The sequence below is a fragment of the Pseudomonas sp. NPDC090592 genome (assembly GCF_044769185.1).
GTDB lineage: Bacteria > Pseudomonadota > Gammaproteobacteria > Pseudomonadales > Pseudomonadaceae > Aquipseudomonas.
This window is the reverse complement of sequence record NZ_JBIVXJ010000041.1, coordinates 1-51,530: the sequence shown is the minus strand read 5'-3', so window position 1 is coordinate 51,530 and position 51,530 is coordinate 1. Positions and strand designations below refer to the sequence as shown.

At 62.0% G+C, this 51,530-nt stretch carries 58 protein-coding genes, 3 tRNA genes and 1 pseudogene; 27 read left to right on the top strand and 35 right to left on the bottom strand.

The features are described from left to right. Window positions 1–281: 281 nt before the first annotated feature. Window positions 282–923, bottom strand: coding sequence for a 3-oxoacid CoA-transferase subunit B (locus ACIQUI_RS26205; RefSeq protein WP_403203603.1), 642 nt, complete (start codon window positions 921–923; stop codon window positions 282–284). An 8-nt stretch (window positions 924–931) separates the two neighbouring features. Beyond that, entirely contained in the window at window positions 932–1,627 is a 696-nt protein-coding gene (locus tag ACIQUI_RS26200; protein WP_391138272.1) for a 3-oxoacid CoA-transferase subunit A, read from the bottom strand. A 258-nt stretch (window positions 1,628–1,885) separates the two neighbouring features. On the opposite strand from ACIQUI_RS26200, the gene ACIQUI_RS26195 reads away from it, so the two are divergent. Together ACIQUI_RS26195 and ACIQUI_RS26190 are read left to right on the top strand one after the other, a co-directional pair. Then, window positions 1,886–2,335 (top strand): GNAT family N-acetyltransferase, encoded by a 450-nt coding sequence (locus tag ACIQUI_RS26195; RefSeq protein ID WP_403203601.1) that lies wholly within the window; start codon window positions 1,886–1,888, stop codon window positions 2,333–2,335. A 110-nt stretch (window positions 2,336–2,445) separates the two neighbouring features. Next, window positions 2,446–3,318, top strand: coding sequence for a LysR substrate-binding domain-containing protein (locus ACIQUI_RS26190; protein WP_403203599.1), 873 nt, complete (start codon window positions 2,446–2,448; stop codon window positions 3,316–3,318). Between the two features lie 59 nt (window positions 3,319–3,377). Here the strand turns inward: ACIQUI_RS26190 and ACIQUI_RS26185 are convergent, their stop codons facing one another. The 3 genes from ACIQUI_RS26185 to ACIQUI_RS26175 all read right to left on the bottom strand — a co-directional run bounded on the left by ACIQUI_RS26185 (window position 3,378) and on the right by ACIQUI_RS26175 (window position 5,842). Beyond that, on the bottom strand, window positions 3,378–4,211 hold the full coding sequence (locus tag ACIQUI_RS26185) for a hypothetical protein (RefSeq protein WP_403203597.1): 834 nt from the start codon (window positions 4,209–4,211) through the stop codon (window positions 3,378–3,380). Between the two features lie 9 nt (window positions 4,212–4,220). Continuing rightward, a complete protein-coding gene (locus ACIQUI_RS26180) occupies window positions 4,221–4,436 on the bottom strand; it encodes a hypothetical protein (RefSeq protein WP_403203595.1) in 216 nt (71 codons plus the stop codon). Window positions 4,437–4,624: 188 nt separating this feature from the next. Further along, window positions 4,625–5,842: an amidohydrolase family protein gene (locus tag ACIQUI_RS26175; RefSeq protein ID WP_403203593.1), complete on the bottom strand. Its 1,218-nt coding sequence runs from the start codon at window positions 5,840–5,842 to the stop codon at window positions 4,625–4,627. Between the two features lie 285 nt (window positions 5,843–6,127). Here ACIQUI_RS26175 and ACIQUI_RS26170 point away from each other — a divergent pair, with 285 nt between their 5' ends. Further along, window positions 6,128–7,294, top strand: a complete 1,167-nt coding sequence (locus tag ACIQUI_RS26170) for an MFS transporter (RefSeq protein WP_403203591.1) — start codon at window positions 6,128–6,130, stop codon at window positions 7,292–7,294. A 627-nt stretch (window positions 7,295–7,921) separates the two neighbouring features. On the opposite strand, the gene ACIQUI_RS26165 is transcribed toward ACIQUI_RS26170, so the two are convergent. Together ACIQUI_RS26165 and ACIQUI_RS26160 are read right to left on the bottom strand one after the other, a co-directional pair. Further along, a complete protein-coding gene (locus tag ACIQUI_RS26165; protein WP_403203589.1) occupies window positions 7,922–8,107 on the bottom strand; it encodes a hypothetical protein in 186 nt (61 codons plus the stop codon). Between the two features lie 294 nt (window positions 8,108–8,401). Then, on the bottom strand, window positions 8,402–9,445 hold the full coding sequence (locus tag ACIQUI_RS26160) for an alpha/beta fold hydrolase (RefSeq protein WP_403203587.1): 1,044 nt from the start codon (window positions 9,443–9,445) through the stop codon (window positions 8,402–8,404). Window positions 9,446–9,992: 547 nt separating this feature from the next. Between ACIQUI_RS26160 and ACIQUI_RS26155 the strand changes: the two genes are divergently transcribed. Continuing rightward, window positions 9,993–10,184, top strand: coding sequence for a hypothetical protein (locus ACIQUI_RS26155; protein WP_403203585.1), 192 nt, complete (start codon window positions 9,993–9,995; stop codon window positions 10,182–10,184). Window positions 10,185–10,318: 134 nt separating this feature from the next. On the opposite strand, the gene ACIQUI_RS26150 is transcribed toward ACIQUI_RS26155, so the two are convergent. Further along, window positions 10,319–11,224 (bottom strand): LysR substrate-binding domain-containing protein, encoded by a 906-nt coding sequence (locus tag ACIQUI_RS26150; protein ID WP_403203583.1) that lies wholly within the window; start codon window positions 11,222–11,224, stop codon window positions 10,319–10,321. Window positions 11,225–11,324: 100 nt separating this feature from the next. On the opposite strand from ACIQUI_RS26150, the gene ACIQUI_RS26145 reads away from it, so the two are divergent. Further along, complete coding sequence (locus tag ACIQUI_RS26145) at window positions 11,325–12,086, top strand: sulfite exporter TauE/SafE family protein (RefSeq protein WP_403203581.1); 762 nt, start codon at window positions 11,325–11,327, stop codon at window positions 12,084–12,086. A gap of 1 nt (window position 12,087) precedes the next feature. On the opposite strand, the gene ACIQUI_RS26140 is transcribed toward ACIQUI_RS26145, so the two are convergent. The 4 genes from ACIQUI_RS26140 to ACIQUI_RS26125 form a co-directional block, all read right to left on the bottom strand. Next, window positions 12,088–13,512, bottom strand: a complete 1,425-nt coding sequence (locus ACIQUI_RS26140) for a diguanylate cyclase (protein ID WP_403203579.1) — start codon at window positions 13,510–13,512, stop codon at window positions 12,088–12,090. Between the two features lie 139 nt (window positions 13,513–13,651). Continuing rightward, window positions 13,652–15,481, bottom strand: coding sequence for an SLC13 family permease (locus tag ACIQUI_RS26135; RefSeq protein WP_403203577.1), 1,830 nt, complete (start codon window positions 15,479–15,481; stop codon window positions 13,652–13,654). Window positions 15,482–15,603: 122 nt separating this feature from the next. Then, entirely contained in the window at window positions 15,604–15,993 is a 390-nt protein-coding gene (locus ACIQUI_RS26130; protein WP_391137105.1) for a glycine zipper domain-containing protein, read from the bottom strand. 73 nt (window positions 15,994–16,066) lie between these two features. After that, window positions 16,067–16,252, bottom strand: coding sequence for a hypothetical protein (locus tag ACIQUI_RS26125; protein ID WP_391137102.1), 186 nt, complete (start codon window positions 16,250–16,252; stop codon window positions 16,067–16,069). A gap of 224 nt (window positions 16,253–16,476) precedes the next feature. Here ACIQUI_RS26125 and ACIQUI_RS26120 point away from each other — a divergent pair, with 224 nt between their 5' ends. After that, window positions 16,477–17,637 carry a GGDEF domain-containing protein gene (locus ACIQUI_RS26120; RefSeq protein WP_403203574.1) on the top strand — a complete coding sequence of 387 codons (1,161 nt, stop codon included), beginning with the start codon at window positions 16,477–16,479 and terminating at the stop codon, window positions 17,635–17,637. Between the two features lies 1 nt (window position 17,638). Here ACIQUI_RS26120 and ACIQUI_RS26115 read toward each other — a convergent pair whose 3' ends face one another. Then, window positions 17,639–17,929: an RcnB family protein gene (locus ACIQUI_RS26115; protein WP_403203572.1), complete on the bottom strand. Its 291-nt coding sequence runs from the start codon at window positions 17,927–17,929 to the stop codon at window positions 17,639–17,641. Window positions 17,930–18,044: 115 nt separating this feature from the next. On the opposite strand from ACIQUI_RS26115, the gene ACIQUI_RS26110 reads away from it, so the two are divergent. Beyond that, complete coding sequence (locus tag ACIQUI_RS26110; RefSeq protein ID WP_403203570.1) at window positions 18,045–18,395, top strand: hypothetical protein; 351 nt, start codon at window positions 18,045–18,047, stop codon at window positions 18,393–18,395. Window positions 18,396–18,682: 287 nt separating this feature from the next. Then, a complete protein-coding gene (locus tag ACIQUI_RS26105) occupies window positions 18,683–19,504 on the top strand; it encodes a class I SAM-dependent methyltransferase (protein WP_403203568.1) in 822 nt (273 codons plus the stop codon). Here the strand turns inward: ACIQUI_RS26105 and ACIQUI_RS26100 are convergent, their stop codons facing one another. The 4 genes from ACIQUI_RS26100 to ACIQUI_RS26085 form a co-directional block, all read right to left on the bottom strand. Further along, window positions 19,505–20,272 (bottom strand): SDR family oxidoreductase, encoded by a 768-nt coding sequence (locus ACIQUI_RS26100; protein WP_403203566.1) that lies wholly within the window; start codon window positions 20,270–20,272, stop codon window positions 19,505–19,507. Between the two features lie 36 nt (window positions 20,273–20,308). Continuing rightward, window positions 20,309–21,376, bottom strand: coding sequence for a phosphotransferase family protein (locus tag ACIQUI_RS26095; protein WP_403203564.1), 1,068 nt, complete (start codon window positions 21,374–21,376; stop codon window positions 20,309–20,311). Between the two features lie 184 nt (window positions 21,377–21,560). Then, window positions 21,561–21,878, bottom strand: a complete 318-nt coding sequence (locus tag ACIQUI_RS26090; protein ID WP_016487959.1) for an SCP2 sterol-binding domain-containing protein — start codon at window positions 21,876–21,878, stop codon at window positions 21,561–21,563. A 56-nt stretch (window positions 21,879–21,934) separates the two neighbouring features. Beyond that, window positions 21,935–22,645 carry a histidine phosphatase family protein gene (locus ACIQUI_RS26085; protein ID WP_403203562.1) on the bottom strand — a complete coding sequence of 237 codons (711 nt, stop codon included), beginning with the start codon at window positions 22,643–22,645 and terminating at the stop codon, window positions 21,935–21,937. 197 nt (window positions 22,646–22,842) lie between these two features. On the opposite strand from ACIQUI_RS26085, the gene sohB reads away from it, so the two are divergent. Both sohB and ACIQUI_RS26075 read left to right on the top strand, forming a co-directional pair. Continuing rightward, complete coding sequence (sohB, locus tag ACIQUI_RS26080) at window positions 22,843–23,862, top strand: protease SohB (protein ID WP_403203560.1); 1,020 nt, start codon at window positions 22,843–22,845, stop codon at window positions 23,860–23,862. Between the two features lie 154 nt (window positions 23,863–24,016). Next, window positions 24,017–24,090: transfer RNA gene (locus ACIQUI_RS26075), tRNA-Cys, on the top strand. 79 nt (window positions 24,091–24,169) lie between these two features. Here the strand turns inward: ACIQUI_RS26075 and ACIQUI_RS26070 are convergent. The 3 genes from ACIQUI_RS26070 to adhP all read right to left on the bottom strand — a co-directional run bounded on the left by ACIQUI_RS26070 (window position 24,170) and on the right by adhP (window position 26,157). Continuing rightward, window positions 24,170–24,406: a hypothetical protein gene (locus tag ACIQUI_RS26070; protein WP_403203558.1), complete on the bottom strand. Its 237-nt coding sequence runs from the start codon at window positions 24,404–24,406 to the stop codon at window positions 24,170–24,172. A 275-nt stretch (window positions 24,407–24,681) separates the two neighbouring features. Continuing rightward, window positions 24,682–24,888 carry a DUF6434 domain-containing protein gene (locus ACIQUI_RS26065; protein WP_403203556.1) on the bottom strand — a complete coding sequence of 69 codons (207 nt, stop codon included), beginning with the start codon at window positions 24,886–24,888 and terminating at the stop codon, window positions 24,682–24,684. 258 nt (window positions 24,889–25,146) lie between these two features. Continuing rightward, the gene (gene adhP / locus ACIQUI_RS26060) at window positions 25,147–26,157 is read right to left on the bottom strand and encodes an alcohol dehydrogenase AdhP (RefSeq protein WP_019096527.1); all 1,011 of its coding nucleotides are present in this window, start codon (window positions 26,155–26,157) and stop codon (window positions 25,147–25,149) included. Window positions 26,158–26,542: 385 nt separating this feature from the next. Between adhP and ACIQUI_RS26055 the strand changes: the two genes are divergently transcribed. After that, window positions 26,543–26,740 carry a hypothetical protein gene (locus tag ACIQUI_RS26055; protein ID WP_403203554.1) on the top strand — a complete coding sequence of 66 codons (198 nt, stop codon included), beginning with the start codon at window positions 26,543–26,545 and terminating at the stop codon, window positions 26,738–26,740. A gap of 1 nt (window position 26,741) precedes the next feature. On the opposite strand, the gene ACIQUI_RS26050 is transcribed toward ACIQUI_RS26055, so the two are convergent. Then, window positions 26,742–27,155 carry a DoxX family protein gene (locus ACIQUI_RS26050; protein WP_403203552.1) on the bottom strand — a complete coding sequence of 138 codons (414 nt, stop codon included), beginning with the start codon at window positions 27,153–27,155 and terminating at the stop codon, window positions 26,742–26,744. A 104-nt stretch (window positions 27,156–27,259) separates the two neighbouring features. Beyond that, a tRNA-Leu gene (locus tag ACIQUI_RS26045) sits at window positions 27,260–27,344 on the bottom strand. Window positions 27,345–27,545: 201 nt separating this feature from the next. Here ACIQUI_RS26045 and ACIQUI_RS26040 point away from each other — a divergent pair. From ACIQUI_RS26040 to ACIQUI_RS26025, 4 genes and pseudogenes are all read left to right on the top strand, one after another. Then, a complete protein-coding gene (locus tag ACIQUI_RS26040; RefSeq protein ID WP_403203550.1) occupies window positions 27,546–27,821 on the top strand; it encodes a hypothetical protein in 276 nt (91 codons plus the stop codon). A 48-nt stretch (window positions 27,822–27,869) separates the two neighbouring features. Next, the gene (locus tag ACIQUI_RS26035; protein WP_403203548.1) at window positions 27,870–29,030 is read left to right on the top strand and encodes a nitrogen regulation protein NR(II); all 1,161 of its coding nucleotides are present in this window, start codon (window positions 27,870–27,872) and stop codon (window positions 29,028–29,030) included. A gap of 5 nt (window positions 29,031–29,035) precedes the next feature. Then, window positions 29,036–30,481 (top strand): ATPase domain-containing protein, encoded by a 1,446-nt coding sequence (locus ACIQUI_RS26030; protein ID WP_403203546.1) that lies wholly within the window; start codon window positions 29,036–29,038, stop codon window positions 30,479–30,481. A 12-nt stretch (window positions 30,482–30,493) separates the two neighbouring features. Continuing rightward, window positions 30,494–30,848, top strand: a pseudogene (locus ACIQUI_RS26025) (response regulator). 45 nt (window positions 30,849–30,893) lie between these two features. Here the strand turns inward: ACIQUI_RS26025 and csrA are convergent. The 8 genes from csrA to ACIQUI_RS25985 all read right to left on the bottom strand — a co-directional run bounded on the left by csrA (window position 30,894) and on the right by ACIQUI_RS25985 (window position 36,771). Further along, a complete protein-coding gene (gene csrA / locus ACIQUI_RS26020; RefSeq protein WP_004375914.1) occupies window positions 30,894–31,091 on the bottom strand; it encodes a carbon storage regulator CsrA in 198 nt (65 codons plus the stop codon). A gap of 253 nt (window positions 31,092–31,344) precedes the next feature. Next, a complete protein-coding gene (locus ACIQUI_RS26015) occupies window positions 31,345–32,367 on the bottom strand; it encodes a DNA topoisomerase IB (RefSeq protein ID WP_403203544.1) in 1,023 nt (340 codons plus the stop codon). A gap of 57 nt (window positions 32,368–32,424) precedes the next feature. Beyond that, on the bottom strand, window positions 32,425–33,516 hold the full coding sequence (gene modC / locus ACIQUI_RS26010; RefSeq protein WP_403203542.1) for a molybdenum ABC transporter ATP-binding protein: 1,092 nt from the start codon (window positions 33,514–33,516) through the stop codon (window positions 32,425–32,427). Between the two features lies 1 nt (window position 33,517). Then, entirely contained in the window at window positions 33,518–34,198 is a 681-nt protein-coding gene (modB, locus tag ACIQUI_RS26005) for a molybdate ABC transporter permease subunit (RefSeq protein WP_403203539.1), read from the bottom strand. Beyond that, window positions 34,198–34,956 carry a molybdate ABC transporter substrate-binding protein gene (gene modA, locus ACIQUI_RS26000; protein WP_403203537.1) on the bottom strand — a complete coding sequence of 253 codons (759 nt, stop codon included), beginning with the start codon at window positions 34,954–34,956 and terminating at the stop codon, window positions 34,198–34,200. The genes modB and modA overlap by 1 nt, the downstream gene beginning before the upstream one ends. A gap of 207 nt (window positions 34,957–35,163) precedes the next feature. After that, complete coding sequence (locus ACIQUI_RS25995; RefSeq protein ID WP_403203535.1) at window positions 35,164–36,240, bottom strand: NAD(P)H-dependent flavin oxidoreductase; 1,077 nt, start codon at window positions 36,238–36,240, stop codon at window positions 35,164–35,166. A 50-nt stretch (window positions 36,241–36,290) separates the two neighbouring features. After that, window positions 36,291–36,461, bottom strand: a complete 171-nt coding sequence (locus ACIQUI_RS25990) for a hypothetical protein (RefSeq protein WP_403203533.1) — start codon at window positions 36,459–36,461, stop codon at window positions 36,291–36,293. A gap of 7 nt (window positions 36,462–36,468) precedes the next feature. Then, entirely contained in the window at window positions 36,469–36,771 is a 303-nt protein-coding gene (locus ACIQUI_RS25985) for a DUF1883 domain-containing protein (RefSeq protein ID WP_016487931.1), read from the bottom strand. 160 nt (window positions 36,772–36,931) lie between these two features. Here ACIQUI_RS25985 and ACIQUI_RS25980 point away from each other — a divergent pair, with 160 nt between their 5' ends. From ACIQUI_RS25980 to ACIQUI_RS25945, 8 genes are all read left to right on the top strand, one after another. Then, on the top strand, window positions 36,932–37,291 hold the full coding sequence (locus tag ACIQUI_RS25980; RefSeq protein ID WP_403203531.1) for a hypothetical protein: 360 nt from the start codon (window positions 36,932–36,934) through the stop codon (window positions 37,289–37,291). A gap of 77 nt (window positions 37,292–37,368) precedes the next feature. After that, window positions 37,369–38,019 (top strand): c-type cytochrome, encoded by a 651-nt coding sequence (locus tag ACIQUI_RS25975; RefSeq protein ID WP_403203529.1) that lies wholly within the window; start codon window positions 37,369–37,371, stop codon window positions 38,017–38,019. Window positions 38,020–38,081: 62 nt separating this feature from the next. Then, window positions 38,082–38,930, top strand: coding sequence for a c-type cytochrome (locus tag ACIQUI_RS25970; RefSeq protein ID WP_403203605.1), 849 nt, complete (start codon window positions 38,082–38,084; stop codon window positions 38,928–38,930). A 288-nt stretch (window positions 38,931–39,218) separates the two neighbouring features. Then, the gene (gene galU / locus ACIQUI_RS25965) at window positions 39,219–40,058 is read left to right on the top strand and encodes a UTP--glucose-1-phosphate uridylyltransferase GalU (protein WP_403203527.1); all 840 of its coding nucleotides are present in this window, start codon (window positions 39,219–39,221) and stop codon (window positions 40,056–40,058) included. A 100-nt stretch (window positions 40,059–40,158) separates the two neighbouring features. After that, window positions 40,159–41,514, top strand: coding sequence for a glutathione-disulfide reductase (gene gorA, locus ACIQUI_RS25960; protein WP_403203525.1), 1,356 nt, complete (start codon window positions 40,159–40,161; stop codon window positions 41,512–41,514). 268 nt (window positions 41,515–41,782) lie between these two features. After that, window positions 41,783–42,346 (top strand): alkyl hydroperoxide reductase subunit C, encoded by a 564-nt coding sequence (ahpC, locus tag ACIQUI_RS25955; RefSeq protein WP_003250537.1) that lies wholly within the window; start codon window positions 41,783–41,785, stop codon window positions 42,344–42,346. 124 nt (window positions 42,347–42,470) lie between these two features. Next, window positions 42,471–44,033: an alkyl hydroperoxide reductase subunit F gene (gene ahpF, locus ACIQUI_RS25950; protein ID WP_403203523.1), complete on the top strand. Its 1,563-nt coding sequence runs from the start codon at window positions 42,471–42,473 to the stop codon at window positions 44,031–44,033. 168 nt (window positions 44,034–44,201) lie between these two features. Beyond that, a complete protein-coding gene (locus ACIQUI_RS25945; RefSeq protein ID WP_403203521.1) occupies window positions 44,202–44,390 on the top strand; it encodes a hypothetical protein in 189 nt (62 codons plus the stop codon). 4 nt (window positions 44,391–44,394) lie between these two features. Here the strand turns inward: ACIQUI_RS25945 and ACIQUI_RS25940 are convergent, their stop codons facing one another. The 3 genes from ACIQUI_RS25940 to nhaR form a co-directional block, all read right to left on the bottom strand. Then, a complete protein-coding gene (locus ACIQUI_RS25940; protein ID WP_403203519.1) occupies window positions 44,395–45,042 on the bottom strand; it encodes a YceH family protein in 648 nt (215 codons plus the stop codon). Window positions 45,043–45,220: 178 nt separating this feature from the next. Next, window positions 45,221–46,432: a serine/threonine transporter SstT gene (gene sstT / locus ACIQUI_RS25935; protein ID WP_403203517.1), complete on the bottom strand. Its 1,212-nt coding sequence runs from the start codon at window positions 46,430–46,432 to the stop codon at window positions 45,221–45,223. Window positions 46,433–46,598: 166 nt separating this feature from the next. Beyond that, window positions 46,599–47,492: a transcriptional activator NhaR gene (gene nhaR, locus ACIQUI_RS25930; protein ID WP_403203515.1), complete on the bottom strand. Its 894-nt coding sequence runs from the start codon at window positions 47,490–47,492 to the stop codon at window positions 46,599–46,601. Between the two features lie 131 nt (window positions 47,493–47,623). Between nhaR and ACIQUI_RS25925 the strand changes: the two genes are divergently transcribed. Beyond that, entirely contained in the window at window positions 47,624–47,863 is a 240-nt protein-coding gene (locus ACIQUI_RS25925; RefSeq protein WP_403203513.1) for a hypothetical protein, read from the top strand. 30 nt (window positions 47,864–47,893) lie between these two features. Beyond that, window positions 47,894–48,646, top strand: coding sequence for a TerC family protein (locus ACIQUI_RS25920; protein ID WP_019473607.1), 753 nt, complete (start codon window positions 47,894–47,896; stop codon window positions 48,644–48,646). Between the two features lie 129 nt (window positions 48,647–48,775). Here the strand turns inward: ACIQUI_RS25920 and ACIQUI_RS25915 are convergent, their stop codons facing one another. Next, window positions 48,776–48,955: a hypothetical protein gene (locus ACIQUI_RS25915; RefSeq protein ID WP_391136511.1), complete on the bottom strand. Its 180-nt coding sequence runs from the start codon at window positions 48,953–48,955 to the stop codon at window positions 48,776–48,778. Window positions 48,956–49,177: 222 nt separating this feature from the next. On the opposite strand from ACIQUI_RS25915, the gene ACIQUI_RS25910 reads away from it, so the two are divergent. After that, window positions 49,178–49,855: a peptidase C39 family protein gene (locus ACIQUI_RS25910; protein ID WP_403203511.1), complete on the top strand. Its 678-nt coding sequence runs from the start codon at window positions 49,178–49,180 to the stop codon at window positions 49,853–49,855. A 111-nt stretch (window positions 49,856–49,966) separates the two neighbouring features. On the opposite strand, the gene ACIQUI_RS25905 is transcribed toward ACIQUI_RS25910, so the two are convergent. Continuing rightward, window positions 49,967–51,250 (bottom strand): NAD(P)/FAD-dependent oxidoreductase, encoded by a 1,284-nt coding sequence (locus tag ACIQUI_RS25905; RefSeq protein ID WP_403203509.1) that lies wholly within the window; start codon window positions 51,248–51,250, stop codon window positions 49,967–49,969. Window positions 51,251–51,451: 201 nt separating this feature from the next. On the opposite strand from ACIQUI_RS25905, the gene ACIQUI_RS25900 reads away from it, so the two are divergent. Then, window positions 51,452–51,528 (top strand) — tRNA-Val (locus ACIQUI_RS25900). Window positions 51,529–51,530: the final 2 nt, after the last annotated feature.

Genomic DNA, 51,530 nt, shown 5'->3' with positions numbered 1-51,530 from the left:
GGATGCGCCAGTCGAGAAATCCAGTCAGGGCAACAAGGCGGGCAGCCATGGCCTGTCAGGCTTGGCACGTTGCAACAAATGTGGGAGCGGGCTTGCCCCGCGAAGCGCCGCGCGGGCGGCGCTCGGTCTCACAGGCGCTGCATATCTTGTGGCCAACACCTGTCAGCCCTGATGCGATCTCTGTGGGAGAACCCCGCGCGGTGTATGGCACCGGCTGCGCCGGTGTTCGCGGGCGCGCCCGCTCCCACAGGGTTTGCGTTTCGCCAGAAGGTTGCAGTTGATCATTTGATCAGCGGCACACCACTCAGCTTTTGCAACTCGTCAAAATCGATATCCGCACAGATCTCGACCACTTTCAGCCCTTCAGGCCTCACTTCCAGCACGGCCAGGTCGGTATAGATACGGCTGACGCAAGCAATCCCGGTCAGCGGGTAGGTGCACTCGGGCACCAGCTTGCTTTCGCCGGTCTTGGTCAGGTGGTCCATCATCACGAATACTTGACGAGCGCCGGTAGCCAGGTCCATCGCGCCGCCTACGGCCGGGATCGAACCTTCGGCGCCGGTGTGCCAGTTGGCCAGGTCGCCCTTCACCGACACCTGGAAGGCACCCAGTACGGCGATGTCCAGGTGGCCGCCGCGCATCATCGAGAACGAGTCGGCATGGTGGAAGAACGCACCACCGGTCAGCAGGGTGACGTGCTGCTTGCCGGCGTTGATCAGGTCATCGTCTTCCTCGCCCGGCGCGGGGCTTGGGCCCATGCCCAGCAGGCCGTTCTCACTGTGCAGGAATACTTCCTTGTCGCCCAGGTAGTTGGCCACCAGGGTAGGTGCGCCAATGCCCAGGTTTACGTAGGCACCTTCCTGGATGTCTGCGGCCACGCGTTGGGCCATCTCGGTGCGGGAGAGCTTTTTGGTGATGGTCATGGCAGGCCTCAGACAGCGTTGGCGATCGAAGAAGCGGCAGCACCGGTAACGGCAACCACGCGCTGGACGAAGATACCCGGGGTGATGATGTGTTCCGGGTCCAGTTCACCGAGTTCGACAACCTGGTCGACCTGGGCGATGGCGGTCTTGGCGGCCATGGCCATGATCGGGCCGAAGTTGCGGGCGGCCTTGCGGTAGGTCAGGTTGCCCCAACGGTCGCCCTTGTGGGCCTTGATCAGCGCAAAGTCGGCGTGCAGTGGCATTTCCAGCACGTACATGCGGCCGTCGATCTCACGGGTTTCCTTGCCTTCAGCCAGCAGGGTGCCGTAGCCGGTCGGCGAGAAGAACGCACCAATGCCCGAACCCGCGGCGCGGATGCGCTCGGCCAGGTTGCCCTGCGGCACCACTTCCAGCTCGATCTTGCCGGCGCGGTACAATTCGTCGAACACGTAGGAGTCGGACTGGCGCGGGAACGAGCAGACCACCTTGCGCACGCTGCCTGCCATGAGCAGGGCGGCCAGGCCGATCTCACCGTTGCCGGCGTTGTTGCTGATGATGGTCAGGTCGCGGGCACCGGTGGCGATCAAGCCGTCGATCAGCTCGGACGGCATGCCGGCCGTGCCAAAGCCACCGACCATGATGGTCGAACCGTCGGTAATCCCTTCCACCGCGTTGGCGATGGACTCATACGTTTTATTGATCAAGGCGAGCTCCTGGTTGTTCCTGGAGTTGTGGTTGTCGGGCTGGCCGGAGCGCGTGACGCGATGGGGCCTGTCAGCACTTGAAATTCCTTGCTGACTTTCGCCATAGCGTGCCGCAAGATAGGGCAACAGTAGAGAGGGTTTGGCTGAATTCGTGCGATTATCGAACTGTTGTGCGATGTGCGAGCAGTTCCGCAGGCTATTTGCCACTTTCCAGCTGACCGTCTATTCCCCTCATTTTTTCCCCTCACGGAGACCGCGATGATCCGGCAGGCCGTGGCAGCTGATGAGCCTGAAGTCAGGCGTTGTGCCGAACAGGCCTACGCCCGTTATGTGCCACTGATCGGGCGCAAGCCCGCGCCGATGATTGCCGACTTCGCCAGGCAGATAGCGCAAGGTGTGGTCTACGTTGCGACGAATGATCAAGCGGTCTTTCAGGGTTTCATTGTGTTCTTTGCCGAGCAGGGCCACATGCTGCTGGAAAACGTCGCGGTCCTGCCCAGCGCAGCCGGGCAGGGTACAGGTAAGGCGCTGATCCGCTTCTGCGAGGATGCCGCCCGGCGACAGGGGCTAGGCGCCGTCCATCTCTACACCAACCAGAAGATGACCGAGAACCTGTCGATTTACCCCAGGCTTGGCTATGTGAACGTGGGGCAACGTACGGAAGACGGTTTCAGGCGCGTCTATTTCGAGAAGACCCTGGTGCCCTGACAGGCCGGTCGTGCATGCGTACAAAGCATGCTTCGCACGAGGGCAATGCATCATGCACCCCGGCTTCAGGCATCATGTACCCAGCCCCCTCGAAAAGCTGAACGCGCCAAATGCCAGAATCCCCCAACCCCAACCGTGCTATCTACGACCTGGACATGCTCCGCACCGTGGTCATGGTGGCCGACTGCGGCAGCTTCACCACCGCCGCCGCGCGCCTGCATTCCACCCAGTCTACGGTGAGCCAGAAGGTGCGCCGGCTGGAAGAAATGGTCGGCCACCAGTTGCTTGACCGCAGCAACCGCGAGGTGCACCCGACCGATGCCGGTGAAACGCTGCTGGGGTACGCGCGGCACCTGCTGGCGGTGAGCAGCCAGCTGACCGAAGCGATGTCGGGCGGGGTGACGGTGACCGTGCGTATCGGCCTGCCGGACGATTTTGTTGCGGGCAAGACGATGCAGGCGTTGGCGGCGTTCAACCGGCGTAATCCGACGGTGAAGCTGGAAATTACCGGTGGCCTTAGCCGTGATCTGATGAGCACCTATGATCGGGGCGAACTGGACCTGGTGTTGATCAAGCAGCGACGCAACAGCCGCGAGGCCAATGCCTGCCAGCCAGAGCGCATCGAGTGGATCGACAGTGCTCAGTACCCGTGTTTTGCCCAGGACCCGATTGCGCTGGTGACCTTTCCCCCGCGTGGGTTGTACCGCGATGACATGATCAGTGCGGTCGAGGCCATGGGGCGCAGCTGGCGTATTGCATTCACCAGTTCGAGCCTGGCAGGGATTCAGGAGGCGGTGGCCAATGGTTTGGGAGTGAGCCTGTTGCCATCGCGGGTGGTGACGGCGGGGCATCGGGTGTTGGGGGCGGAAGAAGGGTTCAAGCCGATCAAGGTGTTTGAAGCGGCGATTTTTCATCGGCCTACGGCGGACCCGATGGTCATGGAGCTGGCTGAGATTTTGATTGGTATCCTGCGGGCTGAGTGAGCGGCTGGTGAAGGCAAGTGGGTGCTGTTGTAATCACGCGAGTACCCCCACCAGAATGTTCAGATTCTTGTGGCGTCCTTCTCTGGCTTGATCTCGTTCTTTTTGAATTCCTGCCAATACGCGCCTTCGAAAAAGGTCATGGAAACAATGTTCTTTTGCAGAAGGCTGATGCTGAAAAGGCTTCCGATCTCATCGGCTCTGCTAGCGCGAGCGCAGCGGTCTTCCGTGCCATCGTCAATACCTGAAGCCGGACCTTTCTTGACCGCGTCGTATACCCTGTCATAGAACGTGGTGAACTCGACCGTCAGCTGATCCTTGTCACGAAAGCCGCTGTAGATAGGGATGATCGAGAAGCCTTCATCGTTGTTCGAATCGTGATCCTGCAGGTTGCCGAAATTTTTCACCCAGCCGATGTACACCTTACGGTCTTCCATGCTGAACATGTAAAGGCGCTTGTTGAAGAGTGAGTCAAGCAGCAACGCCTGGTGGGTGCTGGTAGGCAACATGGTTTCAAGAATGAAGGAGCGGGTAAGGTAATCGTTGTTCAGGCCGTGACGATAACGGGTGATTTTAAACCGGACCTTTGCCACCAGGTAGGCGTACAGCGGTGCTGTGAGAATAGCGACCAACATCGTCGAAAACAGATGCTGATCTTTAGCGCTGGTAAAGCCCCGCTGCTCAAGCAGTGCGGCCAGGCCAAAAAAACCCTCGGTTAACCACTCGCTGAAAAACACCAATGTCAGCCATGGCAATGCGAGGACAAGCCCCCTCATTGCGATATGCAGGTACAGTGATTGTCCTTCATATTTCGCAATGAGTGTCTTGTCGTAGAAGTTGTATTTACAGTAAATGAAGCCGCAGATCAGGATGGGAAGGACGAGGAGAAAACCCATTGCAGAGGTTTAGTTCGACTTCGAAATCGCTTGCCTGGCTGCTTCACAGGCCCGCGCGAAATCTGCATCTTGCAGGATGGTGGATGCCGAAATGGAGACGGCGCCGTGGTCACTCACCTGCACTTGCTCGGCGACTGCATTGAGTCGCCTGGCGATTGCCAAGGACTCTTCTGAAGGAGGGGAAACCCATTGCAGCAGGGTTTCCCAGATGTTTTTGTGGCTCATGCAATCACTCCTCTTCCACGCATTGCCTGAACACTCACCCCAAATATAGCAGCGCGTTCGCTATAGTCCGCCGCTTTGGGTGCGGAGGGTAGCATACCGCAACTGTTGCACCTGGATGGGCGGATGAACGAGCCGGGGTGTTTCGTTTCGTGTCGAGGAGTGCCGCAGTGGTGAAAGTACGGTGCAGCTTAGCGGCACATTTCCGCAGCAAACTGCGCTGCCTTCAACTGCAACTGCGCAGGCCCGCCCCAGAAAGCCCCGTGGCGCACGATCACCCGTTCATGAATCGCCGCCGCCACCGCCGCAGCTGCATTTGGTGCCCTGAACAGAACAAAGCTGGCTTCGTTGCCAACCTTCAAGCCGTAATCCGTCTTGCCCATCACCCCGGCACTGGCCTCGGTCGCCATGTGCAGCGCTACCCGCAGTTCCTCATCGGTGTTAAAGCCCGAGCGGTAGCTGACCAGCATGGCCCGTTGCAGCATGTCGCCATTGCCATACGGCCACCAGGCATCCTGGATGTTGTCGTTGCCGGTAAATACCCGCACACCGCCGGCGCGCAGGCGCAGCACCGGTGGGAAGGCGTGTTCGCCAGGGGCGTTGGTCATGATGGAAATTCCCGCACCCGCCAGCACTTCGGCGGTGGCGTCGAGCACGGCATCGGATACATCGCCCAGGCCATAGGCGTGGCTGACGGCCACAAGCCCTTGCATGCCCAATGCCTGGGTGCGGGCGGCGATGCGCTGGAGCTGGGCGATGCAGATGTCGCCGGGCTCATGCAGGTGGATATCAACCTTTACCCCATGCCGGTCGGCGATGCCGAACACGATGTCCAGCTGGGCATCGGCGTCGCCGTCCAGGGTGGTCGGGTCGATGCCGCCGACCACCTGCACGCCTTCGCGGATGGCGGCTTCCATCACCTCTGCGGTGCCAGGGCAGGTCACCACGCCGGCCTGCGGGAAGGCTACCAGTTCGATGTCGAGCAGGTCTTTCCATTTGTCCCGGGCTTCGAGCATGGCGTGCAGGTTGGTCAGGCCAGTGGTGGCGTCCACATCCACATGGCAGCGCATGGCCAGGGTGCCGAACGAGGCGGCCTGGCGCATCAGTGCATCGGCGCGCTCGACGATGGGCGGGGCGCTGGCCAGTTCGCGTTTTTCCACGGCCAGGCGCTCGCGCAGGCTGGCCACGGGCTGGTGCGGTCGCCAGCGGTCGCCGACGAAGCTTTTGTCCAGGTGAATGTGGCCGTCGACAAAGCCCGGCAGCGCCAGCAGGCCTTCGAGGTCGATGGTTTCGCGGGCGGGCGTGCTGGCGCGCTGCGGGCCGATGTGGGTGATTCGGCCGTTGGCTACGGCAATGTGCAGGGGCAGGCCATCGGCGTCGATGGCGTTGATGAACTCACGGTCGTTCATGGTCGGGCCTTTTTTACTAACGGCTTGGGTGACGTACCACGGTAGGGCGGATGCGGGCAGGTCTCCAATTAATTATCAGGATCAGGTGCAGTGCATTTCTGGATGCAGGCAGGGGAAGTTGCCCTGCATTAAAAAGCCCACTGCATTCGATTCCGATAATTAACTTTCAAAGCGTTCGATCACGGCCCAGGATTGTGCTCGAGACCGGCCCAGCCGCCTGCCATGGCGCTTTCCAGGGCTGGCCCTCACACACAATAAAAACAAATGCCGTGTCGGAGTCCTTCCATGACCCACGATTCCAAGCTGCTGCGTGCCGCGCTGATTTTCATTGCCTGTACTTCTTTCATTGTCTGTGGCGTACAACCCATCTTCATGGGTTTGGTCACGGAGCAACTTGGCCTGTCACTCGACCAGCAGGGCTGGGTGGTGTCGGTCGAGATGATCGGCATGACCCTCGGTACCTTGCTGTGCCCGCTACTGATGAAGCGCCATGGCGGGCGTAACCTGTGCCTATGCGTTGGCGCGCTGTGCGTGGCATTGAGCGTTGCCACCGCCTTTGCCACCACCAACGCCATGTTGCTGCTCGTGCGCCTGGCGGCCGGCACCTGTGCAGGGCTGGTGTATGCCTACGCGGTAGGCATGCTAGGCCGCTTACCCAACCAGGACCGATCGTTCGGGTTGATGCTGTTGCTGCAAACGCCCGAGTACTCGTTGTTCTCCGCAGCGTTGCCGTTGCTGGTCGCGCAGAGTGGTACGGTGACTGCCTTGTGCGCATTCGGCCTGTGGTACTTGCTGATCTGCGGCGCCAGCCTGGTGTTGCCGCGCCGTCCAGCGGCGTTGCTGGCCAGCGGCGAAGGCTCAGCTGCCCAGGGCGGCTCAGTATGCACGGGGCGTACGGCGTTGGTGGGTATGCTGTTCATGCAGATCGCCATCTACTGCGTGTGGGGTTTCATCGACCAGCTGGCACGGGACCAGGGCATCAGCGGCGTTGACATTGGCTGGGCGTTCGGCCTGTCGGCCATTGGTGGCCTGCCTGGGGCGGGGCTGCCAAGCTTGCTGGGAGCGCGGGTCAACCGCCAGCTGATGATTGCCGTAGGGCTGGTGGCAGTGTTCATTTCCATCGCCATGCTCACGGGCCATACCCGCACACCGATGCAGTTGTTTGTCGCGTTGCTGCTGATTAATTTTGGCTGGGTGCTGTCGCTGTCGTACTACATGGCGCTGATCACTACCAACGACCCGACTGGCAAGCTGACGTCACTGGTCAGCATTACCTTGATGGGGGCTGCGGCGGTGACGCCGGCGTTGATTGCCATGTTGGTGGAGGGCTCCAACCAGCAGTTGATTTTCCTGCTGGGGACCGGGGCTTTGGTCATCGCCTTTGCTGTGACGTGCCTGGGGGCGGGGGCCAGGCTTGCCCGGCCAGGCGTTGCACACAATTCAAAGATCTAGCAGGGTCCCTGTGGGAGCGGGTTCACCCGCGAAGAATGCGACGTGGTGTATGGCACCGGCTGCGCCGGTGTTCGCGGGCGCGCCCGCTCCCACAAGTACTGCGCATGCCCGAAGGTAGGCACTGAACCTGTGGGAGCGGGCATGCCCGCGAAGCAGGCGACGCGGAGGATGGCACCGGCTGCGCCGGTGTTCGCGGCTGAAGCCGCTCCCACAAGTACTGCGCATGCCTGAAGGTAAGCACTGAACCTGTGGGAGCGGGCATGCCCGCGAAGCAGGCGACGCGGTAGATGGCACCGGCTGCGCCGGTGTTCGCGGGCGCGCCCGCTCCCACAAGTACTGCGCATGCCTGAAGGTAAGCACTGAACCTGTGGGAGCGGGCATGCCCGCGAAGCAGGTGACGCGGTGTATGGCACCGGCTGCGCCGGTGTTCGCGGCTGAAGCCGCTCACAAGTACTGCGCATGCCTGAAGGTAAGCACTGAACCTGTGGGAGCGGGCATGCCCGCGAAGCAGGCGACGCGGTGTATGGCACCGGCTGCGCCGGTGTTCACGGGCGCGCCCGCTCCCACAGGTTTCTGCGCTTGATTTCATCTGTGGCGCAACCCTGTGGGGTCAGTGAATGTTAAAGGTCACTGCAAGGTCACGGGCTTGAAGCTATCCGGTAACTGCTGGATCGCCGCCTCGATCTTGGCGATCGGTTCAGCCAACACGTCCGCTTCCTTGTCTTTACCCTCCCTTCTCAGGCGATCACGTTCAAGGCGCAGGTTAAGCAAATTCTTCTGCAGTTTCAGTGCCGAGGCATTGTACGGGTCCATGCTTTTCTCACGCTGTCGGCGTCCATGCCGTTGTAGGAAAGCTGGACCGTAGCAGCTCGATTTTGCTGTAGAAACTGATATTTCATACAGGGAAATCCCTCGTGCTCGAAGTTTCCTACGCTACACGGTAAAAGATCCTACAAGTCGCATTTCAAACCGTGTCATTCAAACCCGGCTCAACCCCGCGTGATAGCTGGCCACAATGGGGTTTGGCCAACGCATGTCCTGCACAACGGGCTTTCCAAGCCCTGCTAAGCCGTTTGACACTTCATGTAGCAATTGCGCCCCAGCAGGCTACAGGTGATCCGCATCCACGACCGCCTGGGCAAACGCCTGCGGCGCTTCCTGCGGCAGGTTGTGGCCAATGCCACCGCTGATCAGCCGGTACTCATATTTGCCGGTAAAGCGCTTTGCATACGCTTCGGCAGGTGGGTGTGGGGCGCCGTTGGCATCGCCTTCCAGCGTGATGGTGGGCACCGTGATGGCGGGGAACCGGGCCAGCCTGGCCTCCAGCGGGTCGTAGCGTGTTTCGCCTTGGGCCAGCCCCAATCGCCAGCGGTAATTGTGCACGGTGATCGCCACCTGGTCGGGGTTGTCCAGCGCCTTGGCACTGCGTTCGAACGTGGCATCGTCGAACGCCCATTTGGGCGAAGCGGTTTGCCAGATCAGCTTGGCGAAGGCATGCCGGTTCTGCTCGTAGCCGGCCTGGCCGCGTGGGGTCGCGAAGTAGTACTGGTACCACCATTGCAGTTCGGCGCTGGGCGGCAGCGGCGCCTTGGCTGCCTCCTGGCTGCTGATCAGGTAGCCGCTGACCGATACCAGGGCCTTCACCCGCTCGGGCCACAGTGCCGAGACAATGTCGGCGGTGCGCGCGCCCCAGTCGAAGCCGGCGAGCACGGCATGCTGGACATGCAACGCGTCCATGAAGGCAATGATGTCGCTGGCCAGCGCTGTGGGCTGGGCGTTGCGTGGGGTGGCTGCGGACAGGAAACGGGTCTGGCCGTAGCCACGCACGTAAGGCACCAGCACCCGGTAACCTTTTGCGGCCAGGGCAGGGGCAACGGCTTCGAAACTGTGAATGTCGTAGGGCCAGCCATGCAGCAGGATCACCACCGGGCCGTCGGCCGGGCCTTGCTCTACGTACGCCACATCGAGCACGCCCGCATTGATGTGTTTCAGCGGGCCGAAAGCATCCACGGTTGCGGCTGCTACTGGCGGCTTTTGCGGTGCAGCAATGGCGCTGTGGGTGGCTGCCAGACCCAGCGGCAACAGGGCGCAGGCGAACAGGGTGCGGCTGAAACGGCGTGGCAGGTTGGTGGTCGAGTGGCGGGCAGGCATCGGTCATCTCCTTGGCAAAACCAGCGGTGCAGGTTGATGGGTGCCAGTTAAGGTGACGCCTGTATCGCCGATGTGTCCGCATGGCCAGCTGCAAACGTTCTTGTGTATCAGGTCTCATTTTGTACACACAGCGATACAAATAAGGGGTACCGCAGCAAATGCCCGCGCTCATCTGATACGCTTTTTTTCCATGAACCTGAATCTGTAACCGTATCAGCCCAAGCCCGACAATGGGCCCATTCCCGCATCGCAACTCTAGAGGTTCCAATGGGCAAGATGGCGCTGTTCCTGGGTGGTTTTCTGCTGCTGACCATTCTGATCGGTCTTCTTGGCACGATTCCGCCAAGCTGAGTTCCACTGGGGTTATTCCTCCGCGGCCCGTCTACTTCAACGATGGGCCCAAATTCTTGGCAAATGGCCATTATTTCCTCTCCTTGCACGGCTGGATCAGCGGTAGGTGCAAGTCATTCTCAAGTCCAGAAACCTCGTGTAGTCTCCCGCCGCCGCTCATTCGAGCCGGTCTTTTTGCGTTGGAGTCGACACATTAATGGAATGCAAGAAAGGCACTTCAGCCATGCTGGAGTGGCGTAGCCGTTTTCTCGCCGAAGGCACACTTGATGAGCAGGGCTATGACCAGGCGCTGCGCAGTGCCGAGGCGTTGGAGCAAGCAGGGGTGATCAGCACGCCGGAGTGGATCGAGCTGGTCAAACTGGCCAATACGGCCTTGCTGGATTTGTGATAAGTCATTCTTTGCGCTGGGAAATCTGTCCACAAAAAACGTGGGTAGGTCTGTGGATAAAGTTCTGGAAGCCAAGCCCACGGCGGGCTCTGTTAAATTGAGCAGAAATTGAACAGCTGTTTCAGGGGGCTGATTCAGCAGCTCTGACCGGCACGGCGCAACGCTGCCAGCAGGTCACGCACCCGCGCTGGCAACTCGCCAGCAGGGTACAGGGCATGCAGCTGCGGGTCCTGGCCGCTGCTGGAGGTGAGGCGATAGCGAGGGCATACCCGCACCAGGCGCCCGGCCTTCACCTGCGTTTCGCCCACCCAGGCTGCCAAACGGGCGATGCCGGCACCGGCCAGGGTGCTGTGATACACGGCAGCGCCCGAGCCCAGGCGCAATCTGGGCCGGGGGTGCAGGCTGGTAATTTCGCCGTCGCGGCAAAAGTGCCAGTCCTTGAGAATGCGCGGGGCGGTGTGCAGGATCAGCGCATGCCCTTGCAGCTCTTCAGGGTGCTGTGGCATGCCGGCCAACGCCAGGTACGCCGGGCTGGCATACAGGTGGCGCTGGTAAGTCCACAGGGGGTAGCCGATCAGCTCGCTCGATTGCGGGAAGGCACCGCGCACCACGAAATCGAATTTGCCTTGCAACGGGTCCAGGGCTGCGTCGCTGTATTGGATGTCCAGGGTTACGTGGGGGTGGTTGCGGGAAAACTCGGCGAGCACGTGCGGCAGTACGTGTTCACCGAGCAGTTGCGGCACGGCAAAGCGTATCCAGCCTTGGGCACTGCCGCTGAGTGCAGCCAGTTCATCGGCGGCATCGCGTTGCACATCCAGCAAGCGTTCGGCATGTGGCAACAGGCGCTCGCCGGCTTCGGTCAGGGTGACGGCGTTGGCGTTGCGGTTAAGCAACCTGGTGCCGGCGTTGTCCTCCAGGGTTTGTACTGCACGGGTTACCGCACTGGGTGAGCGCCCCAGCGAGCGTGCGGCGGCCACGAAGCTGCGCTTGTGCGCCACGCTGACGAACGCCTGGATTTCCCGCAGCATGTCCAATGCCATTGCCTGCCCCTTGTTGCAGTTTTTGCAATATGGCATTTCAACACAAGCGCGGCCTTTTGATTAGCCTTGCAGGCGACTTCACCGCTTTTGGGCCTGCATGATGATGGATATCGCTGTACTTTCCGTGTTCGCTTTCGCCGCTGGGCTGATCGACGCCGCCGTGGGTGGCGGCGGGCTGATCCAGATTCCTGCCTTGTTCAACGTGCTGCCCACTGCGCAGCCGGCGGCACTGCTCGGCAGCAACAAGCTGGCGTCGGTCTGTGGTACAGCCTTCGCTGCACGCTCGTTCATTCGCAAGGTAACGCTGGACTGGGGGTTGATCGTGCCGGCGGCGCTCAGCGCCTTCGTCATGTCGTTTGCCGGCGCCGCGACGGTGTCGCTGGTGCCCCCCAGCGTGATGCGCCCGGCGGTGTTGGTGCTGATCGTGCTGATGGCCGTCTACACCTTCTGCAAGAAAGATTTCGGCACCCTGCACAAGCCTGCGCATATCGGCCGCAAGGAACAGTGCCTGGCGGTGCTGATCGGCGGCGCGATCGGCTTCTACGATGGCCTGTTCGGCCCGGGCACCGGCAGCTTCCTGATCTTCCTGTTCATCCGGTTCTTCGCCTTGGACTTCCTGCACGCATCGGCTTCGGCCAAGGTGGTGAACATTGCCACCAACCTGGCGGCACTGGTGTTCTTCGTGCCTACGGGCAATGTGTTGTACGCCATTGCCCTGCCCATGGCGGTATGCAACATCCTCGGTGCCTTGACCGGTACCTGGTTGGCGGTACGCAAGGGTGCCGGCTTTGTCCGCGGGCTGTTCCTGGTGTTGTTGTGCGTGCTGATCGCCAAGCTGTCATGGGACTTGCTGGCCGGTTAGCTCAGATCACCTGGCGCTGCGTTTCGGCCTGCTCGACGCGGTTGCGGCCGTGGGCCTTGGCCCGGTAAAGCGCCTGGTCGGCGCTGGCCAGCAACGCGTCCAGGTTGGGGGCCGGGCGGTCGGCGTCGCAGCCGGCCAGGCCGATGCTCACGGTAATCTGCAGGCCCTGGTCAGCCTGTACCACGTGCAGGTCCTGTACGGCGCGGCGCAGGCGTTCGGCGGTGAACTTGGCCCGTTCTGGCGCAAGGCCCGGGACAATGACCACGAACTCCTCACCGCCCAGGCGCGCGAGCAGTTCATCGTTGTGCAACTGGTCTTGCAGGGTACTGGCAAACTGGCGCAGCACCTGGTCACCCACTGCGTGGCCATGGGCGTCGTTGATCGACTTGAAGTGGTCGATGTCCAGCATCATCAGGGTCAGCGGCAGTGCCTGGGTATACTGCTGGCGGCTGTCCAGCAGTGCATTGGCACGGCGGGTGAAGGCACTGCGGGTGAGTACGCCGGTAAGGTGGTCGACGGTGGCCTGGTGCGCCAGGCGGGCCATCAGGCTACGGTTGGCCTGGCTGACGCAGGCCACCACCAGCGGGCCGAGCACCAGCATGGCAATGCCCAGGCGTGCCGACATCAACGTGGTCACCCCAGGCTCGCTTTGCGGCACGCTGAAGTGCATGAGGTTTTGCGCCACCGCCACAATCAAGGTGCTGCCGGCGGTAAGTGTGAGCAGTGACACCATGAACGGTGAGTAGGTCCAGGCACACCACAGCAGGGCGGCAATCGGGAAGGCGATGGCGCCGGGGCCGCCAAAGGCAATACTGACCGCCAGCGAGGCCAGCAGACCCAGCAGCGGTGCCAGGCGGATGGGGTGGGCACCACTGCGTACCAGGACCCTTGCCGAGGGTGCGGTGAGCAACACAGGCAGCACCAGCACGCTGGTCGAGAACTGTTCGCTGAACCACGCCAGCCAGGTGGCACGCAACGACTGTTCGAACCACGGTGCGGCCATGGCGGCTGCCATGCTGGCGGCCACCATGGCGCCGGCGGCGCAGGCGGCAAACACGCTGAGCACGCCATGTGGGGTGCGCATGCGCCGGTGCAGGCGCGGCAGGCGGGACAGCAATTGCCAAAGGGTAACCACAACACCCAGGTTGCACAGGTTGAACCACAGGGCCGGGGCCCAGGCACTGCCACACAGCAGGTCGGCACCGACCATGGCCAGCCACACCAGGCTGAAGCCGGTCAGCGTGGCCTGGCGGGGGTAGCGCAGCAATACCCCGGCCAACACCGCATTAACCGGCCAGAACAGCGACAGTGATTCGATCGGGCGTGCCAGGATGCCGCCCAGGGTGAGGGCAAAGGTCAGGCAAAGCAGAACGACATAAGGCAACAAGCGCGATTGTGCAGGAAAAACCATGGGCTCGACCGACAAGCGGAAACGAAATCCAGGACAACGCCTTGAAGCACCTGGGGCAATGACCCGCAGTGTGTTTCGTCAAGGTAGTTGATGTCAATCTGCCGCGATCCGTCGACATAATGTCAAATTCCCGGGATTTGCGGCCGGCTGTTTCTCACAGCCCGAAAAACCACGGCACCATGAACACGGTTACCCCCATTACCAGCAAGGTGAACGGCACGCCAATCTTGACGAAATCGGCGAAGCGGTATTGCCCTGGGCCCAGCACCAGCGTGTTGACCGGCGATGACACTGGCGTCATGAACGCGGCTGACGCGGCCAGCGCCACGGTCATGGCGAACGGGTAGGGTGACATGCCCAGCTGCGCCGCAGTGCTGATAGCCACCGGCGCCATCAATACCGCGGTGGCGGTGTTGGAAATGAACAAGCCAATCACCGCAGTGACGGCGAACAGGCAGGCAAGAATGGCAACGGGCCCGGCGCCCCCCAGCACGCTGACCAGCCCACCCACCGCCAGGTCGATGCCGCCGGTTTTCTGCAAGGCCTGGGCAAATGGCAGCATACCCACAATCAGCACCAGGCTTTGCCAATGAATGGCCTTGTAGGCGCTGTTCATGTCGATGCAGCGCCCGGCACCCATCAGCAGGCAACCGATCAGCGCCGCCATCACATTGGGTACGGCGCCACTCACCATCAGCCCCACCATCACCGCCAGGCTCAGCAACGCCTGTGGCGCACGGGTGCGAGCGGGTGCCACCTGATCGATCTCGGCGGGCAGGCTCAGTACCAGAAAGTCCTTGGGTTTACCTTGCAATTGGCGAACGGCTTTCCAGGGGCCGACCACCAGCAGTGTGTCGCCAAGGCGCAGCTTTTCTTCCACCAGTTGTTCTTCGACTGCCGCCTGCTCGCGGCGCAGGCCGACCACGTTGAGGCCGAAGCGGGTGCGAAAGGCCAGTTCCAGAATGCTTTTGCCGATCAGTTGTGAGCCGGGCGGCAGCGAGACCTCGGCCATGCCCAGCTCCTGGGACTGGTCGATGAAATAGGCAGCCTTGAAGTGCAGCGGTTCCAGTTGCATGGTCTGGCACAGGCTGCGCAGGTCGTCGCTGTTGGCGAACAGGTCGAGCAGCAGTACGTCGCCCTGGTGCAGTACGGTGCTGGAGTCGGCGGCAATCACGCGTGTGGTGAACTTGTGCTGGCGCTCGATGCCGATCACGTTGGCGCCGTGCCGGGTGCGCAACTCCAGTTCGCCCAGGGTGTGGCCGATCAGCGGCGAGTGGGGGCGGATGCGCAGGCGCCGTTCGCGGCCATTGAGTTTGTAGTCCAGCACCAGGTCCAGCAGTGTCCGACGGGTTTCCACGCGGCCATCCTTGCGCACTTCGCCATTGAGCCAGTGCCGGGTCAGCAGCATGTAGCCGATGCCCAGCACCAGCACCACAAGGCCGAACGGGGTAAAGCTGAAAAAGCTGAAGCCCGCTTCGCCTGTGCGCACCAACTCGCTGTGCACCACCACGTTGGGGGGTGTGGCCACCAGGCTGAGCATGCCGCTGATCAGGCCGGCGAACGCCAGCGGCATCATCAGGCGGCTGGGCGAGAGCTGCAGGCGCGCGGCGATGCTCAGCACCACCGGGATGAAAATGGCCACCACGCCGGTGGAACTCATGATCGACCCAAGCCCGGCCACGGCCACCATCAGCAGCACCAGCAGGCGTGCCTCGCTGTTGCCTGCCCGCTCGCTCATCCATTCGCCGATGCGGTAGGCAATGCCGGTGCGCACCAGGCCTTCGCCAATCACGAACAGGGCGGCGATCAACACCACATTGGGGTCGCTGAAGCCGGCCAGGGCCTGCTCCACGGTAAGGATGCCGAGTAGCGGCAGGGCCAGAATCACCAGCAGTGCGACCACGTCCATGCGTGGGCGGTTGATGACGAACAGGACGATGACGATGGCCAGCAGGCCGAGGACGCAGAGCAGCGCTGGGTTCATGGGGAGGGGGTGTTCCTTCACACGGGGGCACGATAGACAGTAGCAGCCAGTGTGCCGGCTTGTAATGAAGGGGGTGTTGATGTGCTGCAACAAAAGGGCCGCAAAGCGGCCCTTGTTGGTAATTAGTGGCGGTGGCGGCGGTGCTTCTTGCTGCCGTTGTTGTCGCCCAGATGGTTACCGATGGCACCACCGGCCGCACCACCCAGGCCAGCACCTACGGTAGAGCCGGTCTTGCCGCCCACCGCGCCGCCCAGCAGCGAACCGCCCGCCGAGCCCAGGCCACCGCCGATAGCTGCTTCGGTACGGTTGCCTTTACGTGCACCTACCGCACTGCCAGCGGCACCGCCGACGCCGGCGCCGATGGCCGCGCCAGTCTTGCCGCCAAGTTGTTGACCAACAACGTTACCCAGGACACCACCCAGGCCACCACCAATGGCGGCAGTACCGTCACCGGCGAAAGCGCCCTGGCACAGCAGCAGGCCGAGGGCAAGGGAAGGCAGAGTCAGACGCATGATACGAACCTCAAAGGAATCATCAGGTTAAGTTGCCGCGCAACGGGCGGCGGGTCAGGGGTGTAAAGACGCTTCAGCGGTAGTAGCGGTCACCGCGGTATTGACGATCGTCGTCGTCATCGCGGTCATGGCGGTGGTGGTGGCGATGACCGCGGTCGCGGTCACGCCAGCCGTCATCGTCGTCATGGTAGCGATGGCTGTGGCAGCCTGCGGTAAGCAGGGCAACAGCAATCAGAGAAAGGCTTGCAAGGCGGGTCATCACGATATAGGTCCTTGATCCGCAATGGTTTACAGGGCACTTGCTGAGACTGGGAATGATCCATTTGGTTTCCCGAGCGGGCAAAAAATTGTCGCACCAGCGATGAGTGGCGTGCTTGTGGGTTGCTGTTCTGTCCCACTCGGCCATGGTCGATCCGCTAATGCCCCTCTAAACTGTGAGGTAAGCCGCAGCCAAGACGGCAATCTGCCACACGGTGAATCACGATGATCGCCCATACCCCCACGTTGTTCGCCGCCGTTGCCCTGGTTGCAACCATCATGGCCTTCTGCTTGTTGCTGGTAGGGCGCAGTAACCGGCGCGACAACCTTCTGCTCACTGGCTGCGGGCTGCTGGTGCATGCCCTGGCCTACGTCTGCTACACCGTGTATGCCCAGGCGCCCCTATGGCTCAGCTATGGCCTGGGCAACAGCCTGCTGTCGCTGGCCCTGGCGTTCTACACCGCCAGCCTGTTCCGGGTGCGTGAGCAGGTGGTGCCCTGGCGCGTCATTTTCGTCATCCCCGCCTGCATGCTGGTGGGGCTGATGCTGCTGCTCGATACGCTGGAACCGCGCATGCTCCTGGCGACGCTGGTGCTGATGCTGCAATGCGCAATGATCCTGTACTGGGCGCGGCGCCATGCCGAGCGGCCGGGCAAGGCCCACCTGTTGCTGCAGATCGGTGCATTGATCAGTCTGGTCGGCCTGGGTATGCGGGTGGTGGCGGTTGCCAGTGGCACGGCGGTGGAAATGCGCTATGACACCAGCAACCTCAAGCAGAGCATTTCCGTGGCGATCGGTACCGCCACGGTGATGATGTACTCGCTCGGGCTGGTCCTGATGGCCAAGGAGCGCAGTGAGTCCCGCTTGCAGCACCTGGCGCTGCACGATGTGCTGACTGGCACACTCAATCGCAGGGCAGTTCTGGAGCGGTTTGCCGTGGAGCTGGACCGGGCTCGCCAGCAACAAGGCAGCCTGGGCGTGGCGATGATCGACATCGACCATTTCAAGCGCATCAACGACCTGTACGGGCACCTGGCAGGCGACGAGGTGTTATGCCACTGCGTGCGCCAGTTGCAGCAGCGGCTGCGCCAGGGGGACTGCCTGGGCCGTTATGGCGGTGAGGAGTTCCTGCTGTTGTTGCCCGGCACTGACCGCAGTGGGGCGATGGCCGCGCTGCAAGGGCTGCGCGAGGCCATTGCGCGCAGCCCGGCGTGTTTTGCCGGTGACCAGATCGAGTTGCGCTTCAGCGTTGGCCTGTGGTGTGGCGTGCCTGGGCCCAAGGACAACACCGCCAGCTTGCTGGCCCAGGCGGATGCGGCGCTGTACCAGGCCAAGGCCGCCGGGCGCAACACGGTGCACATGGCGGCAATGGTCGAGGCGGGTTGAATCAGGACGCTGGCTGGATCGCCAGCACCACACCATTGGTTATCTGCACCAGCACGTAGTGGTCGCCCATGCGTACCCAGTGGCTTTCTTTCTCGGGGGCGGGCAGGCCTTTGGCTTTCCAGTCCTTGATCGCCTGGTCGTCACGTTTGTACTGGTCCGGTGCCTTGTCGCCAACGCTCAGCTCGCGATTGTGGGTTTGCGGGGCGGTGATGCTTTCTTCGCTGGAGGGCGCGGCGCTGGCGGCCAGCGGCAGGCAGGGCAGGGCGGCGAGTAGCAGGTAGGCAAGTTTCATGTCGTGCTCCTTATGGCGGCGTACCTTATCTGCGACAGCGGCATGCGCGTGACAATTCACTCGCGATAGCCGTCGGTGCTAGAGTCGCGTTCTTTTTTACCCCCGAGGATGGAACATGCGTGCGATTCTGCCGATGGCTGCGGCGCTGATGCTGGTCGGTTGTGCTTCTGCGACCATGGATACGGCCCGCGGCGGCAAGCCCACCGCCCAGCTCGACTCGCACAAGGCGCCGGAGCTGGTGGCGCAGTGCATCCAGTTCAGCTGGCAGGAAGAGAAGGTGTTCGGCGACGATGCCAGTGGCTACCTGGAACCGCGCAAGCAGGGTGGGTTTACCGTGTATACCCGCGAGGCCGAAGCGTTTGTCGACGTTTACCCGCAGGCGGGTGGGGCGCGGGTCGACTACTACGCGCAGAAGAATGACGGCGTGGCCCTGCAGCGCCGCGCGGCGGCGGCTACTTGCCTGTAAAGCTGGCGCATATCCTGTAGGAGCGCGCATACCCTGTGGGAGCGGGCATGCCCGCGAACACCGGCGCAGCCGGTGCCATGCATCGCGTTGGATTCTTCGCGGGCACGCCCGCTCCCACAGGGTACGCGGTGCGCCCGGCATCAGTTCCCTGCGCGACAGCGCAGCCCAGTGGGCTGGGCAATCTCCCACAAGTATGGAGACCAGCTTTACAATTTTTAGCAAGGTAGTGGTGTCGCAGGGAAGTAGGTGGACGCTAGCATCAGCCTCTACCCCTCAAGGACGACACCATGGACCGCTCACTGCAACTCAACCGCGCCAGCTGGGACGAACGCGCCCCGCTGCACGCTGCTTCCAAAGACTACGAAGTCGAACTTCTGGTCCAGCGCCCCGGGCACCTTTCCGAAACCGTGCGCTTCGACCTGCCGTTGCTTGGCGATATCGACGGGTTGAACACCGTTCACCTACAGTGCCACATCGGCACCGATACCCTCTCGCTGGCGCGCCTGGGTGCCAAGGTCTGCGGGCTGGACTATTCCGCAGCTTCGCTGGCCGAGGCGCGTATACTGGCCGAGCGTTGCGCGGCACCCATCGACTATGTCGAGTCCGACGTCTATGCCGCCGACAATGTGCTGCCGGCCGGCACCTTCGACCTGGTCTACACCGGTATCGGCGCATTGTGCTGGTTGCCCCGCATCGAGCCGTGGGCACGCACGGTCGCAGCGCTGCTCAAGCCTGGCGGCCGGCTGTTCCTGCGCGATGGGCATCCGATGCTGATGGCCGTCAATGAAGACCACCAGGACCGCCTGCAGCTCGAGTACCCGTACTTCGAGCACGAAGCGCCAACGGTGTGGCACAACGATCAGACGTATGTCGAAACCGATCAGCGCCTTGCCCACACCGAAACCCACGAATGGAACCACGGCCTGGGCGAAGTCATCACGGCCTTGCTTGCGCATGGGTTGCAGCTGGTGGCACTGGTCGAGCACCAAAGCATCCCCTGGGAGGCGCTGCCGGGGCAGATGGTCAAGGGCAACGACGGTGAGTATCGCTTGCGCGAACATCCCGCACGTTTGCCCCTGAGCTACAGCTTGGTGGCGGTCAAAGCCTGATCAGGACAGGTAACCGCCGTCTACATTCAGTGCCGTGCCGGTGGTGTAACTGGACGCATCGCTGGCCAGGTACAGTACTGCGCCGGCCATTTCCCTGGGGTCGGCCACGCGCTTGAGCGGGATCTGCTGCAGTGCGGCGTTCAGGATGGCATCGTTCTTCACCAGGGCTGAGGCGAACTTGGTGTCGGTCAGGCCCGGCAGCAGGGCGTTGCAGCGAATGCCAAACTGGGCGCACTCCTTGGCGAAGACCTTGGTCATGTTGATGACCGCCGCCTTGGTTACCGAATAGATCCCCTGGAAGTGGCCGGGGGACACACCGTTGATGGATGCCACGTTGATGATGCTGCCGCCACCGTGCTCACGCATCAGCTTGCCGGCTTCCACCGACATGAAGAAGTAGCCACGGATGTTCACGTCCACGGTCTTCTGGAAGGCATTCGGGTCGGTGTCCAGTACGTTGCAGAACTGCGGGTTGGTGGCGGCGTTGTTGACCAGCACATCCAGGCGGCCGAACTGCTCGCGAATACCGGCGAACACCTGCTGGATCTGCTCCAGTTCACCGATGTGGCAAGCCACTGCCGTGGCCTTGCCACCTGCGGCGATGATGGCATCGGCCACCTGCTGGCAACCGTCGAGCTTGCGGCTGGAAACGATCACATGAGCCCCTTGCTGCGCCAGCAGGTGGGCGATGGCCTCGCCGATGCCACGGCTGGCGCCGGAAACGAAGGCAATCTTGCCGTCGAGGTCGAACAGGTGGGTCTTGGACATGCTGTTTTCCTTGTTATCCGTCGTCGTGGTCGTGGCTTACAGGCTGGACTTGGCAATGACCTGCAGGGTCATCTGCTCCAGCAAGCGGTTCATGTGGATGAACTGCGCAAAGCGCTTGTCCTGGGTCTGGCCGTGGTAGTAGCGGTAGTAGATCTGCTGCACGATGCCGGCCAGGCGGAACAGGCCATAGCAATAGTAGTAATCGAAGTTGTCGAGCTGGATGCCCGCACGCTCGGCGTAATAATCGACGAACTGGCGACGGCTGAGCATGCCTGGCGCATTGCTCGGCTGGCGCCGCATCAGTTGCACCGGTGCGGGGTCGTCGGCCTCGATCCAGTAGGCCAGGCTGTTGCCCAGGTCCATCAACGGGTCGCCCAAGGTGGCCATTTCCCAGTCCAGTACCCCGATGATGCGCATGGGGTTGTCGGCGTCGAGGATCACGTTGTCGAAGCGGTAGTCGTTGTGCACGATGGCGGGCTTGGGGTGGTCCGCGGGCATCTTGTCGTGTAACCAGGCGATCACCTGTTCCCAGCGCGGGGCATCCGGGGTCAGGGCTTTTTCGTAGCGGCTGCTCCAGCCCTCGATCTGGCGTTGCACGTAGCCTTCCGGCTTACCCAGGTCGGCCAGGCCGCAGCCGTTGTAGTCCACCTGGTGCAGTTCGACCAGGCGCTCGATGAAGCTTTTGCACAGGGCCTCGGTGCGGCCGGCGTCCAGGTTCAGCTCGGCGGGGATATCCGAGCGCAGGATGATGCCCTGGACCCGCTCCATCACATAGAACTCGCCGCCGATCAGGCTGCTGTCGGTGCAATGCACATAGGCCTTGGGGCAGTAGGGGAAGCCGTCGTTCAACTGGTTGAGGATGCGGAACTCGCGGCCCATGTCATGGGCCGACTTGGCCTTTTGCCCGAATGGCGGGCGGCGCAGTACGAAGTCACGGCCCGGGTAGCTGACCAGGTAGGTGAGGTTGGAGGCACCGCCTGGGAACTGGCTGATGCCGGGCAGGCCATCCAGGCCGGGGATATGCGCCTTGAGGTAAGGGTCGATGACGGCCGCGTCGAGTTCTTCGCCGGGGCGTACCTGGGTGGACTGGTCGGTGAGCGTCATGCGTTTTCCTTATTCTCGATCGCAAGGACTATTGGCTAATCTAATGGCCTGCCGAGGCTGGAACAAGCGTGCCAGGTGCCAAATAGGTAAGGGTGTTGCAGGTGGATCACTGCACCGAATGCAGGGCAAAAAAAAACCGAAGCCGGCAAGGCTTCGGTTTTTGATCATCCGGTATTCCCAGTCCTCAGGACGGGAACAGCTCGCTGAGTTTCATCGACAGCATCATGTCCCCTTCAACGCGCAGCTTGCCGCCCATGAAAGCCTGCATGCCGTCGGTTTCGCCGCTGACGATGCCCTTCAGGGTTTCGCTGTCCATCACCAGGGTGCAGTTGGCGTCCGGGTTCTCGCCTTCCTGCAGATCGCAGGTGCCGTCCTTGACGATCAGCGCGTATTGCTTGCCTTCGTCAGTGATGTTGAAGCCGAACACCAGGTCCAGGCCGGCGGCAGCGGATGGGTTGAACTTCTCTTGCATCTTTTTGACGGCATCAGCTACGGAGGTCATGGCGCATTCCTTATAGAGTTATTTACACGTCCCCGCAGGGACACAACAAACCGGGCTCATCGGTAGGTGACAAGCTCCGGCGCCCTCAACAGTTGCACATGGGCCTGGCTGTTGAAGGAAGCCAGTGCCACGTCGCGGCCGCGGAACTTCAGCTGGCTGAGCGACGTGTTGATGATCTGCCAGTTCAGCGCGAACGCCTGGCTGGGGGTGATACGGGTAACCAGGTGGAGCAGGGCGGCAATGGTGCCGCCCGAGGTGAATATGGCGATATTGTCGCCGCTGCCAGCAGTATCCAGTACGCGTTGCAAGCCACCTTTTACGCGGGCAGTGAACGCTTGCCAGGTTTCCAGCCCGTCGTCGGCATGTTCCCCATCGTGCCAGCGCTGCACCATCAAGGCGAACAGCCGCTGGAACTCACTGCGGTGCTGCGCAGCATTGCGCAGGATGTGCAGGGCGCCTGGTTCTTCCGGCAGCAAGCCGGGCAGCAAGGTGCGAATGACGCCGTCGGCATCGAACTCATTGAACGCCGCGTCGGTCTCAACAGCCGGCACCGCGCAGCCACTGGCTTGCAAGGCTTGCATGGCCAGCTGCGCGGTATCCTGCTGGCGGCGCAGGTCGCCCGCCAGGCAGCGGTCCAGCCTTACCCCCAACTGGGCGAGGTGTTCACCCAAGGCCTGGCTCTGGCGGATGCCCACGGGCGAGAGGACGTCGTAGTCGTCGGCACCGAAGGAGGCTTGGCCATGTCGGATAAGGTAGAGGTTGCCCACTGAAGTTTCCGGCCTGTTGGAGGTTGCTGCGAGGTTAGGATGCAGCACACGGGCTGTCAACGAAAAAACATACAAGCGTTTGAAAAGGTTGTTTGAAAGATGTTGCCAGCGTTTGCACCGGCTGGCAGCACCTCAGGCGCAACGGTATGCTTGCAACAGTCATGCGCCGCAGTGGCGCAAGTATTCAAGGAGTCAACGTGGAGTTTCTTGCCGAGTACGCAAGCTTTCTCGCCAAAACCGCCACCCTGGTCATCGCCATCCTGGTGGTGCTGTCGGCCATCGCCGGGCTGCGCGGCAAAGGGCGGCGCAAACCGGGTGGGCAATTGCAGGTCACCCGCCTGAACGAATTCTACAAGGACCTGCGTGAGCGCCTGGAGTCTGGCCTGCTCGACAAGTCCCAGCTCAAGGCATTGCGCAAGCAGCAGGCCAAGGCGGAAAAGAAGCACAAGAAAGGCAAGGCCGAGGAGAAGGGCCGGGTCTTCGTATTGGACTTTGATGGCGATATCAAAGCCTCTGCCACCGAAAGCCTGCGTAATGAGATTACCGCGCTACTGACACTCGCCACCCCGCGTGACGAAGTGGTGCTGCGCCTGGAAAGCGGTGGCGGCCTGGTGCACAGCTATGGCCTGGCGGCGTCGCAACTGGCGCGCATTCGTCAGGCGGGCATCCCGCTGACCGTGTGCATCGACAAGGTGGCTGCCAGCGGCGGCTACATGATGGCCTGCATCGGCGAAAAGATCGTCAGCGCGCCGTTCGCCGTGCTGGGTTCGATCGGCGTGGTGGCGCAGTTGCCCAACGTCAACCGCCTGCTGAAGAAGCACGATATCGACTTCGAGGTGCTGACCGCTGGCGAGTACAAGCGCACCTTGACCGTGTTTGGCGAAAACACCGAGAAGGGCCGGGAGAAGTTCCAGGAAGACCTGGACATCACCCATCAGCTGTTCAAGGACTTCGTTGCCCGCTACCGCCCGCAGTTGCATATTGACGAAGTGGCTACCGGCGAAGTGTGGCTGGGTGTGGCAGCACTCAACCGCCAACTGGTGGACGAATTGCAGACCAGCGACGAATACCTCAGCGCGCGCGCACGCAACGCCAACCTGTTCCACCTGCACTATGCCGAACGCAAGAGCCTGCAAGAGCGAATTGGCGTGGCAGCCAGTGGCGCGGTGGAGAACACCGTGGTGGGTTTGTGGAGTAAACTCGGCCGCCTGCGCTAACACCTTGAACCCGTTGAAATTTTTTTTCGTTCAGGGGGTTGCAAGGTTAAAAGAATGAAGACATAATGGCGCCCATCGAAACGCAGCAAACTTTGAAAAAGGTTCAGCGTTTCAAGGAGATAGCAAAGCGTAAGCAGCTAGATCCAACCTTTGAGGCCGAGTAGCAAAGTGGTTATGCTCCGGATTGCAAATCCGTCTACGCCGGTTCGATTCCGACCTCGGCCTCCACCATTCGAAAGCCCCGCAGATTAACGTCTGCGGGGTTTTTATTTGCGCGCTCGAAAATCTGATCGTTTCCGCTTGGGCGCTAGCCTTCAGGCAAGGTTACGCCGCACACAAATTCACGCGACCCCAGGCGATGTGAGCCGAACTCCACGACGTAGCCTTCCCCTCGGCGCTTTGCCTCCGCTTCGGCCGTTTTCTGGTCGGCATAGACGTCGACGAAATGCCATGGATGCCTGTCTCTCAGAACGCCCCATCCCATCACCCAGCCCGTTCTGGAAGGGTCTGGCGGTAGGTGCTTGGCCAAGCTTCGGATAGACATGCCCATCTCCTCGTGTGCACAGGCTCGATGCTGCATCTTGAGCACTTTTCTTGAACCGCACCACCCTTACGCGGGTCATCAGAAGGGAGGGGGTAAATACGCACCGGTCCCCGTACCACGTATTGAAATGTTCGCAAGCTAGAGTTGACCTCAAGCCCATTCCACCAGCGAGGTAGTCAGGAAATGGATTATTCCAGCATGGTTGAAGCATTGGACAAGATGTTGGAGGAAGCAGCTGCATCGCAGGCATGCGTGCAGGTATCAGCTGATGAATCTCACCGATGCATCCGTAGCCATTCATCCGCGACGTCGCCCATTGTGGACGGCGTGCCGCTCTTGATCCACGCCATGAAGGCGCGGTCGAACCTGAATGCCTGGCCACACTCGCTGAGCAGAAACTGACGCACTTTCTGCGTGTTGCGGTAGTGCTTGTCCAGTGGCGTGGTGCGGGTAATCGGCCCGGCGTGCCAGTCGAAGCTCATGGTCTGCTCCTTGACGATTGAAAGGGCAAAAGCCCGTGAATGATCATCCACGGGCTTTGGGTCGTTCGAAATGATCGGCCCAATGCCGGTCAGTTAAGCAATTTGGGGCCGCGTTGCTGCCCATCGCCGGCAAGCCAGCTCCCACAAGTACGGCGCATGGCTTGAGTTCAGTGCAATCGGTGTGGGAGCTGGCTTGCCTGCGATGGGCCGCGCAGCAGCCCCGGCAGTCTTGACTGACTGGCATTAGCCCTCAGGCTATCAACCTTCGAACTGGATCACCATGCGGCCCTTGATCTTGCCCTCCAGCATCTCGTCAAAGATTTGGTTGATGTCCTCGATCGGCCGCAGGGTTACCTTAGGCACTACTTTGCCTTCAGCGGCAAACTGGAAGGCCTCTTGCAGGTCTTGCCGTGTGCCTACCAACGAGCCGACCACTTCGATCCCGTCCAGCACCAGGCGGGGGATGTTCAGGTCCATGGACTCTGACGGCAGCCCGACGGCAACCAGGCGGCCGCCTGCGCGCAGCGCGTCCACGGCCGAGTTGAAGGCGGCTTTGGCAACAGCGGTGACCACAGCTGCGTGGGCGCCCCCGGTCTTGGCCTGGATAACCTTCGCTGCGTCTTCCGTGCGTGAGTTGATCACCAGGTCGGCGCCCATTTCACTGGCAAAGCGCAGTTGCTCTTCGTTGACATCAATGGCGATCACTTTGGCGTTGAACACGTTCTTGGCGTATTGCAGCGCCAGGTTGCCCAGCCCGCCGAGGCCGTAGATGGCGATCCACTGGCCGGGGCGGATGTTGGAGATTTTTACCGCCTTGTAGGTGGTCACGCCGGCGCAGGTAACGCTGCTGGCGGCGGCGGAGTCGAGGCCGTCAGGTACCTTGACCGAATAATCGGCTTTGACGATGCAGGCTTCGGCCATGCCGCCGTCCACGGTGTACCCGGAATTCTTCACTTCCCGGCACAGGGTTTCGTTGCCGCTGGTGCAATAGTCGCAATGCCCGCAGCCCTGGTAAAACCATGCAACGCTGGCGCGGTCGCCCGGCTTGAGCGAGGTCACGCCCGGCCCGACTTCCTGGACTACGCCAATGCCTTCGTGGCCCAGCACGACACCGGTCTTGTCGCCGAAGTCGCCATTTTTCACGTGCAGGTCGGTGTGGCAAACACCGCAGCATTGCATCTTAAGCAGCGCTTCGCCGTGTTCGAGAGGGCGCAGGGTCTTTTCCACCACATCCACGCGACGGCCTGGCGCAACAACAGCAGCTTTCATAAGAGCCTCCGTGTCTATCCGAGTGAGCTTGGGTTATTGCCGGATCAGCATAGCCCTTGCGTCGCCAGGCAAAACTGCTTCAGGTCATGGCTGAAGGAGTTCGCCACAAAAAGAAAAGCCCGCGGCAACAATGCGGCGGGCTGCAAGAACGTACGGAGCAGGGCCAGTGTGCCCATCCGTTTGTCAGCATTTCGTGAACTGCAGGTCATGAGGCTGTGATGTGCGCACTGCGATAAAAAAGCCCGCCATGATGGGCGGGCAAAAAACGTTTGAAGGGAGAGCCTGCAGGCTGCACCTGGTGGGTTAACCCAGGATTAACTGGCAACGCATTGACCTCGGAACCTGTTCGGCCTATACAGGCCTGCCATTACCCCCAGGAGCCAGCATGCGCGACGAAGACGACCTGCACGAACCCGAGCACGATCACCTGCTTGACCATGAATTTCTCTACGACGACGTTGAGCATGAGGCGGATGCCCAAGGCGCCGAGGATGAAGTGGAAGAACACGAGGAAATGCTGGATGACCTCGACGACGAGGAGCGTGATCACCCAGCGTGGTTTGACGACTGCGAAGACGACTGACTCAGCGCCCATCTACCGAGAAGCGTCCTGGGCCGCTCACGGCAAGCAACAGCAGGCCGCCCATGATACTGAGGTTTTTCAGGAACTGGGTCATGTTGGCGCTGCGCTCGGGGTCGACCATGTTCCAGAACGGGTGGCCCAGCAGCGCTGTACCCAGCACGAACAGCGCAAACAGAAACGCCAGCGGCCGCGTGTAGAAACCAAGGATCAGCAGGATGGCAACCACGAACTCCATGATCACGGCAATCGCTGCCGCCAGCATGGGGGCGGGGGCGCCCAGTGACGTCATGTAGCCGACCGTGCCATCAAAGCCGGTCAGTTTGGCCCAGCCAGACAAGACGAACAGGATCATCAGCAGCACGCGGGCAATCAGGATAATGATGTCGCGTTGGCCATCGAACAGGGAGTAGCGCATGGTGGCGTTCCAGTGGACGGGGACAAGCTCCACTCTAGCAGTTGCGCGAAACATTGCTGGCAGGTAGCAAAAAGGCGCCGCAGGGGCGCCTTTTCAACGAAGTTTGGTGCGAGTGGCGGGACTCGAACCCGCAAGGCTCACGCCGACAGATTTTAAGTCTGCTGTGTATACCAATTCCACCACACTCGCACGCTTGAAGGGGTCGCAGCGACCAGCTCGCTTCTAAGCAGAAGGGCTTTGCAATCAAGGGCGCTTTATAACCCATTGTTATAGTTGAGTCAACCACAGCACCTATGATCAACAGCATGAGGGGCTGGTTGCACGGGTAATTGACACGCTGCTGTCATTACGCCACTGTTGTTGTTTTATTGGATCCAATGGTACGCGACGATGACTCAGCCTGACCCTTGCGAGCGTGTCGTGCGCCCACGGCTTTTCTGGCGGGTGCTGTTTGCGCAGGTGATCGTGTTGGGAGCGTTTCTGTTCCTCAGCTTGATCAGCCTGGGCGGATATCTACTGATGCTGGGTTTCGATGCCGAGCACCCTCAGGCGCAACGACTGCTGGCTTTGGCTGGCGGTGGGGTTATCATGCTGGTTGGCTTGTGGCTGCTGAAAGTGGCCATGCCACGGCGCATCAGCCCCGTGTTGATCGAGCCAGAGCGCTGAGCCTCGCCAGGCTCATATCGTCCCTCCTGCTGTGCCAATGGAGTTTGCATGGTTTCAGCTGACTGCCTTGATCACCCCGTCATGCCTGCCCACCGCTATGAACAGCTGGTTCAGTCGGTGGTGGATTACGCCATCTATATGCTCGACCCCTCCGGCCATGTGGTGTCGTGGAATGCTGGCGCGCAACGGATCAAGGGTTACCGCGCCGATGAAGTGATCGGCAAGCATTTCTCGCTTTTTTTCACCCCGCAGGATTGCGTCGAGGGCCGTCCCGAACGCTTGCTCCGCCAGGCGCTGGAGCAGGGCGTGGCGCAGGATGAAGGTTGGCGCGTGCGCAACGATGGCACGAAGTTCTGGGCCTTGGCGGCGCTGGACGTGATTCGCGATGAGCAGGGCCAGATTATTGGCCTGGCCAAGGTGACCCGGGATATCACCGACCGTCGCGACTCGGCGATGCAACTGGACGCCGTGCGCGCCCAACTCTTCCAGGCGCAGAAGCTGGAGGCCCTCGGCCAGTTGACCGGCGGCTTGGCGCATGACTTCAACAATATGCTCACCATCATCCTCAGCTCGGCGCGCCTGGCACTGGGCAGCCACGACCCGGTGCGTATCCAGCGCATGCTGCAACACATCATCGATGCCGGGCAGCGCGGCACGGAACTGACCCAGCAACTGCTCAGCTTTGCCCGCCATCGCCAGCTGGACGTGGCCTGTGTTGCCCCGGCCGACCTTGTTGCCGCTACCCGTGGGCTGCTGGAGCATGCGTTGCCAGGCTCGATTGAACTTCATGTGCAGTTGCAGGCTGGCTTGCCGTTGATCGAGGTGGATGCAGGGCAGTTGCAGATGGTGCTGCTGAACCTGCTGTTCAATGCCCGTGATGCCATCGCCGGGGAGGGCCGCATAGGCCTGACCGCCGAGGTGGTGGACCTGGCTGGAGAAGTGGAAGGGCTGCACGGCCGTTTCGTGCGTTTCGTGGTGCAAGACAGCGGCGAGGGCATTGCCCCCGAGGTGCTGCCGCGCATCTTCGAGCCATTCTTTACGACCAAGCCCTTTGGCAAGGGTACCGGCTTGGGGCTAAGCCAGGTCTATGGCTTTGCCAGGCAGAGCGGCGGTGCCATTTTTGTCGATAGCGAGCCCGGCCATGGAACTTCCATGCAGCTTTACTTGCCAACGTATCAGGACAAGCCCCCCAGCAATCTCGACAGGTAATCATCATGGCGCAGTCACTCAAGCGGCTGGTGACAGGTATCGCAGGGCTCGATGCGCTGCTCAAGGGTGGCCTGGTGGCCGGTGCCTCCTACATCATTCAGGGCCCGCCGGGCGCGGGCAAGACCATTCTCGCCAACCAGTTGGCCTGCGGCCACGTGCGCAGCGGTGGCCGGGTGCTGGTGGCGACCTTGCTGAGCGAGTCGCATGAACGGCTGTTCCAGTATCTGGGCACCCTGGACTTTTTCGACCCCGCGCTGGTCGGCGACCAGATCCAGTTCGTCAGTGCCTTCGACACCCTTGAACAGGAGGGCCTGGATGCCGTGGTGCGGCTGTTGCGCCAGGAAATCGCCCGGCAGCAGGCCAGCCTGTTGATCGTCGACGGCGTGCTCAACGCCCGGGTGCGTGCGGAAACGGCGCTGGACACCAAGAAGTTTGTCTCCGAGTTGCAAGGCCATGCAGCGTTTGCTGGCTGCACGGTGCTGCTGCTTACCAGTGCCAGGCTGGACGAGGGTAGCCCGGAGCACACCATGGTCGATGGCGTGATCGAGCTGGGCGAGCAACTGGTGGGTAGCCGCGCGGTGCGCCATGTGCAGCTGCGCAAGACCCGTGGCAGTGCCGCATTATCGGGGCGCCATGAATGCCTTATCGATGAAAGCGGCATGCATGTCTACCCGCGCCTGGAGGCGTTGTTCAGCCACCCCAGCCAGATGGGCAGCGCCACCCCGGCACGCATTGGCAGTGGCGTGCCAAGCCTGGATGAAATGCTCGATGGTGGGCTGTCCATGGGCTCGGTCAGCTTGCTGATCGGGCCCTCAGGTATTGGCAAGACCTCATTGGGGCTGGCCTTTCTTGGCGCCAGTACCGCGCAGGCGCCGGGGCTTCATTTCGGCTTTTACGAAACGCCCGAGCGCCTGCGCAGCAAGGCTGCGTCGCTGGGCTACGACTTTGCAGCGATGGAGCAGGCCGGCAGCCTGCAGTTGTGCTGGCAACCGACAACCGAGGGCCTGCTGGACCAGGTCGGTGCGCGCCTGCTCGAGCGTGTCGAGGCGCAGGGCAGCAAGCGCGTACTGATCGACAGCCTCGGAGCGTTCAGTCGGCTGGCCGTCGACCCGGCGCGGCTCAATGCGTTTTTCCGCGCCTTGGCTGGCGAGCTGCGTGCACGCGATGTCAGTGTGATGCTGACCTGGGAGATGCGCGATATCTTCGGCTCTGAAATCAGCGCGCCGGCCCCGGACCTGTCGAGCATCGTCGACAACTTGATGCTGATGCGTTTCGTTGAGCTGGACTCGCAGCTGCGGCGCATGCTGTCGATCCTCAAGGTGCGCGACAGCCACCATGACCCTGCCTTGCACGAGCTGGTAATCGGGCCGCAAGGCATTACCTTGCGCCAGGCGTTCGAAGGTGCCTGTGGCGTGCTGTCGGGAACGCCGGTGCCGCAAGGGGGCGGGTGAGGACGCCGGCCCATGAACACCATCCTGATCGTCGATGACGAATACCTGATTGCCGATATCCTCGGTTTTGCCCTGGAGGACGAAGGCTATCTGGTTGAAAAGGCGAGCAATGGCTGCAAGGCGCTGGAGGCGCTCAAGGAAAAACGTGTGCAGTTGGTGATTACCGACTACATGATGCCCCTGCTCAACGGTGAAGAGCTGGTGCGTTCGATGCGCGAAGACCCCGGCTTTGAGCGAGTTGCCCGTTATTCTCATGAGTGGCGCGCAAGCCAACCAGGGGTGCCCGGAGCTGTTTGCTGCCGTATTCGACAAACCCTTCGACATGGACAGTATGATCGCCAAGGTGCGCGAGCTGCTCGGCACCTGAGGCGTGGGGCGATCAAGCGCGTCCGTGCGGCTTGAGGCGGGTCGCTCAGTGCGAGTCGTCGTGCTTTTCCGGGGCCGGGCTGCCAGCCTGGATACGCTTGAAGATCTCTTCGCGATGAACCTGGACATCTTTCGGTGCATCGATCCCTATCCTCACCTGCATCCCTTTGACGCCCAGAATGGTGACTTTGATGTCATCGTTGATGACGATGCTTTCGCCAACCTTGCGGGTGAGTATCAGCATGTAGTTCTCCTTGGTGATGTAAAAATCCGCCGGGCCAGTTGCCACTGCGGTGGGAGCTAGTCCCTCTTCCTTCTCATTAAAGACGCTTTCGGCGGATAGTAATTCCCCGACAGACAAATTCTGTTGCGTGTCTTCAGTTGCAGGTGCCGAAGCAAACCGCCAAGGGTTTGTCGGCCAAGGTGCTCGATGGCAAGGATAGGGGGCTTGGCGGCCAATGGGAAATTTCTTCGCATCATGGCATGAATAGACAGGCTTAATGATCATCCTGTTCCTCAAGCGCCTGAAGAAATAGCAGCAAGGCCACTTCTTCGGGGTCCAGGCCCTTGCGTATACGGCGCTTTGGCAAGTTACCCAGGCGCCCCAGCGCATAATGTTCAAGTACCGCCGGGTGGATATAGCAGCGCCTGCACACCGCAGGCGTGTTACCCAGCCGTGCGGCGACCTGGCGCACAATGGCTGCTACCTGGCGTTTGGCCTCGGTGTCTGGCTCCCAGGCCAAAGGCCTGAGCAGGTCCAGGGCCAGGCTGCTGCCGGCCCAGGTACGGTAGTCCTTGGCGGTGAAGTCGGCACCGGTCAACTGTTGCAGGAACTGATTGACCTCGCTGGAGCCGACGCTGTGGCGCTGGCCGTCTTCATCCAGGTACTGGAACAATGCCTGGCCGGGCAGCTCCATGCAGCGCTTGAGCAGGTTGGCCAGGCGCCGGTCGGTGAGGGTGACGTTGTGCTCGACGCCGCGCTTGCCGCGGAACTGGAAGCGGATGCTGCTGCCTTTCACTTGCACGTGGCGGTTGCGCAAGGTGGTCAGCCCGTAGGACTGGTTGTCACGTAGGTAGCGCTGGTTGCCAATGCGGATCAGGGTGTGGTCCAGCAGGCTCACCACCAGCGCCATTACCTTTTCCCGGTCCAGGCCAGGCCGTGCCAGGTGAGCCTCCAGTTGCGCACGCAACTTGGGCAATGCCTGGGCGAAGGCCAGCATGCGCCCGTACTTGTGCTGGTCGCGCAGTTCGCGCCATTGCGTGTGGTAGCGGTATTGCTTGCGGCCACGGGCGTCGCGGCCGGTAGCCTGCAGGTGGCCTTGTGGATCGGCGCAGATCCACACCTGCGTGTAGGCCGGCGGAATCACCAGCGCGGCTATGCGCGCCAGGGTTTCGCTGTCGCGCACCCGCTGGCCGTCGGCATCCAGATAGATGAAGCGGTCGCGCCAGCGTCGTCGGGTCAGGCCCGGCTGGCTGTCGTCAACATAGTGCAGGGTGCGCGGCAGGGGGCAGTCGAGCATGGGCGGCAGGCCTCGATCAGGTCACTGATCAATGGACAACGCCCGTGCCTAGGATGCTCAGCCCAAGAGGGCCACCGACTTGATCTGGGCAAACAGCGCCTGGCCCGGGTGCAGGCCAAGCTGGTCTGCCGAGAAGCGGGTGATGCGGGCAAGCAAGGCGTTGCCGCCTGCGTCCAGGCTCACCAGCACGTGGGCCGGGTTATCGGCCGGGCGGCTTTCGCGTACCCGCACGGGCAGGCGGTTGAGGATGCTTGAGGTGCTTTCAGCCGCCAGTACCAGGCTGACGTCCCGGGCCTGCACCTTGACCCGAAGGGTGCTGCCCATCACATGCGCCGGGTGGGCGATGCGCAACAGCGGCCCGGCGCTGCCGGGTAAGCGCAGGTCGAGCAGATCATAGTGCGGGTCATGCCCCACCACCATGCCCTCGAACACTACGCCGGCATCCTCGCCCTGGGCCAATGACAGGTCGAGGCGGGCGAGGGTTTGGCTGATCGGGCCGCTGGCCACCGCCTGGCCCTGTTCCAGCAACACCAGATGGTCGGCCAGCCGCGCTACTTCATCCTGGGCGTGGCTGACGTACACCAACGGAATGTCCAGTTCGTCGTGCAGGCGTTCCAGATAGGGCAGGATCTCGCGCTTGCGCGGCCCGTCCAGGGCCGCCAGCGGCTCGTCCATCAGCAGCAGGCGCGGGCTGCTGAGCAGGGCACGGGCAATGCCCACCCGCTGCGCTTCGCCGCCCGACAAGGTAGCGGGGCGGCGGTCCAGCAGGTGGCCGATGCCCAGTAGCTGGCAGGCCTGGTCGAGGCTGACCTTGCGTTCGGCAGCGGCCACCCGGCGCCAGCCGAACTCAAGGTTGCCGCGCACCGACAGGTGCGGGAACAGGCTGGCCTCCTGGAACACATAGCCAACCGGGCGCAAGTGCGGTGCCTGGAAATAGCCGCGGGCGCTGTCTTCCCAGACTTCGCCGTTAACCTCGATGTAGGCGCTGGCAGCCCGCTCCAGCCCGGCCAGGCAGCGCAGGCAACTGGTCTTGCCGGAGCCCGAGTGGCCGAACAGCGCGCTGATGCCCCGCCCGGGCAGGTGCAGGTCGACGTCCAGGGTAAAGTCGTCGCGCGCCAGGTTAAGGCGCGCCACAATCGATGCGGTCATTTCAGCTCCAGCCAGCTTTGCCGCGGGGTCCGGCGTACAGCAGTAGCAGCACCAGGAAAGAGAACACCAGCATGGCACCGGCCAGCCAGTGGGCTTGCGAATACTCCATGGCTTCGACGTGATCGAAGATCTGCACCGAAACCACGCGGGTCTTGTCGGGGATGTTGCCGCCAATCATCAGCACCACGCCAAACTCGCCCACGGTGTGGGCGAAGCCGAGGATGCTGGCCGTGACGAAACCAGGGCGGGCCAGCGGCAGCACCACATGGACGAAGGTGTCCCACGGGCTGGCGCGCAGGGTGGCGGCAACCTCCAGCGGGCGCTGGCCAATCGCGCCAAAGGCATTCTGCAGCGGCTGCACCACGAACGGCATGGAATACACCGTCGAACCGATCACCAGGCCCGTGAAGCTGAACACCACGCTGCCCAGGCCCAATGCCTGGGTAGCCTGGCCGAGCCAACCGTGCGGGCCGAGGGCGATCAGGAGGTAAAAGCCGATCACCGTCGGTGGCAGCACCAGCGGCAGCGCCACGATCGCCCCCACCGGCCCGCGCAGCCATGAGCGCGTGCGCGCCAGCCACCAGGCGATGGGGGTGCCAATAACCAGCAAGATCAAGGTGGTCAGGCTGGCCAGTTTCACGGTCAGCCAGATTGCACCCAGGTCACTGGCATCCAGTGGCATCAGAGTTCATAACCGTAGGACTTGATCACCGCTGCGGCTTTCGGGCCTTTCAGGTACTCGATCAGCGCCTTGGCGGCGGCGTTGTCCTTGCCTTTGTTGAGGATCACGGCGTCCTGGCGGATTGGGTCGTGCAGGTTGGCAGGCACGATCCAGGCAGAACCATTGGTGACCTTGCCGTCCTTGTAGATCTGCGACAGGGCAACGAAGCCCAGCTCGGCGTTGCCGGTGGAGACGAACTGGAAAGCCTGGGTGATGTTCTGGCCTTCGACGATCTTGCCTTTGGTGGCGTCGGTGAGCTTCAGCTTGTCCAGCACCTGGGTAGCGGCCAGGCCGTAAGGTGCCGCTTTCGGGTTGGCGATGGACAGGTGCTTGTATTCGTTTTTCTTCAGTACTTCGCCCTTGGCATCTACGTAGCCTTCTTTGGCCGACCACAGGGCCAGGGTGCCGATGGCGTAGGTAAAGCGCGAGCCGGGGACGATTTCCTTTTCTTCTTCCAGCTTTTTCGGCGTGGTGTCGTCAGCGGCCAGGAACACTTCGAACGGCGCGCCATTCTTGATCTGTGCGTAGAACTGCCCGGTGGCACCATAGGCGGCGACCAGCTTGTGGCCGGTGTCTTTCTCGAAGTCCTTGGCGATGGCCTGGATAGGGGCTGTGAAGTTGGCTGCGACCGCGACCTGAACCTCATCGGCCCAGGCAGTGTTGAAGGCGAACAGGCTGGCCAGGGCGGTGAAGGCCAGGTGGGACGGGCGGATACGCATGAAGACAGCTCCTTGGGGTTATCGTTATGGCCTGAACTATATAGCGATAGGCCATTTGCCGGGAAGGGGGCTGGTTGAAGCAATCGCAGGTCCGACCCTATCGCCGGCAAGCCAGCTCCCACAGGTACCGCACAAGTTTCAAGCGTTGCGCAGTCCCTGTGGGAGCTGGCTTGCCGGCGATAGGGCCGGACCTGCTTGAGACGATGTCTAGCGGCCGACCAGGGCCAGCGCCTTCTCGGCAATCTCCCGGGTCAAATCACCCGCCGGCATGTGTCGCCCCAGCCGCAGCGCCTGCCCCGACCACAGGTTACTGAAGTCACTCTTACCCTGCGGATCGCTGATCGCCCGCAAAGGCATCAACGCCCCACCCGCCAGCGGGAAGCGCGGTGCCAGGTCGCTCATTGGCCCAAGCTCGCGCATGATACGGTTGTTGATGCCACGCGCCGGGCGGCCGGTAAACAGGTTGGTCAACGCCGTATCGCTGGCGGGTGCGCTGTCCAGCGCCTGGCGGTGGGCCGGCGACACCTTGGCCTCGGGGCAGAACAGGTAAGCTGTGCCGATCTGCACTGCCGAAGCGCCCAGGGCCAGCGCCGCTACCAGCCCGCGGTGGTCGCCGATACCGCCTGCGGCAATTACCGGCACGCTGACGGCGTCCGCGACCTGCGGCACCAGGGCGAAGGTGCCGATCTGGCTGGTAATGTCGTCGCTGAGGAACATGCCGCGATGCCCGCCAGCTTCATAACCCATGGCGATGATCGCATCACAGCCATGCTGCTCCAGCCAGACCGCTTCTTCCACGGTAGTGGCGCTGGACAGCACCTTGGCACCACTGGCCTTCACCCGTTCCAGCAGATCGGCCCGGGGCAGGCCGAAGTGAAAACTCACCACTTCCGGGCGCACTTGTTCTACCAGCTGGCAGCTTTGTTCATCGAACGGTGCGCGGTTGGACACGGGCGTGGGGGCCGTGAAATCGGCGCCCGTTTCGCTGTAGTAAGGCTCCAGAGCCTGCTTCCAGCGTGCATCGCGCTCGGCATCGGGTGCTGGCGGCTGGTGGCAGAAGAAGTTCAGGTTAAGCGGGCGGCCCGCGCAGGCGGCCCGGAAGGCGGCTATTTCCGCGCGTACCTGTTCGCCGGTCAGCATGGCGCAGGGCAGGGCGCCCAGCCCGCCTGCCAGGCCCACGGCAATGGCCATGGGCGAGCCCGTTGCACCGGCCATGGGCGCCTGGAGAATGGGCAACTCGATGCCCAGCAGGTCGAGGATGCGGCGATCGGGCCAGCGGCTCATGCGGTTCTCCTTGCGCGCGGTTGGCGGTGTAACGGAGCTTGCGATGGGTGTTACAAGGCCTTGCTGACCTGGATGTCGCTGATTTTCTCTGCGTCTTCGCCGTGGATCTTGCGCAAGGCTTGCAGGGCTTGCTCTTGCGAAGCATCGGGCAGCAGCGCGAAATCCCAGCGGCGCTGGCCGTCGAGCTTGTATTTGATGACGTACTTGATGGTCTGGGTCATGGCGGCCTTATCTGAGTTTCGACGACGAACGACGGATGATCTTGATCTTGTGGCTCAAGGTTGGCTTGCGCGTTACCGAGATCGGGCGGGTGGTCACGGTGTCGATGGTGATGTTCCAGAAACCGGTGCTGGGTACCGTGATTTTGGCCGGGAAGTCAACGAACTGGCCGCCATGGTAGGTGTGACGGCCGCCATTCTTGAAGCTGCGGAAGTTGGCGTCGTTCATCAGGCGGATATTGCAGCGCTGGGAGCATTCGATGACGACAATGTCGTCCTCGTTCAGGTGCTCGCGCTGGTGTACGAATTTCATGTGATGCTCCGCAAGGTTTGGATCTGCAAACGCAAACGATACCACGATGTGCCGTTACACTGCCGCGTTCGATGGCCAGTCGCCGATAAATCTGCCAATGCAGGGAGCAAAACCGCCTGGCCGTGGTCGAAGCGTATTCTTGATGGCTGAGGTGTTGCAAATGAAGTGGATGGTGGCGGCGTTGTCGGTAACGCTGGGTGGCTGCGTAAGTGTTGCCGAGCTGGAACAGTCGCATGAAACGATGGATGTGATCTCTGGCAAGAGCCCGCGCGCCTACGCCGATTGCGTCAAGCAGAAGCTGGCCGATACCCGCGACCCGCTGACGGAAGAGCAGCGTGGCGACGGCCTACGGCTGATCGTGCCGCAAAAGATCACCGCAGGGGCTGGCCCGGCCGCGCTGGTGGACATCGACAAACGTGGCAGCGGCAGCAGCATCAAGCTGCACGAGCGGTTGAATAACTTCCCGCTGCGCCTGGGCGATGTGCGCACTGCCGCTACCCAGTGCATCTCCGGAAGTTGATCTGAGGCAACGGTTGTTCCTTGCTTTGCTTATATGTTTCAAGCCTAAACATATAACAAAAGCAAAGGAGCTTCGTGATGACGCCGTTGAGACGCGTAGTGATCGGCAGCCTGCTGATCCTGGCCTGGCCCGTAGCGCATGCCACCGATGGCCAGAAAATCTTCACCCAGGGCGGGGCCAACCCCGCTGCCATGGCTTGCATGGGCTGCCATGGCCCGGACGGCAAGGGCATCGCTGCTGCCGGCTTCCCACGTTTGGCCGGGCTACCGGCCGGTTACCTCAGCAAGCAACTGCATGACTGGCGCAGCGGCAGCCGCAAGCAGCCGGTGATGGAGCCGCTGGCCAAAGCCCTGAGCGAGGACGAGATCAAGGCAGTCAGCGCCTACTTGTCCAGCCTGCCGGCAGACCCTGCCAGTGACCTGCGTCGTCAGCAGATTGCCGAAGATTCCACTACCCGCATGGCCCTGTACGGCGACTGGACCCGACACATTCCCGGCTGCGTGCAATGCCACGGCCCGGGCGGTGGCGGAGTAGGCGAACACTTTCCGCCCTTGGCCGGCCAGCCCGCCAGCTACCTGGTGGCGCAGCTCAATGCCTGGCGCGACGGCAGCCGCAGCAATGACCCCAACCAGCTGATGGTCGGCGTGGCCAAGGCCATGACCGAAGACGAGATCAAGGCCGTTGCCGAGTTCTTCGCCCGCCCCGCCAGCCAGGAGGTCAAGCCATGAAGCCGATGATTCCCGCCGTGTTGCTGCTGGCCATGGGCAGCGCCCAGGCTGCACCGATCGCCATGGAAGACCAGTCGCAACTGAAAGTGCCCGGTGTGCAGACACCCGCGCAGTTCGCGCCGCCCGCCGAAAGTGACTTGCCCGATAACGCCTTTGGCAAGATGGTGCGGCAAGGCCATGCCCTGTTCGTCGACACCCGCCGGCTGATGCCCGAGGCCGTGGGCAACGGCATGAACTGCAGCAACTGCCACCTTGACCAGGGGCGGCTGGCGCATTCGGCGCCGCTATGGGGCGCGTATCCGATGTACCCGGCGTACCGCAAGAAAAACGACAAGGTGAATACCTTTGCCGAGCGTATCCAGGGCTGTTTCCAGTTCAGCATGAATGGCAAGCCGCCGACCGCCGACAGCCCGCAGATGACGGCGCTGGCGGTGTATTCGTACTGGCTGTCGACCCAGGCACCGACCGGTGTGGAGATTGCCGGGCGTGGCTACCCGGAGGTGGCGCAGCCCAAGGGCGGTTATGACTTCGAGCGCGGCCAGCAGGTTTACGCCGATCAGTGTGCGATCTGCCATGGCAGCAATGGCGAAGGGCAGAAGGTTGCAGGTGAGTACGTGATGCCGCCACTGTGGGGCGAGGACTCGTACAACTGGGGCGCCGGCATGCACCGTATCAATACCGCGGCGTCGTTCATCAAGTACAACATGCCGCTGGGCAAGCCGGGCAGCCTCAGTGACCAGCAGGCCTGGGACGTGGCAGCGTGGATCAACCGCCATGAGCGGCCACAGGACCCGCGGCTGGTGGATGGGTCTGTGGAGAAGACGCGGGTGAAGTTTCATGCCAATGACGGGGTGAACCTGTACGGGCAACAGGTGGATGGGGTGCTGATCGGGCAGGGTACCGGCAGCTGATGCATGCCTGTGCCGGCCTCTTCGCAGGCTTGCCCGCTCCCACAGGTTCTGCATGCTGTGCGGCGCTTGTGGGAGCGGGCAAGCCCGCGAAGGGGCCAACACAGGCAACCATGCCTTTTGTCATTTCACTGTCATGTATGACAGCAATATTTACGATCCCCCGGAACTATCTACACTGGGTTATCTCTATCTTCCCATCGGTCGGCCACAGGTGAGGCATTGTAAGGTGACTGCCGCCTGATTAGACTGCGCCGAATTCCACAGGCCTAGCCTTTTGTAAGGACGTTTATGATCAAGAAATGCTTGTTCCCGGCAGCCGGTTACGGCACTCGCTTCCTGCCTGCTACCAAAGCCATGCCCAAGGAAATGCTGCCGGTGGTCAACAAGCCACTGATCCAGTATGGCGTTGAAGAAGCATTGGATGCGGGTCTGAACGAAATCTCCATCGTGACCGGTCGCGGCAAGCGCGCCCTGGAAGACCACTTCGATATCAGCTACGAGCTGGAAAACCAGATCAAGGGCACCGACAAGGAAAAATACCTGGTTGGCATCCGTCGTCTGCTCGACGAATGCTCGTTCTCGTACACCCGTCAGACCGAAATGAAAGGCCTGGGCCATGCCATCCTCACCGGTCGCCCGCTGATCGGTGACGAGCCGTTCGCCGTGGTGCTGGCGGATGACCTGTGTGTGAACCTTGAAGGTGACGGCGTGCTGGCGCAGATGGTTGCGCTGTACAAGAAGTACCGCTGCTCGATCGTCGCCATCCAGGAAGTCGACCCGCAGGAAACCAACAAATACGGCGTCATCGCCGGCGAAGAGATCAAGGACGGCATCTTCCGTGTCGACGCCATGGTCGAGAAACCGAAGCCGGAAGATGCCCCATCGAACCTGGCCATCATCGGCCGTTACATCCTGACCCCGGACATCTTCGAGAAGATCGAACAGACCGAGCCTGGCAAGGGTGGCGAGATCCAGATCACCGACGCGCTGATGAAGCAAGCGGAAGAAGGTAACGTGATCGCCTACAAGTTCCAGGGCAAGCGTTTCGACTGCGGTGGTGCCGAAGGCTACATCGAGGCGACCAACTTCTGCTTCGAGAACTTCTACAAGGCTGGCAAGGCGTACTGATACGCCAGTGCGGGTTCCACAGAGCCACCCTTCGGGGTGGCTTTTTTGTGTGCGGACGCCAAGGGCGTTATGCTGGCCGCCTGCCTAGGAGACTGAATACATGGCCTACGATTTTGATCTGTTCGTGATTGGCGCCGGGTCCGGCGGCGTGCGCGCGGCGCGCTTTGCCGCCGGCTTTGGCGCAAAGGTGGCAGTGGCCGAAAGCCGCTACCTGGGCGGTACCTGCGTCAACGTTGGCTGCGTACCGAAAAAATTGCTGGTGTACGGCGCGCATGTTGCTGACGAACTGGAGCAGGCCGCAGGCTTCGGCTGGACCCTGGAAGAAGGGCATTTCGACTGGGGTACCCTGATAGCCAACAAAAACCGTGAAATCGAGCGGCTCAACGGCATTTACCGCAACTTGCTGGTCAACAGCGGCGTCACCCTGCTGCAGGGCCATGCGCGCATGACCGGCGCCAATGAAGTGGAAATCGAAGGCCAGCGCTACACCGCCGAACACATCCTCATCGCAACAGGTGGCTGGCCACAGGTGCCGGACATTCCGGGCAAGGACCTGGCCATCACCTCCAACGAAGCTTTCTACCTCAAGGACCTCCCTCGTCGGGTGCTGGTGGTGGGTGGCGGTTACATCGCCGTCGAGTTCGCTGGCATCTTCCAGGGCCTGGGGGCCGACACCACGCTGCTGTACCGTGGTGACCTGTTCCTGCGTGGCTTCGATGGTTCGGTGCGCACGCACCTGAAGGAAGAGCTGGAAAAGCGCGGTCTCGACTTGCAGTTCAACGCCGATATCCAGCGCATCGACAAGCTTGAAGACGGCAGCCTCAAGGCCACCCTGAAAGACGGCCGCGAGTTGCTTGCAGATTGTGTGTTCTACGCCACAGGGCGGCGCCCGATGCTGGACAACCTGGGCCTGGAAAACACTGGGGTAGAGCTGGACCCGCGAGGCTACATTCGGGTCGATGAGCAGTACCAGACGACCGCCCCGTCGATCCTGGCCATTGGCGATGTCATCGGCCGTGTGCAACTTACCCCCGTGGCCTTGGCCGAGGGCATGGCGGTGGCGCGGCGCTTGTTCAAGCCAGAGCAATACCGCCCGGTGGATTACCAGAACATCCCGACAGCGGTGTTCAGCCAGCCGCCTATTGGTACGGTTGGCCTGACCGAAGAGCAGGCGCTGCAGGCCGGGCACAAGGTGCAGGTGTTCGAAAGCCGCTTCCGCGCCATGAAGCTGACCCTGACCGACATTCAGGAAAAAACCCTGATGAAGCTGGTGGTGGATGCCGAGACCGACAAGGTGCTGGGTTGCCACATGGTTGGCCCTGATGCCGGCGAGATCATCCAGGGCCTGGGCATTGCCCTGAAGGCCGGGGCGACCAAGCAGCAGTTCGACGAGACCATCGGCGTGCACCCGACGGCAGCCGAAGAGTTCGTGACCATGCGCACAGTTACTCGTTAATGCCACTGGCCTCATCGCCGGCAAGCCAGCTCCCACAGGTATTGCACAAGTCCATGGGCCTGCGCTGTACCTGTGGGAGCTGGCTTGCCGGCGATGGGGCCAGTGAATGCTGCGCAATCCTTTGCTCAGCCCATTCCCTTCTATTAATAAACCCCGGTTATAGCCAAAACCAATCGCAAGCATGAGCTTTGCCAATGAGCCTTCAACGGGATGATTAGTTAGGATTCTATCCATCAACTGATTCCAACCCCATGAAGGAGCGTCTCTCATGCCAATCATCAACAGCCAGGTCAAACCGTTCAACGCCACCGCCTACCACAAGGGCGAGTTCGTCCAGGTCAGTGAAGCCGACCTGAAAGGCAAGTGGTCTGTCGTGTTCTTCTACCCGGCCGACTTCACCTTCGTTTGCCCGACCGAACTGGGTGACCTTGCTGACAACTATGCCGAGTTCCAGAAGCTGGGCGTGGAAATCTACGGCGTGTCGACCGACACCCACTTCACCCACAAAGCCTGGCACGACACTTCGGACACCATCGGCAAGATCGAGTACCCGCTGATCGGTGACCCGACCCACGTCATCTCGCGCAACTTCGACGTGCTGATCGAAGAGGCCGGCCTGGCTGACCGCGGTACTTTCGTGATCAACCCGGAAGGCCAGATCAAGATCGTCGAACTGAACGACGGTGGTGTAGGCCGCGATGCTGCCGAGCTGCTGCGTAAAGTGAAGGCTGCCCAGTACGTTGCCGCTCACCCAGGTGAAGTGTGCCCGGCCAAGTGGAAAGAAGGCGAAGCCACTCTGGCGCCGTCGCTGGACCTGGTCGGCAAGATCTAAGGCCATGTGCACCTTGCGGGCGGTGAGCAGCCGCCAAAGCTGAAGTACTCACCGCCCCGTCAAACGCCCGGGCGACCTCGCCTGGGCGTTTTTGTATCCGAGTTTTGAAAAAGGAATCGCCCGTATGTTGGACGCCACGCTTAAATCGCAACTGAAAACCTACCTGGAGCGGGTCACCCAGCCGATCGAGATCGTTGCCTCCCTCGACGACGGCGCGAAGTCCCGCGAATTGCATGACCTGCTGGTGGAAATTGCCAGCCTGTCGAACCTGATTACCTTCAGCGCGGACGGCACCGATGCCCGTCGCCCATCGTTCTCGCTGAACCGCCCGGGGGGCGACATCAGCCTGCGCTTTGCCGGCATCCCCATGGGCCACGAATTCACCTCGCTGGTACTGGCGCTGCTGCAAGTCGGTGGTCACCCGTCCAAGGCCAGTGCCGAAGTGATCGAGCAGATCCAGGCGCTGCAAGGCGAATTCACCTTCGAAACCTACTTCTCGCTGTCGTGCCAGAACTGCCCGGACGTGGTCCAGGCGCTTAACCTGATGGCGGTGCTCAACCCTAACGTGCGCCATGTGGCCATCGACGGTGCGCTGTTCCAGGACGAAGTGGAAGCGCGCAAGATCATGGCGGTACCGAGCATTTACCTGAACGGCGAAGTGTTTGGCCAGGGCCGCATGGGCCTGGAAGAAATCCTCGGCAAGATCGACACCAATGCCGGCGCTCGCCAGGCCGAGAAGATCAACGCCAAGGACGCTTTTGATGTACTGGTGGTCGGCGGCGGGCCGGCTGGCGCCGCAGCGGCCATCTACGCCGCCCGCAAAGGCATCCGCACCGGGGTTGCCGCCGAGCGTTTCGGTGGCCAGGTGCTTGATACCCTGGCCATCGAGAACTTCATCTCGGTGCAGGAGACCGAAGGGCCGAAGTTGGCCACGGCGCTGGAAGAACACGTCAAGCAGTACGACGTCGACATCATGAACCTGCAGCGCGGTGAAGCGCTGATTCCGGCCGCCGATGGCGGCCTGCACGAAGTACGCCTGGCCGGCGGCGCCTCGCTCAAGGCCAAGACCGTGATCCTGGCCACCGGCGCCCGCTGGCGCGAAATGAATGTGCCGGGCGAGCAGGAGTACCGCGGCCGTGGCGTGGCCTACTGCCCGCACTGTGACGGCCCGCTGTTCAAGGGCAAGCGCGTGGCGGTGATCGGCGGTGGCAACTCGGGTGTGGAGGCAGCCATTGACCTGGCCGGCATCGTCGCCCAGGTGACGCTGATCGAATTCGACAGCCAGCTGCGTGCCGATGCGGTGTTGCAGCGCAAGCTGCACAGCCTGCCGAACGTCAAGGTGATCACCAGTGCGTTGACCACCGAGGTGCTGGGCAATGGTGAGAAAGTGACCGGCCTGCGCTACAAGGACCGCACCACCGACGAGCAACAAGAGGTGGCGCTGGAAGGTATCTTCGTGCAGATCGGCCTGTTGCCGAACACCGATTGGCTGAAAGGCACCGTCGAGCTGTCGCCGCGTGGCGAGATCATTGTCGATGCCAAGGGCCAGACCAGCATCCCGGGTGTGTTTGCCGCGGGTGACGTGACGACCGTGCCGTACAAGCAGATCGTGATTGCGGTGGGTGAGGGGGCCAAGGCTTCGCTGGCTGCGTTCGACCACCTGATCCGCACTTCGGCACCGGCGTAAGCCTGTACCGGCCTCTTCGCGGGCTTGCCCGCTCCCACAGGTACTACACAGGTCGTGATGACTGTGAAGATCCTTGTGGGAGCGGGCAAGCCCGCGAATGCGTCAGAACTGACAGAGATGAACCTGAGGTGTCTATGATTACTGCAGATCCCCTCAGGAACCACACCCATGACCCTGATCAGCCGCGAACCCTGGTGGCTAGTCCCGCCAAAGCCCGGGCAAACAGCGCAGGACCTGCACTGGGGCTATCTGGAAATCTACGCCGACGGCCGCACCGTGTTCGTCGATCAGCGCCCCAGTGACCGGGAGCTGGCCGAACGCAAGAGCTGCCGCAACTTCCCCGACCGCGAGCCATGACCGCTCAGCCTTCCAGCTCGGCCAGGCGTGCCTCCAGCGCCGCGATGCGCGCTTCGAGGGCTTCGATGCGTTCTTCCGACACACTGGCGCCACTGCTGCGTGCGCCACCTTCCTGCTGGCGCGCAGCGAGAATCGCCTCGATCTCTGCAGGGGCGCCCAATGCATGGGTGTAGCGGTCTTCGCGCTGGCCAGCCTGGCGTGGCAGGTGCAAGGCCAGGTCGCGTGAAATCAGGCGCTCCAACTGGTGCTGGATCTGCTCGGTGTCGTCGAAGTCGTGGAGGCGGTTGCTGCGGGTCAGCAGTTCGTTGAGGGTTTGCGGGCCGCGCAGGAACATCAGGCCCATCAGTATCAGCTGTGCCGGCACCAGCTCCAGTGCCTTGTCCACCCGTTGTTCCCAACGGTCAGCACGGCTGCCCATCTGCAGGCGGGTCATGCCTTGCCCTTCGAGGGCACGCAGGGCTTGGCCGACCTGGCCTTGGGTAAGGTTCATCACCGGCTCGCGGCTGGTCTTCTGGTTGCAGGCGAGGACAAGCGCATTGAGGGTCAGTGGGTAGCTTTCAGGGCTGGTGGCCTGCTTTTCGATCAGCGCGCCGAGAATGCGGATCTCGACGCTGCTGAAGCGGCCTTCACCTGCGGTTTCGTGTTCTGACATGGCCCTGTCTCATTGCTGGGGAAAGGCCACTAGCGTAGGTAAAGCGCCTGGCTTAAGCAATCATCTGCTTCTTCGCGGGCAAGCCCGCTCCCACAGGTACTGCACACTGCCCCGGGCTGGCGCTGTTCCTGTGGGAGCTGGCTTGCCGGCGATGGGCCGCAAAGCGGCCCCGGCAATCTCAAGCGCTGCGCCGTTCTTCGGCTTGGCACGCTGCCGCAGTGAACAGCACATCGGTCGACGAATTCAGTGCCGTCTCCGCCGAGTCCTGCAACACACCGATAATGAAGCCCACAGCCACCACCTGCATGGCAATTTCGCTTGGGATGCCAAACAGGCTGCACGCCAGCGGAATCAGCAGCAGCGAACCCCCGGCCACGCCCGAGGCGCCGCAGGCACATACCGCCGCCACCACGCTGAGCAGCACGGCCGTCGGCAAGTCTACCGGGATACCCAGGGTATGCACCGCAGCCAATGTCAGCACGGTAATGGTGATGGCCGCCCCGGCCATGTTGATGGTTGCGCCCAGCGGGATCGACACCGAGTAGGTGTCTTCATGCAGGCCAAGGCGTTCCGACAGTGCCAGGTTGACCGGGATGTTGGCCGCCGAACTGCGGGTGAAGAACGCGGTAATCCCGCTTTCGCGCAGGCACAGCAAGGTCAGCGGGTAGGGGTTGCGGCGTATCTTCCAGAACACGATCAGCGGGTTCATCACCAGCGCCACCAACAGCATGCAGCCGATCAGTACGGCCAACAGGTGCAGGTAGCCGAGCAGTGCCTGCAGGCCGGACTGGGCCAGGGTGGAACTGACCAGGCCAAAGATGCCCAGTGGGGCGAAGCGAATGACCACGCGCACGATCAGGGTTACGCCGTTGGACAGGTCGTCGACCACATTGCGGGTGGTTTCACTGGCATGGCGCAAGGCTACACCCAGGCCGATGGCCCAGGTGAGCACGCCGATGAAGTTGGCATTGAGCAGGGCGTTGATCGGGTTGTCGACCGCGCTCAGCAGCAGGTTTTGCATGACTTCGGTAATGCCGCCCGGCGCACTCAGGGTGGCCTCGCCGGTGCTGAGTACCAGGTTCGACGGGAACAGCATGCTGGCGCCCACTGCCACCACTGCTGCGGCAATGGTGCCCAGCAGGTACAGCCAGAGGATCGGGCGAATGTGGGTTTCCTGCCCGTGGCGATGGCTGGCGATCGATGCCATGACCAGGATGAATACCAGCACGGGTGCAACAGCCTTGAGGGCGCTGACGAACACCTTGCCGATGAAGGCGAGGTCGCGGGCGACCGCAGGCGCGAGCAGGGCAAGGGCGATGCCGGCGAGCAGGCCGATAACGATCTGCGTCACCAGGCTGGTGCGGTTGAGGAGGCGGAAGACAGGGGTCATGTGCAGCGGTATCTCGGAATCTGGAAAGGGCGGGACTTTACCATAGAGCCTTGTAGGGCTGTTCTGGCCTCTTCGCGGGCATGCCCGCTCCCACAGGTACAGCACACCTTTCGAGACCGACGCAGATCCTGTGGGAGCGGGCGTGCCCGCGAAAAGGCCCCCTCGGTCACCAATGAAACAACTCCCGCCGCGCCCCCTCGGTAATCGCCACGATCCCCGGGTGCTTGACCTTGCGCTCCACCGAAATGGCATAGAACGACTCATGCACCGCATCGGTCTGCCCGATCAGCTGCACGCCATACTGGCGGCATACCTCTTCGGCGATCACGCTGGGAGCAACGAAAATGCCGCTGCCCGACTGCCCGAACGCCTGCATCAACGCACTGTCATCAAACTCGCCCACGATCCGCGGCTGCACCTGGTGCTCGCCCAGCCAGCGCAGCAGGCGGCTGCGCACCACGGTTTCCTGGCCGGGCACCAGCAGCGGGGCGTCGTGCAGGCAAGCGGGGAAGGGGCCATCCAGCCGTTGCGCGAGTGCCGGGGTGGCGAAAAAGCTCAACCCGCACTCGCCCAGTTTCTGGCTGTAACCCTTGATGTCCAGGTGGTTGGGCATGGGGCTGTCGGAAATCACCAGGTCCAGGCGCTGGATAGCCAGGTCTGCCAGCAACCGCTCGAGTTTGTCTTCGCGGCAGTTGATGCGCAGCACCTCATCCAGCTCCATGGTCGGCGCCAGCAGGCGGTAGACGATGGATTTCGGCACCACGTCGGCCACGCCTACACGGAACAGGATCTGTTCCTGCGGGCCTGCACGCAGCATGGCCTCCAGCTCCACACCAATCTGGAACATCTGCTCGGCATACGCCAGCGTCTGGCGCCCGGTCTCGGTCAGCTCCAGCTGCCGGCCGGCGCGCTGGAACAGCTCCAGGCCGTAGGTTTGCTCGAGCAGGCTAATCTGCCCGCTGATGGTTTGTGGTGTGAGATTCAGCTGTTCGCTGGCGCGGGTGATGCTGCCAGTCTTGGCCACGGCCCAAAAGTAATGCAGCTGGCGATAGTTGAGCACCGTTGGTCGTCCGGATTCGTAAAAACCGAAGTATACGCCATGAAAATACGAATTTTCCTGAACTATCGGCGTCTCTAGAATGCACGGCATCAGGCGCTATGCGCCGCCGGGATATTTCAAGCGAGGACACCATGCTGCAACTCAAATCCATCGGCACCCCGTTGGTGCTGGCTTTGGCGCTGTTTACCCTGGCGGGTTGCGACCAGGCCGAAAAATCTGCCCAGCAGATGCTCGACCAGGCCGCGCAGTCGGCCAAGCAGGCCATCGACGACACCAACAACGCCGCCCAGCAGGCGTTAAGCGAGGCCATCGGTACCGAAGGGCACAAGCCTGAGGATGCCGACAAGAAAAAAGACACTCAGGAAATCTGACCCCCAAACCGCCGCTGCAGGATTTGAACAATGGAATACTTGCTGGAACTCGCCGCTAGCCCTACCGCCTGGGTTGCCCTGGCCACGCTGGTGGCCATGGAAGTTGTACTGGGTATCGACAACCTGATCTTCATTTCCATCCTGACCAACAAGCTGCCGGTGGAATACCGCTCCAAGGCGCGGCGTATTGGTATCAGCATGGCCTTGGTCATGCGCCTGGCCTTGCTCAGCACGGTGGCCTGGATCGTCCAGTTGACGGACCCGGTGTTCGAAGTGTTCGGCAACGCCTTCTCGTGGAAGGACATGATCCTGATTGCCGGTGGCCTGTTCCTGCTGTGGAAGGCGACCAAGGAGATTCACGAAAGCGTCGACCCGCACGGTGCCAAGGAAGAAGCCAAGGTAGGCTCCACGGTTACCCTGGGCTTTGCTGCGGCGATCTTCCAGATCCTGTTGCTGGACATCGTCTTCTCGGTGGACAGCATCATCACCGCCGTAGGCATGACCGAGCACCTGCCGATCATGATCATTGCCGTGATCACGGCGGTAATCGTGATGATGGTGGCCGCCGATCCGCTGGCCAACTTCATCAATGACAACCCGACGGTGGTCATGCTGGCCCTGGGCTTCCTGATCATGATCGGCATGACGCTGATCGCCGAAGGCTTTGGTGCTCATGTGCCGAAGGGGTATGTGTATGCGGCGATGGCGTTCTCGACGGTGATCGAAATGCTCAACATCTTTGCACGCCGGGCGCGGCTGAAGCGTGAGGCGGCTGAGGGTTGATGGACAGGCGGGGCGCTTTGCGCCCCGTTCGCGGGCTCGCCCGCTCCCACAGGGACCGCGTGAGCCACGTAGCTACGCGGTTCCTGTGGGAGCGGGCGAGCCCGCGAATGGTTTGATGAAAATCCAGGATCAGTGCACCCCGGCATGCCGCCGCGCCCGCCGCACGGGCTGTGGCTTGGCCGGGGCCTGCGGTGGCAGGTGGTGATGTTGTGCATGACGCCGCACGATACGTAGTACACCCCATAACATGGCGGCTGCGACGCTCAGCCACATGCCCACCAGCATGAGGATTGCCATGGTCAGGCTCATCTGTGCCTCCATCTCTACGGCCAAGCGCCCGATACCAGCACTTGCCTTCCAGACACTGCTTTAGTCTAGCCTTTTGCCTGTGACGTTCCATCGAACAAAGGTCTATTGCTGAGTCCGATTCGCTCCTAGCCGCTGTCGGACTATACCCGCGCCGCTGTGGGACCTATGATCGGTGGCCAGAGCCGGGCGCTGCCTGCCCGGCGTTGAAGCAAGCGAGTGTCCATGCAGCAACATTCCTTCAAAACCGCCCCTCGCCGGCTGCTGGCTGCCTGCCTGGTGGCGGCCAGCCTGGCCGGTTGTGCCAGCGCGCCGCCCGCCAACCTCAAGGGCTTGCCACAGCGGGTCGAGATCAGCAGCGTGCCGTTCTACCGCGGTAACGCCAACCACAGCGGCGCCATGGCCCTGGCGACCATGCTGTCGCAACAGGGCGCGCCAATCACCCCAGGGCTGCTGGACAAGCCGCTGAACCTGCCCCAGGCTGTTGAGGCGCTGGGCACCGGCATCCCCCGCGTAGCGCGGGAGTACGGCATGGTCGTGTACCCGTTGGACAAACAACTGGACGCACTGCTGACCCAGGTGGCGGCCGGCAACCCGGTGCTACTGCGTTATGAGGACGGATCGGCCTGGTGGGGCGAGCCCCGTTATGCCGTCTTGATCGGTTATGACCGCTACAAGCAGCGGGTGCTGTTGCGCGCAGGCATGCACCGGCGGCAAGTGATGGCGTTCGACGAGTTTGCCTCGGCGTGGGCGAAGCAGGGGAGTTGGGCAGTGTTGGTGCAGCCACCACGGCAGCTACCGGCCCAGGTGGATCGTCAGCGCTGGTTGCAGGCCGCGGATGAACTGGCGCGGGCGGGGCAGGAGATTGCAGCGAAGCAGGCCGTGAATAGCCTGAATAAGTGATATTGCCTGTACTGGCCCTTTCGCGGGCACGCCCGCTCCCACAGAAACCATGCACCCTGCACAAATTCTGTGGGAGCGGGCGTGCCCGCGAAGAGGCCAGGCCTGCTTACATCAGAAACCCAGGCGATCGCGCAGGCTGTAGTACCAGGCACCGATGGCGCTGAACGGTACGCGCAGCATCTGGCCACCCGGGAACGGGTAGTGCGGCAGGCCGGCGAAGGCGTCGAAACGCTGGGCCTGGCCGCGCAGGACCTCGGCCAGTACCTTGCCCGCGAGGTGGGTGTAGGTCACGCCGTGGCCCGAGCAGCCCTGGGAGTAGTAGATGTTGTCGCCGATACGGCCAACCTGCGGCAGGCGCGACAGGGTCAGCAGGAAGTTGCCGGTCCAGGCGTAGTCGATCTTCACGTTCTTCAGTTGCGGGAAGGCCTTGAGCATCTTCGGACGGATGATCGCCTCGATGTTGGCCGGGTCACGCGCGCCGTACACCACGCCACCGCCGAAGATCAGGCGTTTGTCGCTGGTCAGGCGGTAGTAGTCGAGCAGGTAGTTGCAGTCTTCGACGCAGTAATCCTGCGGCAGCAGGGTGCGTGCCAGTTCTTCGCCGAGTGGCTCGGTGGTGATCACCTGGGTACCGCATGGCATGGACTTGGCAGCCAGCTCCGGTACCAGGTTGCCGAGGTAGGCGTTGCCGGCAACGATGATGAACTTGGCGCGAATTTTACCCTGTGGTGTGTGCACCACCGGGTTGGCGCCACGCTCGATACGGATGGCCGGGGTTTGCTCATAAATGACGCCGCCCAGCGACTCGACCGCGGCCGCTTCGCCCAGGGCCAGGTTCAGCGGGTGGATGTGGCCGCCGCTCATGTCGAGCATGCCGCCGATGTAGCTGTCGCAGGCAACCACTTCGCGGATGCGCTTCTGGTCCATCAGCTCCAGCTGGTTGTGGCCAAAGCGTTCCCACAGGCGCTTTTGCGACTCCAGGTGGCCCATCTGCTTGCTGGTCAGGGCGGCGAACACGCCACCGTCTTTCAGGTCGCACTGAATGTTGTACTTGGCCACGCGCTCACGAATGATGCGCCCGCCTTCGAAGGCCATATGGCCCAGCAGTTGAGCTTCTTTAGCGCCAACGGTGCGCTCGATGACGTCGATGTCGCGGCTGTAGCTGTTGACGATCTGGCCACCGTTGCGGCCCGACGCACCAAAGCCGACCTTGGCCGCTTCGACGATGCTTACCTTGAAGCCGTTCTCCAGCAGGAACAGGGCGCTGGACAGGCCGGTGTAGCCGGCACCGATGATGCACACATCGGTTTCCACCTCACCCTGCAGCGCCGGACGTGGCGGCACCGGGTTGGCCGAGGCGGCGTAGTAGGACTGGGGGTAGGGGGTGTTAGCCATGCTGCAGGAACCTCGTGTTTTATATTTTTAACGAATGTACCGATGCTATCAATAATAATAAACACCCGCTAGTCGTCTGATGAAAATCCTTTACTGGGCCCTGGCCAATGCTTTTCTATAAAGCGGTTAAGATTCAGTAGCTTAGCGTGAAAAAAAATGTTGACAGGGTTTTAGGAATGCGTAGAATGCGCACCACACGACAGGCACATAGCTCAGTTGGTTAGAGCACCACCTTGACATGGTGGGGGTCGTTGGTTCGAGTCCAATTGTGCCTACCAAA

Bases quoted from the DNA above. Each gene is read 5' to 3' on its own strand.
- ACIQUI_RS26205 (WP_403203603.1), bottom strand. From the start codon at position 923: ATGACCATCACCAAAAAGCTCTCCCGCACCGAGATGGCCCAACGCGTG.
- ACIQUI_RS26195 (WP_403203601.1), top strand. From the start codon at position 1,886: ATGATCCGGCAGGCCGTGGCAGCTGATGAGCCTGAAGTCAGGCGTTGT.
- ACIQUI_RS26190 (WP_403203599.1), top strand. From the start codon at position 2,446: ATGCCAGAATCCCCCAACCCCAACCGTGCTATCTACGACCTGGACATG.
- ACIQUI_RS26185 (WP_403203597.1), bottom strand. From the start codon at position 4,211: ATGGGTTTTCTCCTCGTCCTTCCCATCCTGATCTGCGGCTTCATTTAC.
- ACIQUI_RS26180 (WP_403203595.1), bottom strand. From the start codon at position 4,436: ATGAGCCACAAAAACATCTGGGAAACCCTGCTGCAATGGGTTTCCCCT.
- ACIQUI_RS26175 (WP_403203593.1), bottom strand. From the start codon at position 5,842: ATGAACGACCGTGAGTTCATCAACGCCATCGACGCCGATGGCCTGCCC.
- ACIQUI_RS26170 (WP_403203591.1), top strand. From the start codon at position 6,128: ATGACCCACGATTCCAAGCTGCTGCGTGCCGCGCTGATTTTCATTGCC.
- ACIQUI_RS26165 (WP_403203589.1), bottom strand. From the start codon at position 8,107: ATGGACCCGTACAATGCCTCGGCACTGAAACTGCAGAAGAATTTGCTT.
- ACIQUI_RS26160 (WP_403203587.1), bottom strand. From the start codon at position 9,445: ATGCCTGCCCGCCACTCGACCACCAACCTGCCACGCCGTTTCAGCCGC.
- ACIQUI_RS26155 (WP_403203585.1), top strand. From the start codon at position 9,993: ATGGAATGCAAGAAAGGCACTTCAGCCATGCTGGAGTGGCGTAGCCGT.
- ACIQUI_RS26150 (WP_403203583.1), bottom strand. From the start codon at position 11,224: ATGGCATTGGACATGCTGCGGGAAATCCAGGCGTTCGTCAGCGTGGCG.
- ACIQUI_RS26145 (WP_403203581.1), top strand. From the start codon at position 11,325: ATGATGGATATCGCTGTACTTTCCGTGTTCGCTTTCGCCGCTGGGCTG.
- ACIQUI_RS26135 (WP_403203577.1), bottom strand. From the start codon at position 15,481: ATGAACCCAGCGCTGCTCTGCGTCCTCGGCCTGCTGGCCATCGTCATC.
- ACIQUI_RS26130 (WP_391137105.1), bottom strand. From the start codon at position 15,993: ATGCGTCTGACTCTGCCTTCCCTTGCCCTCGGCCTGCTGCTGTGCCAG.
- ACIQUI_RS26125 (WP_391137102.1), bottom strand. From the start codon at position 16,252: ATGACCCGCCTTGCAAGCCTTTCTCTGATTGCTGTTGCCCTGCTTACC.
- ACIQUI_RS26120 (WP_403203574.1), top strand. From the start codon at position 16,477: ATGATCGCCCATACCCCCACGTTGTTCGCCGCCGTTGCCCTGGTTGCA.
- ACIQUI_RS26115 (WP_403203572.1), bottom strand. From the start codon at position 17,929: ATGAAACTTGCCTACCTGCTACTCGCCGCCCTGCCCTGCCTGCCGCTG.
- ACIQUI_RS26110 (WP_403203570.1), top strand. From the start codon at position 18,045: ATGCGTGCGATTCTGCCGATGGCTGCGGCGCTGATGCTGGTCGGTTGT.
- ACIQUI_RS26105 (WP_403203568.1), top strand. From the start codon at position 18,683: ATGGACCGCTCACTGCAACTCAACCGCGCCAGCTGGGACGAACGCGCC.
- ACIQUI_RS26100 (WP_403203566.1), bottom strand. From the start codon at position 20,272: ATGTCCAAGACCCACCTGTTCGACCTCGACGGCAAGATTGCCTTCGTT.
- ACIQUI_RS26095 (WP_403203564.1), bottom strand. From the start codon at position 21,376: ATGACGCTCACCGACCAGTCCACCCAGGTACGCCCCGGCGAAGAACTC.
- ACIQUI_RS26090 (WP_016487959.1), bottom strand. From the start codon at position 21,878: ATGACCTCCGTAGCTGATGCCGTCAAAAAGATGCAAGAGAAGTTCAAC.
- ACIQUI_RS26070 (WP_403203558.1), bottom strand. From the start codon at position 24,406: ATGTCTATCCGAAGCTTGGCCAAGCACCTACCGCCAGACCCTTCCAGA.
- ACIQUI_RS26065 (WP_403203556.1), bottom strand. From the start codon at position 24,888: ATGAGCTTCGACTGGCACGCCGGGCCGATTACCCGCACCACGCCACTG.
- adhP (WP_019096527.1), bottom strand. From the start codon at position 26,157: ATGAAAGCTGCTGTTGTTGCGCCAGGCCGTCGCGTGGATGTGGTGGAA.
- ACIQUI_RS26055 (WP_403203554.1), top strand. From the start codon at position 26,543: ATGCGCGACGAAGACGACCTGCACGAACCCGAGCACGATCACCTGCTT.
- ACIQUI_RS26050 (WP_403203552.1), bottom strand. From the start codon at position 27,155: ATGCGCTACTCCCTGTTCGATGGCCAACGCGACATCATTATCCTGATT.
- ACIQUI_RS26040 (WP_403203550.1), top strand. From the start codon at position 27,546: ATGACTCAGCCTGACCCTTGCGAGCGTGTCGTGCGCCCACGGCTTTTC.
- ACIQUI_RS26035 (WP_403203548.1), top strand. From the start codon at position 27,870: ATGGTTTCAGCTGACTGCCTTGATCACCCCGTCATGCCTGCCCACCGC.
- ACIQUI_RS26030 (WP_403203546.1), top strand. From the start codon at position 29,036: ATGGCGCAGTCACTCAAGCGGCTGGTGACAGGTATCGCAGGGCTCGAT.
- csrA (WP_004375914.1), bottom strand. From the start codon at position 31,091: ATGCTGATACTCACCCGCAAGGTTGGCGAAAGCATCGTCATCAACGAT.
- ACIQUI_RS26015 (WP_403203544.1), bottom strand. From the start codon at position 32,367: ATGCTCGACTGCCCCCTGCCGCGCACCCTGCACTATGTTGACGACAGC.
- modC (WP_403203542.1), bottom strand. From the start codon at position 33,516: ATGACCGCATCGATTGTGGCGCGCCTTAACCTGGCGCGCGACGACTTT.
- modB (WP_403203539.1), bottom strand. From the start codon at position 34,198: ATGCCACTGGATGCCAGTGACCTGGGTGCAATCTGGCTGACCGTGAAA.
- modA (WP_403203537.1), bottom strand. From the start codon at position 34,956: ATGCGTATCCGCCCGTCCCACCTGGCCTTCACCGCCCTGGCCAGCCTG.
- ACIQUI_RS25995 (WP_403203535.1), bottom strand. From the start codon at position 36,240: ATGAGCCGCTGGCCCGATCGCCGCATCCTCGACCTGCTGGGCATCGAG.
- ACIQUI_RS25990 (WP_403203533.1), bottom strand. From the start codon at position 36,461: ATGACCCAGACCATCAAGTACGTCATCAAATACAAGCTCGACGGCCAG.
- ACIQUI_RS25985 (WP_016487931.1), bottom strand. From the start codon at position 36,771: ATGAAATTCGTACACCAGCGCGAGCACCTGAACGAGGACGACATTGTC.
- ACIQUI_RS25980 (WP_403203531.1), top strand. From the start codon at position 36,932: ATGAAGTGGATGGTGGCGGCGTTGTCGGTAACGCTGGGTGGCTGCGTA.
- ACIQUI_RS25975 (WP_403203529.1), top strand. From the start codon at position 37,369: ATGACGCCGTTGAGACGCGTAGTGATCGGCAGCCTGCTGATCCTGGCC.
- ACIQUI_RS25970 (WP_403203605.1), top strand. From the start codon at position 38,082: ATGGAAGACCAGTCGCAACTGAAAGTGCCCGGTGTGCAGACACCCGCG.
- galU (WP_403203527.1), top strand. From the start codon at position 39,219: ATGATCAAGAAATGCTTGTTCCCGGCAGCCGGTTACGGCACTCGCTTC.
- gorA (WP_403203525.1), top strand. From the start codon at position 40,159: ATGGCCTACGATTTTGATCTGTTCGTGATTGGCGCCGGGTCCGGCGGC.
- ahpC (WP_003250537.1), top strand. From the start codon at position 41,783: ATGCCAATCATCAACAGCCAGGTCAAACCGTTCAACGCCACCGCCTAC.
- ahpF (WP_403203523.1), top strand. From the start codon at position 42,471: ATGTTGGACGCCACGCTTAAATCGCAACTGAAAACCTACCTGGAGCGG.
- ACIQUI_RS25945 (WP_403203521.1), top strand. From the start codon at position 44,202: ATGACCCTGATCAGCCGCGAACCCTGGTGGCTAGTCCCGCCAAAGCCC.
- ACIQUI_RS25940 (WP_403203519.1), bottom strand. From the start codon at position 45,042: ATGTCAGAACACGAAACCGCAGGTGAAGGCCGCTTCAGCAGCGTCGAG.
- sstT (WP_403203517.1), bottom strand. From the start codon at position 46,432: ATGACCCCTGTCTTCCGCCTCCTCAACCGCACCAGCCTGGTGACGCAG.
- ACIQUI_RS25925 (WP_403203513.1), top strand. From the start codon at position 47,624: ATGCTGCAACTCAAATCCATCGGCACCCCGTTGGTGCTGGCTTTGGCG.
- ACIQUI_RS25920 (WP_019473607.1), top strand. From the start codon at position 47,894: ATGGAATACTTGCTGGAACTCGCCGCTAGCCCTACCGCCTGGGTTGCC.
- ACIQUI_RS25915 (WP_391136511.1), bottom strand. From the start codon at position 48,955: ATGAGCCTGACCATGGCAATCCTCATGCTGGTGGGCATGTGGCTGAGC.
- ACIQUI_RS25910 (WP_403203511.1), top strand. From the start codon at position 49,178: ATGCAGCAACATTCCTTCAAAACCGCCCCTCGCCGGCTGCTGGCTGCC.
- ACIQUI_RS25905 (WP_403203509.1), bottom strand. From the start codon at position 51,250: ATGGCTAACACCCCCTACCCCCAGTCCTACTACGCCGCCTCGGCCAAC.